Here is a 57,553-nt window from a genome sequence, read left to right as displayed (position 1 = left end):
GAAGTGCTCGATCGAGGAGGCCACGGCGATCACCGTCGAGTTGCACAACGACGTCGTCCGGGACTTCCAAGCGGCGCACGAGAAGCTGAGCGTGGTGCCTTCCCTTGAGCTGCAACGGTTCTTACGCGGGCTGCGGGGATGGATGGGCGGCGGGTTCGAATGGCACTCGACGAGCTCTCGCTACAAGGTCGTGAGTGGTAAGGACGGTTAGAACCAGCCCTGCCGACGGTCCAAGCACGCGCTCCGCTGGTCGTGTTGCGAAAGCCACGTTCGCAACGTTGAAGGTTGCGAAAGTGGCTTTCGCAACACGCCCTCCCCGCCAGACCGCACGGGACCCCAGCTCGTGAGTGGTGAGGACGGTGAGAGCCAAGGGTGTTTCAGGTACCTGCTTGTGGTGTGCGGGTGGCGGTGTCGTGTTCGGGTGAGGTGGGCGGTCATGCGTGATCAGGGACGGGTCACGCGAGTCACGCCTGAGGCGCTTGCCCTGTGCCCCGGTCGCTACCCGGCGATCGTGTCGCGAAAGCCACTTTCGGGACATCAGACGTCGCGAAAGTGGCTTTCGCGACACCGCGGCCTGTGTCCGGGCCGCGCAGTCTCTCGGCGGTCGTGAGCGGTCAGGACGGTTAGGACCAAGGGCGTGTTAGGTACCTGCTGTGGTGCGCGGGTGGCGGTGTCGTGTGTCCAGCAGGACGACACGCGTGACGGGATGGACGACACGCGTGTCCGGTGGGACGACTCGCGAGTCGTCCGTTGGCACACGCGTGTCGTCCGTTCAATCACGCGTGTCGTCCGGCCAGTCACGTGAGGCGGCCGGCCCGGCAGTGGGGCCTCGTGAGTAAGGCCGGTGAGAACCAGCCTTACCACTCACGAGACCACTGCTAAACGACGCCTGCTTCGATCAACTGTCCCCAGATGACGCCTTGGTCCACGACCTCGACTTCGAGTTTCTCGGCCTTGGTGAGTTTGCTCGCCCCGACGTCGGCGCCGGTGATCAGCAGGTCGGTGCTCGCCGAGACAGAGGACGCGATGGTCGCGCCCGCCCTTTCGCACAACCGCTGGAAGGTCGGGCGCGGCACCTTCTCGCCAGAACGGGGGTCGCTGATCGAACCGGTGACCACAACTGTCTTGCCCTCCAGCGGCGCGCCTGCCGCGACCACCGGTGGGAGGTCCTCGTCGCGGACGTCCAGCGAGACACCGGCTTCCCGCAGCCGCTCGAGTTCGGGACGCAGCCGGGTGAGATGTTCGATCAGGGACGCGGCGACCTTCGGGCCGATGTCCTCCACGGCGACGAGACCCTCTTCACCCGCGTCCGCGACAGCCTCCAGCGAGCCGAAGCCCGCTCGGCACAGCCGCGCGGCGGTGCCTTCTGAAGCCATCGGGATCGCCAGGCCGATCAGCGCCCGGCGCAGGCCGACGGCTCGGCTCGCGTCGATCGACTCGATCATGCGGGTGGCGGAGACGTCGCCGATGCGGTCGAACTCCAGCAGCGTTTCCTTGGTGAGCCGGTAGAAGTCCGACGGGTGCTCGAGAATCCCGGCCTCGGCGAGCCTTTCGATCCAGACCCCGCCGATCGCGTCGATGTCCGCGGCCGCCCGCGAAGCCCAGTGGATCAGCCGCCGGACGGTCTGGGCGGGGCAGGCGACGTTGGTGCAGAACAGTTCCCGGCTGTTGCCCTGTTCGGTCAACGGCTCTTCGCACGACGGGCACACCGAGGGCGGCACGATCTCCCGCTCCTCGCCGGTGCGCTTGGCGGCGTCGAGCACGCCGGCCACGAACGGGATCACGTCGCCGGCGCGGCGCACCAGGACGGTGTCACCGATCTTGATACCGCGGGCGCGGATGACCTCCTGGTTGGCCAAGGTCGCCCGTGTGACGGTGGTCCCGCCGACGAACACCGGCTCCAGCCACGCGACGGGCGCGATCTTGCCGGTCTTGCCGACATCCCAGACCACGTCCGCGAGCACGGTGGTCTTCTCCTCGGCGGCGAATTTGAACGCCAGCGCGCCGCGCGGTGAGCTGGACCGCGTTCCGGCGGCGGCGTACGCGTCACGATCCGCCAAGCGCAGCACGGCGCCGTCGAGGTCGTAGTCGAGGTCGTTGCGCTGCTGCTCGATGGTCGTGATGACGGCCTGCGCGGCCTCGGCGTCCGCACAGTGCCGCATGTCGGCCGCGGCGAACCCGAGCGTCCGAAGCGCGCTGTCGAGGTCGGTTTCCGCGCTGTCCGGTTCCGTGGAGAGATCGAAGGCGAAGAACTGGAGACGCCGCTCGGCGACAGTGGCCGGATCCTTGGCGCGCAGGGTCCCGGCGGCGGCGTTGCGCGGGTTGATCAGCGGCTTGTCCGGGTGAACCTTGTTGTACGCGGCGAAAGTGGACCGGAGCATGACGGCCTCGCCGCGGACCTCGACCCGGCCGGGCGCGTCGACCTTGTCGGGGACGCCGTCGGTCAGCGCCCGCACCAGCATGGTCACGTCGTCGCCGGTCGTCCCGTCGCCGCGGGTGATCGCCCTGGCGAGCCGCCCGTTCTCGTAGACCAGGGCCAGCGACAGGCCGTCCAGTTTCGGCATGACGACCACCGGCTGTCCGGGGAAGCGGGCGAAGAACGCCTCGACCTGCTCGGGTTTGGTCGCCTTCTCCAGCGACAACATCGGGCGCGAGTGCCGGATGGGCGCGTGCAGGACGGCGGGCGCGCCGACCTGGTCGAGTGGGTTCGGGTCCGGGGTCAGCTCGGGGTTGGCCTCGATGAGCCCCCGCAGCTCGTCTTCGATCGCGTCGTAGTCGGCGTCGGCCACCTTCGGCGAGCCCCGGTAGTAGGCGTCGCGAAGGACGACGATCTGATCGGCGAGTTCTTGGATGCGGTCCCGAGCGTTCACGGGGCAGAGATTACCCGTGACCACCGACAGAACCGTGTCCGAAGAGGACCCGTGTCACGGGTTGATGGCGAGCACCAGGAACGAGGCCAGCAGCACCAGGTGGACGCCGCCCTGCAGCCGGGTCGCGCGGCCGGGGACGACGGTGAGCACGCTGACCGCGATCGTGAGTGCGAGCAACACGATGTGGGTCGCGCCGAGGCCGAGCAGCAGCGGTCCGTCCAGCCAGATCGACGCCAGCGCGATGGTCGGGATGGTGAGCCCGATGCTCGCGATCGCCGAACCGTAGGCGAGGTTCAGGCTGGTCTGCATCCGGTCGCGTCGGGCGGCCCGCGTCGCGGCCAGGGTTTCCGGCAGCAGCACCAGCATGGCGATCACGACGCCGACGAACGACTGCGGGAAGCCCGCCGCCCTGACACCTGCTTCGATCGCGGGGGATTCGACCTTCGCCAGGCCGACGACGGCGACCAGGGCGATCAGCAGCAGGCCGAGACTGGTCAGTGCCGCCTTGCTGCTCGGCGGTTCGGCGTGGTCTTCCTCCTTGACCGAGCCCTCGCTGTCGACCGGAAGGAAGAAGTCGCGGTGGCGCACGGTCTGGGTGAGCACGAAGAGGCCGTAGAGCAGCAGTGAGGCGACGGCGGCGAAGGTGAGCTGGGTGCTGTTGAAGGCAGGGCCGGGGGTGCTGGTGGTGAACGTCGGCAGCACGAGGGTGACGGAAGCGAGTGTCGCCACGGTGGCGAGTGCGCCGCCGCTGCCTTCCGGGTTGAAGTGCGTTTCGCCGTAGCGCCGGGCGCCGACCATGAGCGAAATGCCCGCGATGCCGTTCATGGTGATCATCACCGCGGCGAACACCGTGTCCCTGGCCAGAGTCCCGGCTTCGGGGCCGCCGGAGGACATCATCGTGACGATCAGCGCGACCTCGATGACCGTGACCGCGATCGCCAGCACCAGCGAGCCGAAAGGTTCCCCGACGCGATGCGCGACGACCTCGGCGTGGTGCACCGCGGCCAGCACCGTCCCGCCGAGGGCGACCGCGACGATGGCGACCGGCACCGGGCCCAGATCGCGGCCCCAGCTCAGCGCCAGCACGACTATGGCGAGGACCGGCATGACGGTGGTCCAGGACACGGGGAATCGTCTGCGCGAAGCTGCCATGACGTCACCTTCGCACACCCTGCGTGACATCGCCGCTCCATGTGGGGTGGAGGGTGACGAAGTTCTTAGCAGGAGTACGAGCAGGCGGGGCGTCCCCAGCGAGGCGCACGAGGCACTCGACGCCCGAAGCCGACAGACGCGCGAAGGGTCGAGCAAGACACGTTTGCCTTACCACTCAAGAGTGGACGCCGACTCCGCCGAGGAAGGTGCCGACGAGCAGGTCCGCGGCGCGCGGTGTGTCCATCTCCTCCCGCGAGGCGAGGTGGAGGAGCTGGATCAGCAGGCGGCTCGCCCAGCCATCCGGGATGTCCGCGCGGAGGAAGCCTTCGTCCGTGGCGCGCCGGAGGAACGTGTCCACCTCGGCCGTGAGCCGGTTTCGGCGGTCCTGGATGGACGGTTCGGCGCGCATGCGGGTCAGCTCGACCGGCCAGGCGCGGTTGACCTCGATGATGCCTTCGACGTAGCGATGCAAGGCGACGGGGACCGGCGTCTCGGTGAGCCGGGCGGTGCGGACGACCTTTTCGACCGCGGTCAGCCGGGAGTCGTAGATGGCCGCCAGGAGGTCTTCCCGAGAGGCGAAACGCCGGTAGACGGTGCGCCTGTCGACACCTGCTTCGGCGGCGATCGCGCTGATGCTCGCCGACGGGTCGCGAGCGAGCATCAGCGCGCCAGTCTTCAGGACGGCTTCGAGATTGCGCGCCGCATCAGCTCTCATGTCCGGGAATGTATCACGCTGCTGTGTCGTTAACCGCCATAAGTGCTACATTGATGTGACAGTTAGAGAGGCGTAAAGATGATCACGAACGACAGGCTCTTCATCGGAAGCGAGTGGGCGACGCCGAGCGATCCGGCGCGGCTGGACATCGTGTCCCCGCACGACCAGTCGGTTCTGGGCCGCGTCGTCCAGGCCCTCCCCGCCGACATCGACCGCGCCGTCGCCGCCGCGAGGACCGCGTTCGACGAAGGGCCATGGCCGCGGACCTCGCCGGAGGAGCGGATCGCCGTGCTCCGGCGGCTGAACGCGCTGAGGGAGGCCCGCGTGGACGAGATCGCCGCGCTGATCTCGGCCGAGAACGGCTCGGCCCTCTGGTTCACCCGCGCCGGGCAACCCGGAGTGGGACGTCTGGCCGTCTCGTATCTGAAGGCGGCGGAGGAGTTCGGCTGGGAAGAGACGCTCACGCCTTCGGACCCGGCCGCGCCGTTCCGCTCGATCGTGCGACGGGAGCCGATCGGGGTGGTCGCCGCGATCATCCCGTGGAACTCGCCGTTCTCGGCGTCGCTGGCCAAGGTCATCCCGGCACTGCTCGCGGGGAACACGGTCGTCCTCAAGGTCTCGCCGGAGAACTCGCTCAGCATGAGCCTCCTCGCGGATCTGCTGGCGGAGGCCGGGCTGCCCGCCGGGGTGATCAGCGTGCTTCCCGCGGACCGGGAGACCAGCGAGTACCTGGTGAAGCACCCCGGCGTCGACAAGATCGCGTTCACCGGTTCGACCGCCGCCGGTCGCCGCATCGCGTCGCTGGCCGGTGCACAGCTGAAGCGGGTCAGCCTGGAACTGGGCGGGAAATCCGCGGCCGTGATCCTGTCCGACGCCGTCCTGCCGGACGTGATCGCCGGCTTGAAGTTCGGATCCCTGCTCAACAACGGCGAGGCGTGCATCGCGCAGACGCGGATCCTGGCGCCCCGGAGCCGGTACGACGAGATCGTCGCCGGACTCAAGGAGATGATCGAGTCTCTCGTCGTCGGCGACCCTGCCGACGAGACGACCTTCATCGGCCCGATGGTGCGGCCCGGTCAGCAGCAGCGAGTGCGCGACTACATCGAACTCGGCATCGCCGAAGGCGCGCGGCTGGTCACCGGAGGTCCCGAAATCCCGACGGGCCTGGACAAGGGCAACTACGTCACGCCGACCTTGTTCGCCGACGTCGACAGCACGATGCGCATCGCCAAGGAGGAGATCTTCGGGCCGGTCCTCGTCGTCATTCCCTACGACGACGAGGACGACGCCGTCCGCATCGCCAACGACTCGGAGTACGGGCTCTCCGGCGGTGTCTGGTCCGCCGACGAGGAGCACGCACTCGCGGTCGCGCGGCGGATGCGCACCGGGACCGTCACCGTCAACGGCGCGCCGATCGGCTTCGACGGCCCCTTCGGCGGGTTCAAGGCCAGTGGCATCGGTCGCGAATACGGTGCGGCGGGCCTCGCTCAGTACGTCGAGCTGAAGACCGTCACGACGGGCGAGCGCCGGGGATCTTGACCGTGATCCGCTGTTCCGCTGCCACGATCCGCTGAAGCCGGAACCGGCAGAGTGCGTGGAACATCTCGCCGAACTCCTCGGGGTCGATGCGCCCTTCCAGGTCGCGTTTGCTCGCGTTGAGCACCCGGTTGATCACGGCCGCGGGCACGCGGCCACCGAACTCGCCCATCAGCCAGACACCGATTTCGCCGATCTCCTCCGTGATCGTGCGCTGCGCGGTCATCAGCCTTACCCCTCTGCGTCGGGTTGCGCCGGGCTTGCCCCGGCGCAATCGCGACGTGCGACCGGAAACGCCATGACGGGAAATCCGCGAGATTGCTCTACTCGGCCTAACCGTCCTCGGTTGCACGGAACCGTGCAGCCTGCCGATGCGATCTCCGGGGAAACCCCGATGCGATCGGTTCACGCGTGTGTCAGCCTCGATATCGACCATTGTGGACAGTCAGAGAGGAAGGCACACGCGTAGTGGCCCCAGCGAAGGATGAAGTAGTCGAGCAGTGGATAGCGGAGCTGACGACCTTGACCGAGCTTTACCGGTCCGCGGAGATCGCGGGGTCGACGGAGGCGGTGACGCACGCCGGGTGGCATCCGGGGGCCCGGCTCCGGGCGGGCACCGCGAACGGGCGATTGCTGGCTTACCACGATTCAGGCGTCGAAGCGGAGTGCATCTTCCGGGAGGGGGAGCGCACGCTGTTCAACATCATGAGCACCGGGTACGGGCGCGACACCACTGAGAGCGGGTTCGCGGTGTGGAGTTCGCGGCCGGGTGTGCTGGGCGCGATCGACACCGGGGTGAGCCGTGTGGAGGTTGCCGACGCGGACGGGGTCGTCGTCCAGGCCGACATCGTGGATCACACCTTCGCTGTGGACGTGGATCTGGGACCCGAGCCCCGGACGGTCGACGAGGTGTTCGCGCCGTGGGACCCGCCGGAGTTGACGGTCCGGGTGTACGCCGAGGGCGACACGTTGCGATACGAAGGTCCTTTGCTGACCAGCTAGACGTACGTGAAGGCCCCCTTCATTGCGCTAGAAGCAATGAAGGGGGCCTTCACGTACTCAGAGGATCAGCCGTTCGGAGTCGTGATCACCGCGAACTGGGATCCCTTGCCGGCGATCCGCTCGCTGAGATCGGTGGTGATCGTCTCGATCGGCGCGTAGTTGTTCAGCTCACCGGCCTGGCAGGGGCCCGACCGGGACTGCTGGTTGCCGATCAGGATGCCCAGCGCCGCGTGGTCGGCCTGGCTGAACAGCGGTCCGCCGCTGTCGCCCGGACGGGCGCACAGGTCGGTGTTGATGCCGACGTCCGTGGACAGGACCCGGCCGCAGCGGGTACCGACGAGGTAGCCGGCGCCCGCGCCGCTGTCGACGGAATCGGGGTAGTTCACGGCGCTCGAAGCCGTCCCGGAAGCGCAGACGACATACCCGGCCTTGATGTCGGCGAGCTTGCGGGCGCCGGTGATGTACTCGTCGACCGAGGTGGCCTGAGCACCACACGGGGTGTCACCGTTGCTGTCCATGCCACCGTTGCGGCAGTACTTCAGCACCCGGTTGCGGCCGGTCTGGCCTTCGAGCCACTTCGTCGACGCCGCGTCGTTGACGTACGGCAGGGCCGCGTAGTCGTACGGGTAGGAGCTCTTCTCGATGCCGTGCTGCTGCAGCACGTCGTTGCCGTTGTGCTGCGTCGGCGTGTTGTTGGTCTTCGTCCGCATGCAGTGACCCGCGGTCAGAACCCAGCCCTTGCCGGGGAAACCGCCGCCGGTGGACCGCAGGTTGAAGGCGCTGGTGCAGCCGCCCCAGGTGCCGTCGTCCCGCTTCATGTCCAACCGGAGTCCGCCGCGCATCGGGCCGTAGTTCGTGCAATAGAGCGGATGACAGAAACCCAGATCCACATTCGGCGTGGACAGCGCGTTCGGGTTCTTCAGCACGCGGGAGACGACCATGCCGGATTCCGCCGCCGCGGCCTTGCGAGCGGTGTTCGTCTCGGTGGCCACGACGTCGACGGCGGCACGCACGGCCGCCTTCTCCTGTGCCACCCAGTCGCGTTCCCACAGAACGACACGGTTTTCGGACTCACTGACCGACGGCAGGTAGACCGCTTCCGGTCCCGCGCCGACCTTGGCCGCGACGCGTTCCTTCGCGGCTGTGAGCTGCTGCAACGAATGCTGAACCTGTTGCGTGCGCACGGCGGCACGAACAGGCATCGCCTTGAGATACGGCTCGGCCGCCGCGGGTTTGGTCATGGCCACCACCAGCTGGCCCTTGTCCTGGTCGAGCCACATGCCGCCGTACTCGGCGCCGCGATCGCGGCGCAGCAGCTCGTCCAGCTTGACGCCGTCTGTCTGCAACTCCAGACGGCGTAATGCCTCCTGCTCGTTCACCTGGTAGCTCTCGACCAGGTACCGCACCGACTCCCGCACCGAAGCGGGGTCGAGCGATGTGTGGAACGACTGCACGGTGTCGGCCGACGCCGGACTGCCCAGTGCCGTGGTCGCTGCCAGCACCGAAACGGCCAGGGCCCCCAGTCTTCTAGCTCTCCGCACAAGATCTCCTCACATGTCGGGGACTTCGCGATCATTTAACCGGAGGTCGACCGGCAGGTGTGGGCAGTTTTCGACAGAGCCGCGCCCCGTGCCTGCCGTCGATCCGGCAGGCACGGGGCGACCTTCGAGCTACAGACTCGGCTCCCGACGCTGCTTCCCTTGGCGGGCTTTGACGATCCAGGCGCCGAAAAGGGTCAGCAGACCGACGCAGGTTCCCGCCGACGCGCCGACCTGAGGCGTGCTGATCCTGACGACGCCGACGACGATTCCGCCGCCGATCGTCAGCAGGAGGCACATCCGCAGGGTCGGAGCCCAGCCGGCGAGGACCGCCATCGCCAGGCAGAGCCAGCTGTCGCGGGTCTGCACTTTGCGGTGGCGTCCGGGGCACCTCAGGAGAGGCCGCGCGGCACGGATCATCTCCGCGGAGGTGGCGACTCGGCGAGGTGGCTTTTCGAAGTGCTCGATGACGACTTTGACCCGTCGGGGCGGGCCGTTGTCTGGTGTCGTCGCATTATCAGGCTGTAAGGTCACGGCGTCCTGTCCTTGTTCTAGCGAGCGGGCGAATGGACATCCGCGTGGCCTCCTGTGACAGCAGGGGGCCACGCGCGCGTTACCGGTTCTTGACCCGGTGCGGCTGAGAACATCTTGGCGAAAGCAGACTGTGACCGTTCAGTAGTACTGCGTGTGTCGCGCTGAACGGTATGCACGCGTCGCTCAGCGGTCTGGGTGACTCTGGAAACTACTAAAAGTAGTTGGTGGCGCCGAATGGACGAGTGCCGCCAGACGGGCTCGACGGTCCGATGGCTTGCCTTCCCTGGTCGTCACTGCTTGCGGCATCGCACTGATCCGCGCAGGTGGAGAAGCATATTGTCGAAGTCGTGCGCGTTGCTTCCGCGGTGTGAAAAATACTGATCGCAACCACCGATTGCGTTCAACTTCGACCAAATCCGAGCATCGATGTTCACGGTGGGTTCACTCGAACAGGCGGCCGGGTGCGCCATGGTGTGGCACTTGGCTCACCAACAGCGAGTGACTGCTCTGATCGGGTGGTCACACTCCGGACATGTTCTCGCGGGTCAGGCGTCGGCCGCACGCGTGGCGTGAAGACTGCTCAGCAGCGCGAGGGCGTGAGCGCTCGGCGTGGCCGGTTCGGCGTGATAGATGATCAGCTGCTGGCCAGGGGCACCGCGCACGTCGAACGCTTGATAGGTGAGGGTGAGCGGACCGACGTCGGGATGCACGAGATGTTTGGGTTCACGGGTCTTGCCGCGTACCTGATGGGTCTCCCACAGCTCCCGGAATCGCGCGCTGCCTTCGCCGAGTTCCGTCACCAGCGCCCGCAGGCCGGAGTCGTGCGCGCCGAAGCCCGCCGCGACTCGCAGGTTCGCCACGGTGGCCTGCGCTGTCCAGTCCCAGCGTGCGTAGAACCGTTTTCCTGCGGGGTCGAGGAAAGTCATCCTGGCGAGGTTGTCCGCCACGCTGAACGGCGAGAACAGCGCGTCGGCGAGAGCGTTCGTGGCGAGGACGTCCAGGATCGGATCGATCACGAAGGCGGGGGTGTGGGGGTAGCCGTCCATGAGTTGCCGCAGTTCGGGGCGCACCGTCCGGGGTGACGGCGTGGGTGTGGCGTCCGGTGTCGCCCCGGCCAACCGGTACAGGTGCTCGCGGGCGTCGGGGTCGAGATCCAGGGCACGGCAAAGCGCGTCGAGCACCTGCGGCGACGGGTGGGTTTCGCGGCCCTGCTCCAGGCGGGTGTAGTAGTCGGCGTTCACCCCGGCGAGCACGGCCACTTCCTCGCGACGCAGCCCAGGAACCTTGCGGCGGCCGGAATAAAGCACGCCCGCTTCTTCGGGGGTCCGTCCCGCGCGGCGCGCACGCAGGAACGCGCCCAGCTCACCACTGCCCATGGCACCCAGCGTAGGACGTCGTCAGCCCGGTTGACTGGGTGTGGCGCACCCAGCCACCACGTGTCCTGCCGCCGGATCCTGCCGACGCCGAGGCTTGCCGGTATGACAGACGAAATCGACGTGGTCGGCATGTGGGTCACCGCGGACGGGCACATCAGGCAGGAACTGCGCGCTGACGGGCGCTACGACGAAGCGCGCGGTGCCCGCCGCAGCGCCTACACCGGTCGCTACACGGTGACCGGAAACCATCTCGACTACGTGGACGACACCGGCTTCACCGCGACGGGCGATATCCGCGACGGCGTGCTCCATCACGAGCATCTCGTTCTGTACCGAGAGTCCGACGAGGTGCGCCGATGAGCCCGCTCCGGCCTGGCCGCGTACTGGAGGGCAAGGTCGCGCTGATCACCGGCGCGACCGGCGGGATCGGACGAGCCACCGCGGACCTGTTCGCCCGCGAAGGCGCCCGCCTGATCGTCACCGACATCGACCGGCACGCGCTCGATGAGCTCGTTTCCCGCATCGAGGTGACCGGCGCCGAGATCTTGGGGGCTCGCTTGGACGTTTCTTCGGCCGAGAACTGGGACGAGGTCATCCAGCTGACCCGGCAGCGCTTCGGAAGGCTGGACGTCCTGGTCAACCTCGCCGGCATCGTGGACTGGCCCGGCATCGAGGACACCACCCAGGACGCCTGGGAGCGAGTGATCGCGGTCAACCAGACCGGGACCTGGCTCGGGATGAAGGCCGCCATGCCCCTGTTGCGTGCCTCCGGCAACGCCTCGGTCGTCAACACCTCCTCGGTGCTCGGCCTGGTCGGCAGCGGGGCGGCCGCCGCGTACCAGGCGTCCAAGGGAGCCGTGCGGCTGCTGACCAAGACAGCCGCCGTCGAATACGCGACCCGTGGCGTCCGGGTCAATTCGGTGCACCCCGGTGTCATCGCCACCCCGATGATCCAGGACCTGCTCGACGAACAGGGCGACCGGCAGCCCGACATCGTGCGCACTCCCATGCGCCGCGCGGGTGTCCCCGCCGAGGTCGCCTCGGCGATGCTCTTCCTGGCAGGCGACGGATCTTCGTTCGTCACCGGGACGGAACTCGTCGTCGACGGTGGTCTCACCGCCTACTGAACGGCTCGATTCGCTTCAGCCGAGCAGGAGGAGCGCGTAGTAGGCCAGGAAGTGCTCGACCATGTACGCACCGCCTGTGGACTGGGGCAGCGAAGCCTGGGTGTGCGTGTGCACGGCGTCGAGGATGGCAGGGACGCGATCGTCGCCGTGGGGGAGAGCTTGGGCGAGACGATGCCAGCACCAGGCGCGGTGCAGGTTGAGACCGTGCAGGTGGGCGATCTGCCCGTCGGAGGGATCGGTCACGATCGCCGGGCTGAACAGGCTCGCGGGCTTCCGGTCGGCGATACCGGGCAGGAACCTGTGCAGCCAGCCGTCGAACTCGCTCTCGGGCAGCAGACGGGCCATCAGTTCGGCTTCGGCCAGGGCAGGGGACAGGAAGTCGGCCCCGGAAGGTTCCCAGGAAGCGGGATAGTCGTGGTCGGAGCCGAACCATCGCCAGGCGGTCTCGGTGATGACCTGGTGCAGCCGTGGGTCGGTGAGGTGGCCGGCGTAGGGCAGGGCGCGGGACAGACCGAACGCGCCGTTGTCGTGCACGCCGTACCGGATCGGATAGGTGGCCTGGGGCAACCAGTCGAGGTAGCGGGTCACGAAGACCGCGCTCAACTCTCGCAGGCCCGTCGACCACCGTCCGGCGTCCGGGTCGTCCCAGGTGGCGGTCTCGAAGGTGAGTTCCAGCAGCGCCGACCAGCCGTAGGGGCGTTGGGTGGTGCGATGCTCGTCGGGAGTGAAGAACGCGACCTCACCGGCGAGCGCTTCGGCGGTCAGGTGGTCGTTGAGCACGCTGCGGATCTCCGCCGCGGGCACCAGGTCGGGATGGTGACGCAGCAAGCGCACGAGTACCCAGAACATCTCCACACAGGAATGCCAGTCGAAACTGCCGTAAAAGCACGGATGTGACTGTTTCGGGGAAGGGATCGGCACGTTTTCGAAGTGCCAGTGACTTTCGTGGTGCGGATATTCGCGTACGACGTTCGCCAACGCCGTCTCGGCCAGATCGCGGGCACTCGTTCTCAACAGGCGGCTGCGTTCGACGTCCCATTCGGTCATCGGCGTGCTCCTGGTCTCGTGAGTGGTCGAATCGATCTACGATGACAGTGTGGACGAACGACCGATCACCACCGCGCAGGTCAACTTCCGACGGGTCGCCGAAGAGCTGGAAAGCATGGGGACCCAGGACCGTTTCACCTACATCTTCCGATCCCGATTGTGGGCTTCCTCGTCGGTGTCCGGACCTGGTTCCGAGGCGGTCCAGACGCGGGAGCTCCGCGAGCAACTGCCGATTCTCTTCGAACGCTTCGGCGTGCGCACCCTGCTCGATTTGCCATGCGGGGATTTCGGCTGGCTCAGTGAAGTGGATCTCGACCTGGACCGGTACATCGGTGCCGACATCGTCACCGATCTGGTCGAGTCGAACGCCGCACGGTTCCGGGACGATCCGGTGCGGGAGTTCCGGACGCTCGACCTGACCGGTGATCCGCTGCCGTCCGCCGATCTGGTGCTGTGCCGGGATTGCTTGGTGCACCTGAGTTTCGCCGACATCGAGCGGGCGTTGCGCAATCTCCGGCGCAGCGGCTCCCGGTACCTGCTGACCACGACTTTCACCGAACTGGGCACCAACGCCGACATCGTGACGGGCGACTGGAGGCCGTTGAACCTGTGCCGGGAACCGTTCGGATTCCCGGAGCCGCTGGCGGTGCTGGTCGAGGGATGCACCGAAGAGGGCGGCGCGTACGCCGACAAGTCCCTGGGGCTGTGGGAGATTGCCACGATCGTCGACTGATCGGCGGCGCTACCGGAGCGGGAAGTCGACGCCGTGTTCCTCTTCGGGACGCGGACCGTGGATGCGCCGATCGGCCTCGGAGATGGCCACGTCGTTGATGCTCGCCTCACGGCGGCTCATGAGACCGTGCTCGTCGAACTCCCAGAGTTCGTTGCCGTAGCTGCGCCAGAACTGTCCGGCCCGGTCGTGCCATTCGTACTGGAACCGGACGGCGATCCGGTTCTCCGTGAACGTCCAGAGGTTCTTGCGCAGCGCGTAGTCCTGTTCCCGCTCCCATTTCCCGGTCAGGAAGGCGACGATCTCCTCGCGGCCCCGGACGAACGTGTCCCGGTTCCGCCACACCGAATCCGGTGTGTACGCCGAGGCCACCCGGTGGGGATCGCGGGTGTTCCAGCCGTCCTCGGCCGCTTGGACCTTCTTCAAAGCCGTCTCCCGCGTGAACGGCGGGCAGGGCGGGCGATCTTCCGGCATCGTGGGCCTCCTCAAGTGGAGAACGTGCGTTCTCTTCATCTGGTGACTACAGTAGGGAACGCACGTTCTCAACGTCAAGGGAGTCTTGCATGCCGGCCGCCGTCACCGACGAGCAGAACCGCGTGGATCGCGAGGCCCTGCTCGACGCCGCCGAGAAACTCTTCTACGCGAATGGGATCCAGGCGGTCGGCATGGATCAGGTCCGCACGGCGTCCGGTTTGTCGCTGAAACGGATCTACCGGTTCTTCGAAGCCAAGGAAGACCTCGTGGTGGCGATGCTCCGACGTCGCGATCGGCGCTGGAGGGGCAGTCTGGCCGCCCATGTCGAGCAGGTCCCGGATCCCCGCGAGCGGGTTCTGTCGCTCTTCGACTGGCTCGCCGACTGGTTCGCCGAACCCGGCTTCCGCGGCTGCGCCTGGATCAACGCCCACGGCGAATTCGGTCCGTCGTCCGAGGCGGTGCTGGCCGAAGTGCGGGCGCACAAACGGGCGTTCCACGAGCAGATCGACACCTGGGTGCGGGCAACCGGGCAGGCGCTGACCGAACCGGTGTTCTTGCTCGCCGAAGGGGCCATTGTGACGGCCGGCATCAGCGGAGACCCGGCTCCGGCCCGGCAGGCGCGCGAGGCTGTCGCGGCACTGCTCGGTGTCACCAGCCGAGAGCGCTGATCATTCCTCGTTCCAGCACGGGAGAGAGCGTGGTCATGAAGCTGGCTGTGACGTGGTTGTCGTCCATGTACACCAGCACATTTCCCACGACAGGACGGCAGAGACCCCGTCCGCAGAAGTAGTCGCTGAAGTCGAGCAGGGAGACGTTCGCGGGGATGTCCGCGAGTTTCTCGTACGGCGGCTCGGCGAGCAGCTGCTTTCGGGGAACGCTGCATTCGGGGGCTTTGACACCGTTGGCTTCGATGCAGCCGGGAGGAGAGAAACCGGGACGGGGACTGTCGCGAATCGCCACGACGGGGATCCCGGCACGATCGAGGGCCTTCCACTGCTCGACGAAGCCCTGAGGCGTCTTCTCGGTGGGGCCGACCCGGACGTCGCGAGTGGACAGGGTCAGGACGGCATCGGGTCGCATCGCCAGGATTTCCTTCTGCGCCGCGGAATTCCACGCGAGACAGCCCGCGTCGCCGGGCATCGCGTCCGACGTCGTCGAGAACGGGCAGGCGCCCTTGAGCATGAAGGAGACCTGGTAGCCGTTCTTCTCCGCCATGGGTTTGATCGCGGCGAGATACTGCTGCATATGCGAATCGCCGACGGCGACGATCGTCTTCGTCGGGGTCGTCTCCGGCCGGGAAGTGCAGACCTCGAGGATCTTGTCGAACCGGGAAGGTGTGCACTGCGCGTCGGGGATACCGCCCCAGTCGTTCGGGACGGCGATCAACGGCGGCACGGCTTCCTTGCCGGGCAAAGGTTTCTTCGGCTTCTCGGGGTCACGTGCCATCGCGCCGGGATGATGGTCGTCGTCGAGCGCGAGCGAGAAGTCGGCCTTCTTGGCGCTCACCACTTGCCAGGTGCTCGCGACCAGCAACACCGGGAGCAGCGCGAGCACGGCGAATCGGTACGAGCCCCAACGCGTCCGTTCGCCGACCGCGGACTTCCGCACCGGCTCCTCGACGAACCGATAGGTGGCGGCCGCCAGGACCAGGGAGACCCCGATCACCGCGGCGCCACCGAGTAAACCGACCGCCTCACGGTTACGGGCGATCAAGTAGAACAGCAGGACCGGCCAGTGCCACAGGTACAGCGCGTAGCTGAGGTTGCCGAGGTACACCAGCGGCCGGGACGACAGGAACCGGTCCGCACCTGCCGGGCTGCCGGTCGCCCCGGCGATGATGACCAGCGCGGCGGAGACGGTGGGCCAGAGGGCGGCCCAGCCGGGGAACACCTCGCCGACGTCCAGGATCATCCCGCAGGTCACGAGCCCGGCCATGCCGAGCCAGCCCAGCAGGATCCGAACCAGCCGGGGAAGCACGAAACGGTCGATGGCGAGAGCGAGCAGCCCGCCGAGGGCGAACTCCCAGACCCTGGTGAGGGAGTGGAAGTAGGCCAGTGGCTGGTTGGTCGCGGTCAAGCGCACCGAATAGGCCAGGGACACCGCGAACAGGACGCCGAGCGTGATCGCGACCGTGCCGGTGAGGGAACGGCGCAGCCGGGTGGCGGCGAACGCCACCAGCCCGATCAGCAACGGCCACACGATGTAGAACTGCCCCTGGATGGACAGCGACCAGTAGTGCTGGACGACGCTGGCCGTGTTGTGCTGCGCGAAGTAGTCGACCGAATCGGCGGCCAGCCGCCAGTTCTCGACGTACAGCGCGGAGGCGAAGACCTCCTTGATCGTCTGGAACCACCGGTCCTGCGGAAGCAGCCAGATCCCCAGCGCGAGCACCGCGAGCAGGACGGTCAGCGCAGCGGGGAACAGCCGTTTGATCATCCGGCCCCACAGCGGGCGGAACTCGATCCGGCCGCGACCGGCGGCCCGGACCAGCTGGCCGGTGATCAGGAACCCGGAGATCAGGAAGAAGACGTCGACGCCGCCGGAGATCCGGCCCAGCCATACGTGATAGACCACGACCAGCAGTGCCGCGACGGCACGCAGTCCCTGTAACTCGGGCCGATAGCGGCGGGGCGTTTCCGCTGCTTCGGCGGCTGACATACGCGATTTCCTCACTGACGGACGGACGTCCTGGCAGCCTAGGTGGTCACTCTGGGTGATTTTGCTCCCGCTGTCGGGTGAGGTACCGCAACCAGGCGTAAATCCATGCCAACACCGTGCTCAGTGCCGTCACGACGATGCCGTGCTTGGTGAACTGCCAGAACGTGATCCGGTGGCCGGACCGGGCGGCGATACCGAGCGCGACGACGTTGGCGCTGGCGGCGACGGCGGTGCCGTTCCCGCCGAAATCGGCCCCGAGCGCGAAGGACCGCGGCTGACCGGACTGCAGGCCGCGCGGGAACCTTCTCGGCTCCAGCCCGATCTGCGGATCCTCATCCTGACGATGTACGACAACGAGCAGTACTTCTTCGAGGCGCTCAAGGCAGGCGCGTCGGGCTACGTGCTGAAGTCCGTCGCCGACCGCGATCTGCTGGAAGCCTGCCGTGCCGCCATGCGCGGCGAGCCCTTCCTTTACCTCGGAGCGGTCAACGCCGTGATCCGCAATTACCTCGACCGCGCCCGCGACGGCACCGAACTGCTGGCCAAGGCCATCACCGATCGGGAGGAGGAGATCCTCAAACTCGTCGCAGAAGGCCACTCCTCCAGGGAGATCGCCGATCTGCTCGTCATCAGTGTCAAGACCGTTGAACGGCACCGGGCCAACCTGCTGCACAAACTCGGGCTGAAGGACCGCCTCGAACTCACCCGCTACGCCATCCGAGCCGGGCTCATCGAGCCGTGAACGGAGGTCGTGGCACAGGCTCGGGAACTTCGCGGAGGAGACGCTGAACGTCACGGTGCGATCGCTTTCGCGGTCAAGGCCAGCTGAGCTCGCCGTCACTGATGACGGGACGCCTTTCGCGATAAGCCGGTTCACGGTCGTGGACGTATTTGTCGAGGCGCTCGGCGATCTCGTCGAGGATCTCGGTCACGTTGGCCCAATCGGACCGGTAAACCCCTTCGCTGGCGTTCCACTCCATGACGCGGCCGTGGTCGTCGCCTGGCCGGAGATCGACACAGAGCAGGCCGCCGCCGATTTCGCGGCCGATGGGCAGGACCGCGGTACAGAACGGAAAACCGCCGTCGCCGGCCTGCTTGTGGTGATTTCCTTCGGGAGTGCAGCAATTCGGGTCGGGGTATCGCGACTGCCTGGCGTGCTCCTCCTCGGCCCGCGTCACCGAGAGTGGCAGGTAGTCCTTCGGAAGCAGGTATCCGGACTGGTTCCCGGATCCGTGATCCCGCTGGTCGTCGACGCCGTCCATGACAGCCCACCAGGAACGGAGCTCGGACGGCAGTTCGAGACCGAGGCGGCTCCGAAGGCGCTCGACGTGCGCGGCCGGCGCGGGAGACCGGATCTCTCGTGCGGTGGCGGGTGCGTGTTCGGACAGCAACGCCATGATCCGTTGCCAGGTCCGTTCTACCGATGTGGTCACCCACGCTCCTCTCTCGGCGGATCATCTGTAGCGAAGTCGCGCTCCGAGTCGACTTCCGTCAGAAGATGCTACTCCAGTGTTCTGCAGGAATGAATGGAGGATCGGATGTCGCCCAAGAGCAACAACGGACCGCTGCGTTCTGCTCGCTCTGCCGGAGAACGAAAGAAGAAATCGACAAGGTGGGTTCGCGGTAGAAAGGTCTCGCCTCACGACGAAGGTCACTTGTCGCCGCACGAACGTTTGCGGCCCGTAGCCGTTCAAAGGTTTCTCCAGCGGAGGGTGGAAGACCATCTCAGAGGCGACGCGGAGGCAAAAGGGATATCTGCGTCACTGCACTATTCAGGAGTTCCGGCAAGACTGCCGATCCCTGTACGCATATGGATTGAAGACGAGGCTGACAGTGAGACCGTGCAGGAGGCTGTAAGGGAGCTTCTCGAAGAGTCTGGTTTTGCTGTTTCTCGAGCCTATCCTCCTCAAGTCGGATCATGGCGCCGCTCGTTTGTGTACAGACTCCGTCGAGTCGGCACATCAAAGGAGTTGCGTCGTCGCCTCGACAAGGTGGAGCGAGGCATCGAACTTCAGCTCTTGATCAAAAATCAGGCAGAGGTGGACCAGGCTCAAGGCGACGCGGTAGCCAAGCTCCTGGCCTCACTTCAAAATACTCCCACGGCGTTGATCCAAATCGGATCGATTCTCCTCGTCAAGGTCGACGGTGTTCCACACGTCCGCAACCTCACTCAGGACGAGATTGCACTACTGGACAGTAATCCATCGCTATTGGATAACCCCGAAGTAGCGCTCAGCGCGCTCAATGACGCGGTTGGGCCCTTGCGGGGTCCGAATCGAGTGCTTGCCGCCGAGGTCGACAGTGAAGAGTCTTCCGCCGCCGACTGAGGATCGCGTAGAGTCCTCGCACCAATCGGCCGGACACTTGGCGGTCGTGACTGGTCCAGTCGCGACCGCCAAGTGTCACTCACTCTGAGTGGCAATCTGGGCTCGCGGTTCCTCCTTGGCGTGGTTTGCGGGCTCGGTCAATCACCGGCAGGCCCCAGGCGTCCGCCACGCGTTCCGAGGTCAAGACCGAAGCAGGCGGACCTTCGCCGACGAGGTGGCCGTCCCGTAACAGCAGGCAGTGATCGGCGCGGCCCGCCACTTCGAGGTCGTGCGTGACGCGCAGGACCGTCGTGCCTTCGGCGACTGTGGCGTGCAGTGCCTCGTCGATCAGGCCGCGGGCGTGCAGGTCCAGACCGGCAGACGGCTCGTCGAGCAGCAGCAGCCCGGCTTGCTGGGCCAATCCCTGCGCCACCAGTGCCCGCTGGCGTTGGCCGCCGGAGAGCGTGCCGATCAGCCGGTCCGCGATCGACGTGATGTCCAGTCTTTCCAGGCATTCCCTGACGATCCGTCGGTCCAGTTCGGACAGTCGCCGCCAGTGGCCGCGATGCGCCCAGCGCCCCATCGTGACGGTGGCGCGGACGGTGATCGGCAGCGACTGGGACACCTCGCTCTGCTGAGTCACGTAGGCGACCAGGCCAGGGTCCCGGCGAGTCACCGATCCGGCGGTCGGTGGCAGTACGCCGGCGACGAGGTTGAGCAGCGAAGACTTCCCTGCGCCGTTCGCGCCTGCGATCGCGGTGAGCCGTGCCGAGGGTATGTGGGCGGTGATCCCGCGCAGCACTTCGCGGGAGCCGTAGTGCGCGTGCGCGCGGTCGATCGTGAGTGCCGCTGTGTCCGGGGTCATCCCACCCTCTTTCAGATAATGACAATCATTACCACTATAGTGTGACGCGTGGAGTGGTTGCTGATCCCCTTCGAGGTGTCGTTCGTGCAGCGCGCGCTGGTGGCGGGAGTGCTGGTTTCGGCGGTGTGCGCCATCGTGGGTACCTGGGTGGTGTTGCGGGGCATGGCCTTCATCGGGGACGCCATGTCGCACGGCATGTTGCCCGGTGTGGCGATCGCGTCGCTGACCGGCGTGAACCTGCTGATCGGCGCCGCGATCAGCGCCGGGGTGATGGCGCTCGGTGTCACGGCATTCGGGCGTTCACGAAGGCTGTCCGAAGACACCACGATCGGACTGCTCTTCGTCGGCATGCTCGCGAGCGGCGTGATCATCGTGTCGCACTCGCGGTCCTTCGCGGTCGACCTCACCGGATTCCTCTTCGGCGACGTGCTCGCCGTCGGATCCGGCGACCTGGTCGGCCTCGCGATCACCCTGGCCGTCGTGGGAGCGTTGGCCCTGCTGGGGCATCGTTCGTTCACCGCACTCACCTTCGACGTCCGGAAGGCGCACACGCTGGGGCTTCGCCCGCGTCTGGCCAACGCGGTACTGCTCGGACTGGTCACGCTGACGATCGTCGCGTCGTTCCGCGTGGTGGGAACCCTGCTGGTGTTCGGCCTGCTCATAGCTCCCGCCGCGGCGGCGTTGTTCTGGTCGCGGCGGATCACCACGATCATGCTCATCGCGGCGCTGCTCGGCATCGCCGCCACGGTCGGCGGCCTGCTCGTGTCCTGGCATTGGGGCACCGCCGCGGGCGCGACCATCGCCGCCGGCGCGGTCCTGTTGTTCTTCCTTTCCGCGTTCCTGTCCTTCGTGCGACAGCGAATCCGTTTCCTGACACCGGAGAACTCACGATGAAACTGAAAGCAGCGGCGGCGGTCGTCGCGGTGCTGACCTTGACGGCTTGCACTGGGGAGCAGCCGAAGGAGGTGACACCGGAGGTTCCGCACGGCTACGTCGAAGGCGCCGAAGAAGCGGCAGAAGCGCAGTCACGACTGATCGTCGCCGACGCCGAGACGGGCGCTGTACGCGTGGTGGACCTGATCACCGAGGAGGTGCACGAGACCGGCCGAGTCGACGGAGTGCGTGCCCTGACCGGCGACGGCCGCTTCGGCTACTTGACCGCGCGCGACGGCACTGTCCGGGTGATCGACAGTGGGGCCTGGATGGTCGACCACGGCGACCATGTCCACTACTACCGGGCGAAGGTCCGTGACGTCGGCGTGGTGCCGGGCAAGCAGCCCTTGACGACCTACAGCGATCCCGCCGTTTCGGCACTGTCCTATTCGGACGGTACGGCCATGCTGCTCGACCGGGCTCGGCTCGACAAGGGAACCGTGGCCGAACTGGGGAAGATCACGAGGGAACCACATGCCGGCGTCGCGGTGCCGTACAGCGGACACATCCTCGCTTCGGTTGCGGACCCAGGGAAGCCGCTCGCTCGTGGAGTGCGCGTTCATGACCGGCAAGGCAAAGCCGTTTCGGACGTCCAAGAGCCGTGTCCCGATCTGCAGGGGCAGGCGGTGACGCGGCGCGGGGTCGTGTTCGGTTGCTCGGACGGTGCGTTGCTCGTAACCGAAAAGGACGGTGCGTTCTCAGGCGCGAAGATTCCGTACCCGCGCGCCGTCACGGCGCAGGAACGCGCTACCGCCTTCTTCCACCGACCGGGTGCCTCGACACTCGCGGCACGGGCAGGTGAGACCGCCATGTGGGCCTTGGATGTCGGCCGTCAGAGCTGGCAGTACGTCGAGACCGGACCGGTCGCCGCGGTGAACGCCGTCGGGGAGGGCGGTCCGCTACTGGCCCTGACCCGTGACGGAACGCTGCGCTCCTATGACGGCGCCGGAAAGGAACAGGCGTCGGTCCAGCTCCTGACTCCGGAAGCGACCGCCGCCGACATTCCTTCGCTGCAGGTCGACACGACCCGCGCCTACGTCAACAACCCGCTTTCGGCGGACGTGTACGAGATCGACTACAACGACAACCTCCGTCGCGCCAGGACACTGAAGGTCGGCGGCAAGGCGGGGCACATCGTGGAGACCGGTCGATGAGGCGCCGGGTGCTCGCGCTGTTCGCCGTCGCGCTGGTGGCGGCGGCCGGATGTTCCGGAAGTGGCGGGAACAACGCTTCGGTCGTCGTCACCACGAACATCCTCGGCGACATCACCCGCGCCGTCGTCGGTGATCAGGCCGAAGTCACCGTGCTGATGAAGCCGAACGCCGACCCGCATTCGTTCGGCATCTCCGCACAGCAGGCGGCGCAGGTCGAGCGCGCCGGTCTGATCGTCTACAACGGACTCGGGCTCGAAGAGGGCATGCTGCGCACGGTCCGCACCGCCGAGGAAAACGGCGTTCCCGCTCTGCCTGCGGGGGAGCGGGCGAACCCGATCAGCCACACCGGGAACGCGCCGGATCCCCATTTCTGGACCGACCCGGCGCGGGTGCGCGACGTGGTGAAGGCGATCGCCGACGAGGTCGTCGCCCATGTCGGCGGCGTCGACGAGACGGTGATCCGGGCCAACGCCGAACGCTATCGCGGGGAGATCGAGGCCCTCGACACGATGATGACCGAGAAGTTCCGCGGGATACCGCCCGAACGCAGGAAACTCGTCACAAATCACCATGTGTTCGGCTACCTGGCCCAGCGATACGGCTTCGAAGTGGTCGGCGCGGTCATCCCCGGCGGAACCACGCTCGCCTCGCCCAGTTCCTCGGATCTGAAAGCACTCGCCGACGTCGTCCGCACGGCGGGAGTGCCGGTCGTCTTCGCCGATTCCTCGCAACCGGACCGGCTCGCGCGGGTCTTGGCCGAACAGGCCGGACTGCACGTCACGGTGACCCCGCTGTTCTCGGAATCGCTCAGCGAACCTGGCCAGGGCGCGGCCACCTATCTGGAAATGATGCGCGCCAACACCGAATCGATCACCACCGGATTGACCCGTTCCTGACCGGAACAGACGAAAGGCACATGGAAATGGCACGAACCACCCGTTACGTCGCGTTGATGGCGACGACGGTGAGCACACTCGCGCTCGCCGCCTGCGCGACCGAACAGCCCGCGGCCGAAGCCCGGAAGGACGCGGCGCCCGTCGTCGCGAACCCGGTGGCCGTCACCTACGACGGCGGAATCGCCCTGCTCGACGGGAAGACCTTGAAGGTGGCCAAGGACTTCCCGCTGGAAGGCTTCAACCGGATCAACCCCGCCGGGAACGACCGGCATCTCTTGGTCACGACCTCGACCGGGTTCCGGGTACTCGATGCCGTCGGTGCCGTGCTGACGGACGACGAGGTGAAGGCCGCGAAGCCGGGGCACGTCGTCCGGCACGCAGGCAAGACGGTGCTGTTCGCCGACGGGACCGGCGAAGTGACCGTCTTCGATCCGAAAACGATCGGCACCTCCGCTCTGCCTTCGCCGAAACACAAGACGCCGGAAGCGCATCACGGGGTGGCTGTCGAACTCGAAAACGGTGAGCTGGTCACCACGATCGGGAACAAGGACAAGCGGCTCGGCATCGTGGTGCTGGACAAGAACAAGAAGGAGATCGCGCGCAATGAGCAGTGCCCCGGCGTGCACGGTGAGGCGGCCGCGCAGGGCGAAGCTGTCGTGGTCGGCTGCGAAACCGGCGCGCTGATCTATCGGAACGGCGTCATCACCAAGGTGACCAGCCCGGACCCCTACGGCCGCATCGGCAACCAGTCGGGTTCGGACGTCTCTCCGATCACCTTGGGCGACTACAAGGTCGACAAGGCCGCCGAGCTCGAACGCCCGAACCGGGTTAGCCTGATCGACACGGAGAAGGCCACGATCAAGCACGTCGACATCGGGACCAGTTACACCTTCCGATCGCTGGCCCGCGGTCCTCAGGGCGAGGCCCTGGTGCTGGGCACCGACGGCCAGATCCACGTGATCGATCCGGTGAGCGGTTCGGTGACGCGAAAGATCGCCGTGCTCGGCTCGTGGCAGGAGCCGCTCGAGTGGCAGCAGCCGCGTCCGGCGATCTTCGTCCGGGGCGGAACCGCCTACGTGACCGATCCCGGCAAGAAGGAGATCCATTCGGTCGATCTCGCCTCGGGGACGAAGACCGCGACCGGCACGCTTTCGGGAACGCCGAACGAGGTCAGCGGCGTGCTCGGCGGCTGAGAGGCTCGACAGCCGAGGAGACTCGACCTGTGCTGGATGGCGGTGCGGTCGAGCGGGACGATTCCGGACGTTCAACGTCCGGAATCTTCCCCCGTCAGGTTCCAGGGCGTGGTCGGCACGACCTTGATCAAGATCCGAGACCGGGCGACCCTGTGGCGGTGAAGGAATCAGGACGTTCAACGTCCTGATTCCTTCACCGTCGAGCCCGATAGCCGCGGAACCGCCACCCACGCGCAGGTCAGGCGTGAGTAGGCAGATACGGGTCCGCTCTAACCGTCCTCACTACTCACGACCCCAATGCCGGGCCGACCGTTTCGCGTGACCGGTCCGGCACCGCCACTCGGGCATCAGCGCTTGCCGGCCTTCACGCGGCGCTGTTGTGACTGCTGGTGCGGTCGGGGTCGTGAGTGGTGAGGCTGGTTCTGGTGGACCGGTACTTGTCTACCCACTGGCGGTCGAGCGTGGAGGATTTGGGACGTTCAACGTCCTGAATCCTCCACACTCGGTCTCGGTGCGGTCGAGCGGGGAAGGTTCCGGCCGTTGAACGTCCGGAACCTTCTCCCGTTGAGCCGACAGCCGCAGAACCGCCACCCTCGCGCAGGTCAGGCGTGAGTGGTAAGTCGCGTTCTCACCGTCCTTACCACTCACGAGACCCGCGATCCCCTGGGGTCCAGTGCGGTCTGGCGGGGAGGGCGTGTTGCGAAAGCCACTTTCGCAACGTTGAAGGTTGCGAAAGTGGCTTTCGCAACGCGACCAGCGGGGCGCGTGCTTGGACCGTCGGCAGGTCAGGCGTGAGTGGTGAGGACGGTTCTAACCGTCCTCACCACTCACGAGGCGCGCGGCGGATGAGACCGAGGTCGGTCGCAGTGGCGACGGCGGAGGTGCGGGAGTCGACACCGAGTTTGGTGTAGCTGCGGGCCAGATGGGATTTCACGGTGCCCTCGGTCAGATGGAGCCTGTCGGCGATCGCCCGGTTGGACAGGCCGTCGGCCACCAGGACCAGCACCTCGATCTCCCGCAGGGTCAGCGCGATGTTCGGCATGCGCATGCGGTTCATGAGCCTGTCGGCCACGGTCGGCGCCAGCGTGGAGCGCCCGGCCGCGGCTGTGCGCACGGCGGCTGCCAGATCTTCGGGAGGGGCGTCTTTGAGGAGATAGCCGGTGGCGCCCGCTTCGATGGCGGGCAGGGTGTCGGCGTCCGAGTCGTACGTGGTGACGATCAGAACGCGGGGCGCACCCGGCCGGGCGGTGATGGCCGCCGTGGCTTCGGCTCCGGTCATGCCGGGGCCGAAGCGCAGGTCCATCAGCACGACGTCGATGTCGCCTTCCGAGGCGCGGGCCACCGCTTCCTCCGCTGTCGCGGCTTCGGCCGAGACGAGGAGTCCGGGTTCGGTTTCCAGCAGGGCGCGCAGTCCGGCCCGGACGATGGGGTGGTCGTCGGCCAGGAGGAGACGGATCGGGGGTTCGGTCACGGGAGTTCCTGGGGTTCGACGGGAAACCGCACGGACAAGGCGGCGCCCTGGCCGGGGGAGGACTCGACGGTGAGGGTCCCGTCCAGTGTTTCGGCACGGGTGCGCATCGCGGTCAGTCCGAAGCCACCGCGCTCGGGGTCGAAGCCGATCCCGTCGTCGACGACGTCGAGGGTGACGTGCTCGTCCAGGTAACTCAAGGTGACCCTGGCGATGGACGCTTTGGCGTGCCGGACGGTGTTCGCGAGGGCGGACTGGCCGATGCGCAGCATCGCGACCTCATGCGTGGTCGGCAGCGGAACGGGAGTGCCGACGAGCCGGAAATGCGCGGCGACCCGGTGCCGGGCGCTGATGGTGGCACACAGCCGTTCCAGCGCGTCGGGCAAAGTGGTGTTGTCGAGTGCGGGGGGAGACAGCGCGATGACGAAGCGGCGGGCTTCGGCGAGGTTGTCCGCGGCCGCCTGACGGGCTTGCTCGACGTAGAGGGCGGCGTTCCCGGCGTTGTCGGGCAGCCGTCTTTCGGCGGCACGCAACAGGAGTTGGATGCTCGACAACCCCTGGGCGAGGGTGTCGTGGATTTCGTTGGCCAGCCGCTCCCGTTCGGCGAGCACCCCCGCTTCGTGCTGGGCTCCGGCGAGTTCCGCGCGGGTGGCGGTGAGCTCCTCGATCAGGTTCCGGCGCCGTTCGCTTTCGCGGTACAGCGCCTGATAGCCCCAGACCACGGCGACCGCGACGGCGGCCCCGAGAGCCGGGCCGATCGCCGCCGCCGGGACGAAGGAACCCTGATGGGCGGCGAACGCGATGATCGCGGCCAGCGCTGTCGCGATCACCGCCACCAGGCCCTGACGGCGCGGCAGCAAGTGCAACTGCAGGAAGTACAGCGGGAACGCGACCCACACGCCGTCGGCGGTCAGCGCCAGCAGGACCAGCCATGCGACGCCCACCGCGAACAGCCACCAAGCGGCGGCTCGCCGGGACGTCCTGACACGGGGCAGGAGCGGGCCCGCCGCGTAGACCACGCCGCAGGTCAGTGCCGTCGCGACGACCGCTCCCGCACGGGGTGAGCCGTCGACGACCGCTCGCACTGCCGCCAGCGCGAGCAGGGCGATGAGCAGCAGGTGCAGACACCAGGTCAGCATCCGGCTCGTCGGGGTCAAAGCGGGCGTGGTGATCACAATGCGTCCAGGCTACGGAGCCGGATCGCGGTGCGCCTCTATCCAAAGGTAGAGGCGGCGTGCCGTCTTCCGGCCCGCGAAGTGTGATCTCCGGCCAGATGTCCTCGCGGGGCCCGGCGGCGATCGTGGAGAGGTACCCAATCCACCCGCCGGAGAGGACAGACCGGAACCGTGTTCGTCGCCTGGAGAGACCTGAGATTCGCCAAAGGGCGATTCGCCCTGATGGGTGCCGTAGTCGTGCTGATCACCCTGCTGGTCGGTTTGTTGTCCGGGCTCACCGCCGGGCTCGGCGAGCAGAACATCTCCGCGATCACCGGCCTGCCCGCCGACAAGATCGTCTTCGCCGCTCCCGGCGACGGACAGAGCCTCTCCTACGCCAATTCCGCCCTCACCGAGACGCAGCGGCGGCAGTGGGCCGCGGCCCCTGGCGTCACCGGTGCCGAACCGCTGGGCATCGCCACCACCAAGGCCACCGCGGGGAACCGGAGCGCCGGGATCACCGTGCTGGGTGTCCGGGCCGGTTCGACGCTCACCTCGGACAGCGGCGCCATCACCGGTGACTCGGTGGTGTTGTCGACCTCCGCCGCCGAGGATTTGGGCGTCCGGAACGGGGACACCCTCTCCGTCGCCGGGCGTCCGCTGACCGTCGCCGCCGTGTCAGGGGACGCCTGGTTCAGCCACACCCCGGTGGTGTGGGCAGGCCTCGACGTCTGGGCGAAGACGGTGCCGCCCGCGGGCGGTGAGCCGAGCGCGACCGTGCTGGCGCTGACCACGACAGCCGACGTCGACGTCACGGCCATAGACCGTGCCGTGGGCACGAAGACGGTTTCGAAGACCGACTCGCTGTCCGCGATCGGCTCCTACACCTCCGAAAACGGTTCGCTGCAACTGATGCGGGGTTTCCTTTTCGCCATCTCGGCACTCGTGATCGGTGCCTTCTTCACCGTCTGGACCATCCAGCGCAGCGGCGACATCGCCGTCCTCAAGGCATTGGGGGCCAGTACGGGCTTCCTGCTGAAAGACGCGCTCGGCCAGGCAGTCGTGCTTCTCGTCGGCGGAACCGCCCTCGGGACAGGGCTGGCCGTCGGCCTCGGTGCCGTGGTCGCCGGCTCCGCCGTGCCGTTCCTGCTGACTCCGGCCACCGTTCTCGTCCCGGCCGCCGTGATGATCCTGCTCGGCGCGCTGGGAGCCGCTCTTTCCGTCCGCCGCATCACCGCTGTCGACCCGCTGACCGCACTGGGGAGTGCCCGATGAGCCTGAACCTGACCGGCGTCACCCTCACCTATCCCGACGGCGACTCCCGCCTCACCGCCCTGGACGACGTCACCCTGGACGTGCCCGCGGGCGCGCTCACCGCTGTCGCCGGGCCTTCTGGCTCCGGCAAGTCCAGCCTGCTCGCCGTCGCCGCCACCCTCATCACCCCGGACGACGGGACCGTCACGATCGACGGCACCGTGACCACCGGTCTGACCCGCGGTGAACTCACGGAACTGCGGCGTCGCAAGATCGGGATCGTGTTCCAGCAACCCAATCTGCTGCCCTCGCTCACGGCCGTCGAACAACTTCAGGTCATGGCCCGGATCGACGGCCGCTCCACGGCCAAGGCCCGTGACGCGGCCATGGACCTGCTCGACGCCGTCGGGCTCACACCGCAGGCGGGACGCCGTCCGCACCAGCTCTCCGGTGGTCAACGGCAGCGGGTGAACATCGCCCGCGCTCTGATGAACGAGCCCACCGTGCTGCTGATCGACGAACCGACGAGCGCACTCGACCACGACCGCGGCGCCGCGGTCGTCGACCTGATCACCCGGCTCACTCACGAGCGCTCCACCGCGACCGTTCTGGTCACCCACGACCGGGTCCACCTCGCCGCGGTGGACCGGATCACCGAAGTCCACGACGGGAGGTTGAGCCACTCCGCGCCAGTGGGTTGACATCTTGTCCAGGGATACCGGGCGGCGGATAGTGGAATCGTGCCGTTGACCGGTGGGCCGCAGCGGGTGTCGACTGCCGTGAACGGGCAGCCGATCGACATCGATGCCATCCTGACGAAGTTGCGCGACAAGGCGACGTTGGAACACGTGGCCGGTGTCCTGATGGCCCGGTACGACCTGGCTGATGCCATGATGGCGATCCATGCGTTGCGAACCGCCGCTCTCCGGCACAATGTGGGCCCGGACGCGCTGGCGCGGGCAGTGCTCGTCGCGCCTCGCCCGTGGCGGAACGGACGCTGGTTTCCGCCTCGTGTCTGGCGGAGCGCACCGGAACTCGATTTCCTGTCCGGTTCGTTCGGTCTCCGGCCGTCGGGTCTGCTGTGGGCGGCGCTCGATCGGGTGACCGATCGTGCCCAAACCGCCCAGGGCGACATCCAATCGGTGACCCCGAGCAGGACGGGCCTGAAACTGGAACGAGCCGAAGGCTTCTCGAAGGAGTTCTTCCAGCACTTCGCCCACGTCGAGGGCGATGCCACCGCATGCGGGATCGCCATCCGCGACGAGGTTTCGCATCGGCACGGGGTGGGGCTCGCCGCGACGGCGCTTCCGCCGGGATCGTTGCCGTGGGCGGGATTGGTCCGCCCTTCGACGGCACTGCCGGACAGCGCGGTCCTGATGAGACGGCTGGCCGCAGAGACGCTGCTCGTGTTCTTGACCCTCGACGACACCCGGTACGACCATCTGACGGCGGGTCACGCGGTGCAGACCACCTGGCTCGACGCGGTCGACGGAGGGCTCGTCGGTTCGGTGCTGACGCAGCCTTTGCACCTGCCCGAGGTGCGCTCCGCGTTGTGCGAAGACCTCGAACTGGCCGGGTTCCCGCAGGCACTCATGCGGTTCGGCTACCCCTCCGGGGCGGTACCGGCCAGTCCGCGCCGTGCCGTCGACGAAGTTCTCGGACGCGGCTTCTGAGCGGGGCTCAGTTCCGGATCGCGGCGCGGCGTTCGTCGTACTCGGCCTTGTCGATCTCGCCGCGGGCGAAGCGTTCGTTGAGGATCCGCAAGGCTTCGTCACGGCCGGAAGCCGGCCGCGTGTACCGGCGCAGCAGGAGCACGGCGACGGTGACGAGTCCGGCGACCACGATGACCGCGATGGCGAGCACCAGGACCACACCGATCCAGCCGCTGCCGGCGTAACAGTGTCCGTAAGACATCACCAAAAGTCCTTTCGGTCAGTGGCTCTGACGGCGCGGCGCCGGTGGTCGGCCGAATGCGGGGTCGGCGAACGCGCCCGTCGGCAGGACGCCGAGGGTGTCGTCCCGCGCGGGCGCGTTCGCCGACGGGACGCCGTCCGGAGCGGTGTGGCGTCCGCTCCAGGCGGCGAGTTCGGTGCCGGTCCCACGATCCATCGGGAGCACCTGCCTCATCGGTAGCGGAACCGCTGATTCCCATGGTTCTTGCCACCCGCGACGCCGAGGAGGGTCGGAGGACCCGCCTGGCAGGGTCCTTCGTTCCTGTCCAGGCGGCGGGGAAACCCGGATCGTCGAGCTGTCCGCTCCGTGTCGAGGAGGCGTCGTGAACCAGGCAGTTCGTGTCGAAGCCAGGCTCGACCCCGGTCTGTCGCGCTGGTTGTGGCTGGTGAAGTGGTTGCTGGCGGTCCCGCACTACCTCGTGCTCGCGTTCCTGTGGCTCGCTTTCCTTCTGCTCACGATGGCGGGCGCGGTGGCATTGGTCGTTTTCGCCGCCTCGCGGGCATCTCGTGGAGTTTCGACGGCAGGGCAAGGAGAACGCTGATGCGGGCGATGGTGGTGTACGAGTCGATGTCCGGGAACACCGAACAAGTGGCGAAAGCCGTGGGGGAAGGTCTCGGCCGGTACACGGAGGTCTCCGTGGTGAACGTCGACGACGTCCGGTCCGTGCCGGACGCCGATCTGCTGGTGGTCGGCGGGCCGACTCACGTGCACGGGCTGTCATGGCCGTCGAGCCGGTCCGAGGCGGCCAGGCAGGCCTTGGACGATGTCCGATCGAGTACGGGCCTCCGTGAATGGCTCGGCACCTTGAACCGGTTGCCGGGTGGCCCGGTGGCGGCCTTCGACACCCGGATGGGAAAACCGCGCTGGCTCACCGGTTCCGCCGCGGTCGTCGCGCTACGCAGGTTGCGGCGGCTCGGCCGCGTGCCACTCGTGCCACCGGAGAGCTTCTTGGTCGAGACCGACGGACAACAGCCGGTGTTGCGCGCCGGTGAGCTCGACCGTGCCCGCGAGTGGGGTGCGGCGCTCGGCAGGCGGTTCGCCTCGGTCCGAAAGACCGGCCGTCCGGAAGGCGGTGGCGGCGGTGGGAAGGCGTGAACCCGTGGTGGCGGGAGTCGACGGTTCCGAATCCGCGCTGCGGGCGGTGCGCTGGGCGGCGGGGGAAGCCGTCCGGAACGAGCGACCGCTGCGGCTGGTCCACGCCTGCGTCCCGCCGGACCACGACTATCCCAACCTGGAGGTCACCGCGGCCGAAGTACGTGAAGCCATGTGGGCGACCGCTGCCGGCAGGCTGGAGACCGCCGCCGAAGTCGCCCGGACGTCGGAGCCGTCGCTGAAGATCGAAGCCGAGGCCAGATCCGGGGATCCACGGGTACTGCTGGTCGACGAGTCCTGGCGGGCGGCGATGGTGGTGCTGGGTTCACGCGGGCTCACCGGGGCAGGCCGGTTGCTGCTGGGGTCGTCGGGGCTCGCGCTCGCGGTCCACGGCCACTGTCCGGTCATCGTCGTCCGTGGCGATCGGAGCGGATCGGGACCGGTGCTGGTCGGGGTGGACGACTGGAGTGGTTCGGCAGCCGCGGTGCGGTTCGCGTTCGAGGAAGCGTCGACCCTCGGCGTGCCGGTGACAGTGCTCAAGACCTTGCCCGAGAACGATCCGGCCGGTTCCGCCGCGCAGGAGCTTTCCCTGCGGTCTTTGGAGAAGCACGTCGACTGGGTCGCATCGGGGTTCCCGCAGGTCCTGTCGGAGTGCCTCGTCGTCAGGGGCCGCTCTGGCCGGGTGCTGACGGAGTACGGCGGGCGGGCCGGGCTGATCGTGGTCGGAAACCGTGGCCACAGTGGTTTCGGCGGACTGCTGCTCGGTTCTGTCGGCCAGGAGTTGCCAGGGCGCGTGCCGTGTCCTGTCGCCGTCGTCCGGCCGGGGGCGCTTCCCACGTTCGTCATCCGACGGGAGGAACCGCTCACGGTCAGGGGAGAGCGGCCGCATCAGGCGGTCTTCGGAAAGGATCGAGGAAATGCGGACGACCGGGATCAAGGTGACACCCGACGTGCACGTGACGGTGCGCGGTGACCTTCCGCCCGCCGTCGCCGAGCGTGCCGGGCGGAGGGTGAAACGGCTTTTCGCGATCGCCCACCGTCCCGTGCTCGCCGCGTCGGTGCGGCTGAGCAGGCACGGGAATCCCACCATGGAACAGCCCGTGGTCGTTCAGGCGAACCTCGACGTCGGCGGGAGGCGGCTGCGGGCCCAGGTCGCCGCACCGACCGCCGAAGAGGCGATCGCCCGCTTGGACACGAAGTTGCGGTGCCAGCTGGAGCGGAGCGCGCTCCACCGGGCGGCCAGGCGTGGACGCCGCCCGGACGTCGACCCCGGCGAATGGCGCCACGATTCGCTGTCCGGACTGCCGTCGCTGTGGCTTCCCCTGCCGGAGGGTGAACGAGAGATCGTCCGGCACAAGGCTTACTCGCTCGCACGCTCCACTGTGGACGACGCGTTCTTCGAGATGCACCTCCTGGACTACGACTTCCACCTGTTCACGGAATCGGGGACGGGTCAGGACAGCGTGCTGTACCACGCCGGCCCCACCTTGCACCGGCTGGCGCAGTCGACGCCGCCGGGGCCGCACCGGCTCAGCCCGTTCCGGCTGGCGGTGACCGTCAGCGGGCAACCGGCGCCGGTCCTGACGGCGGCCGAGGCGGTGGAACGGCTCGGTCTGCTCGGTTTGCCGTTCCTCTTCTTCGTCGACATCGGACTGAAGCGGGGCAGCGTCCTCTACCACCGGTACGACGGTCACTACGGCCTGATCACGCCGGCGGGCTAGATCTCTCAATTCCCGCGGAACAGCGAGGTGAGTTCGATCCTGCTCGAAATGCCGAGCTTGTCGTACACATGGGCCAGATGGTTGTCCACCGTCCGGACGGACAGCCGCAACCGCCGCGCGATCTCCGGGCTCGTCGCCTGCCTCGCGGCCAGCCGGGCGATCTCGCGTTCCCTCGGCGTCAGCTGCTGAGTGCCCTCGACGCTGTCGAGCACCGGAGTCCGCGCGGTCGGGCAACATCGCGCCAGTTCGCGCGCCCTCGCGAGAGCGGCGCCCGCCCGTCGTGTCTGCCCCGCTTCCTGCGCCACCCGACCGGCGGCCGTCAGCATCTCGGCGGCGAGAAGGGGAGCGGGCAGGTCGGCGAACGCGTCCGCCGCGGCGAGCAGCGCGGCTTCGTCGTCCGCCGCCATGGCCGCTGCCGCGTCGCGATAGACGCGGGCCAGGTCGCCTTCGACGGTCTCCGCGAGCACCTTCAGGCGTTTCTCCGCCTGCCTCGCCGCGCCGAGCCGGGCGGCCTCGTACAGCACGACCGCTTCCATGCACGGAAGTCCGGCGTCCCTGGCGAGCGCGGCGCCGTCGAGCGCGATCTCCGCCGCGCCACGCAGGTCACCGCGGGCGGCGCTGACCCAGGCGCGATGAGCTTCGGCGTGCGGCCGGAAGAGCCGCTTGACCGCGGTCCGCGAGTCTTCCTCACGAGCGCCGTCGAGGACTTCCGCCGCTTCGTCGACGGATCCGCTCATCGCGAGCGTTCCGGCGAGGATCATCTCGTGCAGGTGGAGGCTGCCGGTCGGATCCTGCGCGGTTTCGATGGCGACGGCTTCGCGCAGTGACGTCACGGCGGCGCGGAGTTCCCCGCGTAGCTGGGAGATCAGTCCGGACAGCGCCGACCATGCCGCGATCAGGCCGGGATCGCCGACCTGCACGGCCGACTGCCCACCGTCCTCGGCGACGTCCTGTGCCTCGGAAAGCCTGCCCGCGAACAGCAACGCGTACCCCTCGGCGAGCCGGAGATACGGCAGTCCGGTGCGGACCAGGTCCTCGTGGCGTTCGGCGAGCCGCCGCCCCTGGCGCGCGATGTCGAGCGCCGTCGAGACCTTGCCGAGCATCGCGTAGGCGTTGACCGCCGTGGTGAACGCCCAGAGTCTCGCGTCGATCGGGGCCGACTCCAGTTCGGCGATCTTGAGCGCGATGTCGAGCGCCTCCCGGCAGTTCCCTTCGGCGAGCAGGATCAGTGCCCGCGTCACCGTCGGGTCGTCCGGCAGCATCGTGGTGGCCTCGTCGTGCCGCGCGAGCCCCCAGTACAGGAGCCTCGCCCTGGTGGTGGTCCAGTCGCTGGGTTCGGACCGGCCGCTTTCCGCGAGTACCGCGATCCCGTCCTGATGCCGTCCGCACCAGCTGAGTACCTCGGCGAGCAAGGTCCGCGCCTGATCGGATCCCGCGTCGACGGCGGCGCGCGCGAGCCGTTCCGCGAGCACGAGGTCATGACGGGCAAGGGATTGCCGGGCCGCGGCGAGCATGTCCGGCACACTCGGCCGCACGCCGGTGGCGAGCTGCCAGGTGGTCAGGCGCAGCAAATCGTCCCTGCGCCGCAACGAGGTCGCGCCGAGGCGTTCGGCAAGGGTTCGATGGATCTCTCTGGCACGTAGTGGTTTCAGGCCGGAACGGAGGACTTCGCCATAGATCGGATGAGCGAGCCGGGCTTCGGAGCGACGGCCGTCGCCGGTGACCTCGAGCAGCCCGGCGCGTTCGGCAGCGAGCAGTCCCGGTTCGGGCTCGACCAGTTCGAGCGGCAAGGGTTCACCACACGCCACCAGCTCGACGACCGACCGCACGGCCGAGTCGCAACTGCGCAGCCGAGCCTCCACGAGTTCGTGCAGCCGCCAGGCGCCGACCACCGGACCCTGCCATCGCCAGGTTCCGCTTTCCTTCACCAGCGCACCGGATTCGAGCCCGTCGAGCACCAAAGCCTGCAAATGCAACGGGTTCCCGTCGGCCAGCCTGCGCAGCCGGGTTCGGACGGACGCCGGAACGTGGCCGTCCAGCGCGTGTCCGATCAGATCGTCGATCAGGGGATCGGCAAGCGGGGAAACCTCCATGCGGCGGGCCTGCCCGTTCTTCCACAAGGTGAAGATCGCGTCCGGAGCACTCGCCCCGGTCACCACGGTCGCGATCACGACGACCCGGCGGTGGGTGCACAGATGATGGACCAGTGCTGCCGAACCCTCGTCGAGCAGATGGGCGTCGTCGACGGCGAGAACCGCGCCGTCCTCGTCCCATCCCGCGGACGCCCATCGGAAAAGTGTTGTGCGGTCGGGTTCTTCGTCCGCCGACGGGGTGGCAGGCAGGAGATGGGAAGCGGCGCCGAGCGGGATCGAGGATCCGGCGCCGGTCGCGGCCAGTAGTTCGACACGGCGCCCGGCCGCGGCCGCGCGATCCATCGCGACCCGCAGCAACCGGGTCTTCCCGACGCCGGGCGGTCCGGCGAGGACGAGCCCGCCGGTTGCCCCCGCCAGCACTTCGTCGATCGAGGAAAGCTCTCTTCGCCGTCCCACCAGCGGCCACGTCGAATCCAAGGCGGCACCCCCTCAGATGTCCTCCGCGGAAACCCTTTTGTGCCAGCCTCGATGCGGTGCCGGGATACGTCAAGCGGCGATACTCCATTCGCATTGAGTAATCCGGGTGCGCGTCCGAATAGGAACTTGAGTAGTGCTTCTGCTCTGTCGGAGGGGATTAATCGCGGCCTAGGTTCATGTCCTCAAACCGACCACGTCGAGGACACGCAATGGCACTCCCGCTTGTTCGTGAAGAAGACGATCTCCACACCATGCCGAGGACGGCGGCACTGTCAGCGGATTTCCCGGAACCCGGCGAACTGGTTGCGGAATCTCTGGCGGACTGTGTGCTTTCCGGCTGGCTGATCGAACGTGCCGACATCTGGACCTATCTGCGCCCGCCGTTGGAGGAACGCCGTATCCAGGGCTGGAAACTGCACGTTTCGGCGACGGTGCTCTCCGCGCCGTGGGTCCTGCAGGCCTGTTTGCCGATTCTGCTCGCCTCTTCGGCGCAGTTCAAATTCGCCTCCACCGCGGTCGACGTGCTGAAACTCAACGACTTCCAGTGCCCGCGTGGCAATTCCGGTAAGTTCATCACCGTCTACCCGCCGGATCGTGATTCTTTGCTGGAACTCGCCGAGAAGCTGCACGAAGCGACCATCGGTTTGTCCGGTCCGGCAATCCTTTCCGACGCCCGCTACCGCAAGGGGAGCCTGGTTCATTACCGGTACGGGGCGTTCGACGGCTACCGGATGCTGACCAATGACGGTGGGTATCGCGATTGTGTACTCGACGAGAACGGCGCGCCGGTGGAGGACCGGAGGCCAGGTCACTTCCAGCCCCCTTCCTGGCTCCTGGACCCGTTCGGACGCGAGGTCACCGCGACCGTGACGTCGGTGTTGCTGAGAGACCGGTACGAGGTCACGCGGGTGGTTCGCCACGCCAACAAGGGCGGTGTCTACCGCGCGCTGGACCGCGAGACCGGACGCGAGGTGATCGTCAAGGAGGCACGGCCCCACGTCGGCACGGATCGTGAAGGTCTCGACGCGCGTGACTACCTCCGGCACGAAGGATTCGTGTTGCGTCACCTCGCCGGGACCGGTCTTGTCCCGGAGTACGTCGATCTTTTGGAGCAGCAGGAACACGTTTTCCTGATCGAGGAATACCTGGACGGTGAACGATTCCGCGACCGGGTCGACGGGATCCTGCGCAGCGGTGACGGCCAGCTCGACACCGCCGAATGCGCCGCGCTTGCCGGGAAGCTCGCCCGGTTGCTGCGTGGTCTGCACCAGCGGGGCGTGGTCGTCCGCGACTTCACGCCGAACAACCTGCTGACGATGCCCGACGGTTCCGTCCGGCTGATCGACCTCGAACTCGCTGCCGTCCGCGCCGGGAGCCCGGCCGAATGGATCGTGCTCGGTGCGGGCAGCGGAACCCCCGGCCTGAGCGCGCCGGAGCAGTTCGCCTGCGTGGACCCGGATCCGGCCGTGGACCTCTTCAGCCTCGGAGCCACGCTCCTACATCAGATCGCCCACGTGAACCCCGACTTCGCCGAGGATCTCCCGGAGGTGCGCCCGTTGGAGGAACGAGTGGCCGAATGGCTCGCCCCGCCACTGACCAGACCGTTGTCGCGCACGCTGAGCCGGGTGATCAAGGGGCTCATGCGCACCGAACCCACCGAACGGATGAGCCTGGCGGAGGTCATCGAACTGACCGAAACCCCGGCGCCGTCGCTCACCAGGTCGAGGGAACTGCTCTGGTCGCCGGAGCAGTGGGACGAACTGGTCGAGGGCGCACTCGGACATCTGACCGAGACGGCCGCCGCCGAATCCGAGCCGAGACCGTGGCCCGAAACCGGGTTCGGGGAGCTGAACGAACCCTGCTCCGTCCAGCACGGCCTGGCAGGCACCCTCGCGGTGCTGGCGAAGCTCAGTGAGAACGACATGCACGTCGACAGGCTCTACGACATCGTGCTGCCCCGGATCCTCCGGCATCTGGACGGCCGGCACCATCGGCTTCCCGGCCTGTATTTCGGCTTCTCCGGGACGGCTTGGGCGCTTTACGACGCAGGCCGGGTGCTGGGCCGCCCGGAGCTCATCGACCGAGCCTTGCGGCTGGTCAAGAGCCTCATCATGGCCTGGCCCAATCCCGACATCACCCACGGCCTCTCGGGGCTGGGCACCTGCTTTCTCTACCTGGCCGGTGAAACCGGCGATGCGGAACTGGCGCGCCGCGCGGTTCGCTGCGCCGAATCCATACTGGCCGCCGCGAATCCGGGGCCTGACGGTCTCATGTGGACGATCCCGATGTCGTTCGATTCCGATCTCGCAGGCTACCGTTCGTACGGCTTCGCCCATGGTGTGGCCGGGATCGGCGCGTTCCTGCTCGCCGCGGCGGGAGCCGCCGGACGCGAGGACTTCGCCGACGCCGCGCGGCGCTGCGGCGACACCCTGCTGACCGCGTCGAGCATCGACACCGGGGCCACTCACTGGCCGGACTGCCCAGGGGCGTCGCGGGCACCGGTGTGGTGGTGCAACGGTTCGGCGGGAATCGGCACCTTTCTGTGCCGCCTCTACGCCGAAACCGGCGACGAGCGGTACCTCGAGGCCGCGACCGGCGCGGCCCGTGCGGTGATGGCGACCCGGCATTGGGCCGGGACCGCCTATTGCCACGGCCTTCCCGGCAACGGCGACTTCCTGCTCGACCTGGCGGGCGCGACCGGTGACCAGACCTACCGGGTCTGGGCGGAGTCGATCGCGCAGCTCATGTGGGCGCGGCGGATCTACCGGAACGGCCGGGCCGTGCTGCCGGACGAGGGCGGCAAGGACATCACCAGTGGCTTCGGCGCGGGGATCTCCGGCCAGCTCGCCTTCCTCGCCCGCCTGAAGTTCGGCGGACGCCGGCTCTTCCACCCCGACCCATCGACCTGGCGCGACGGCGTCTCGCCGGAGCGCTCCGGAACTCGTTCCGAAAGGAGGTGACCGATATGGCCATTCCCAACGTCGAGGCGCTGCAGGCTCTGCCCGAGCCGGGAACAGGTTCGTCCTACATGGACTTCTCCGCAGGCTGCTGCAGCTTCACGTGCGGCAGCAAGTCCTGTGGTGCGACCTGCATCAAGCAGCCGGGTGTGCCCGGCAACGACGACTGATCGAACCGGTAGACGAACTCGCCGGAGGCGTGACACCGACTCCGCCTCCGGCGGGTTTCCCATCACGAGGAGACCCCGGCCATGACCTCCGTACGGCAAGTCGTATCGCGCGACCTGCTCAGGCGCCGCCCGGCCCTCACGGTGCTCGCGGTCGCCGGTGCTGCCGTGGCGCTGGCCTGCGAACTCCTGGTGCCGTCGTCGCTGGCGGACGCCGTCGCGAGTATGTCCGGCCGGGGGGTGGCGACCGGACCGCTGATCACCTTGGCGGTCCTGCTCGGCATCGGTCTCGTGGCGTCCGTCGTCGCGGGTCAGGTGACGGTGCGGGGGATGGCGGCGACCACCGCGTGTCATCGACGGGATCTGCTGGAGAAGACGTTGAGACTGCCGGTCCGGCAGCGGGAGTTCTCTTCCGGTGACCTGCTGACCCGGTTTTCCGGCGACGCCGGCGCTCCCGCACAGCTGGGCTTCGGGGCGATCGGGGTGCTGATCACGGCGGCCGGATCGGTGGTCGCGCTGGTCGCGCTGTGGTTCCTCGACCCATGGCTCACCGGGCTCGTCGGGGCGGAACTCGTCATCAGCTGGTTCGCGGTGCGGGTGTTCCTCCGACGGGTCGGTGACGCCGAGACCCGGTACCGGACCGCGCGCGGCAGGCTGGCCGCGCTGCTGGTCGACGCGCATTCGGGGGTACGGACCATCCGCGCGGGCCGCACTCGCGATCGTGAGTTGCGCCGGATCCTCGGTCCACTGACGGAACTGCGGAGCGCGGGCCTCGCTGCCTGGCGTTCACAGCGGGAGATCGGCTGGCGGATGGGCCTGCTCGCGCCGGTCCAGGAGGTGGCGCTGCTGTCCGTCGCGGGTTTCGGCGTGATGTCCGGACGGCTCGATGGCGGCGAGGTTCTCGCCGCGCTCTTCTACAGTCAACTGGCACTGGGCCTGCTGGAACAGGTGGACTCGCTGGTCGGCATGGTCTACAGCGCGGCCAACTCCCGGCGTCTGCTGGAGGTTCACGACGCACCGTCCGTGCCGGTACCGGCCAGGCCGAGAGCCCTGCCTCCCGGCGACGGTGAGCTCCGCTTCGAAGATGTCGCCGTCGGGCCCTTGAGCCGGGTGACCTTCACGGTTCCGCCCGGCACGCACGTCGCCCTCGTCGGCCGGTCCGGTTCGGGTAAGTCGTCGCTGATGGGAGCGGTCGGCAGGCTGTCCGACGTCACGTCGGGGCGAGTGGTGCTGGACGGCGTCGACGTCCGTGACCTGGAGCTTTCGTCGCTCCGGAGCGAGATCGCCTACGCCTTCGAAGAACCCTTGCTCTTCGGGGCCACGATCGGCGACGCGATCGCCGCGACGGCGCCGCTGCCCGGATCCGCCGTGGCCCGTGCGGCCAGACAGGCACGGGCCGACCTCTTCGTCCGGCGGCTTCCGGACGGCTACGGCACTTTGGCCGATCACCTTCCGTTGTCCGGTGGCGAGGTCCAGCGCCTCGGCCTGGCGAGGGCGCTCGCCCGTCCCGCCCGCGTGCTGGTGCTCGACGACGCGATGTCCAATGTGGACACGGCGACCGCGGCGGAGATCAACCGCGCGATCCGGTCGGCGTGGCGGTCACGGACGGCGCTCGTCGTCGCGCACCGCGTGGTAACCGCGGCAGGCGCGGATCTCGTCGCTTGGCTCGGCGACGGTGGGTTGCGAGCCCTCGCGCCGCATCACGAACTGTGGCGTGACAGCGGTTACCGCGAGCTGTTCGCCGTGGGGGAGCCGTGAGGGCGCGCGACGGTGTGCGGCTGCTGCGCGCCGAACTGGCGCCGTACCAGCGGTCCCTGTGCGCGGTCGCGGGATTGGCCTTGCTGCTGTCCGCGCCGACGGCGCTTTCCGGCGTGCTGATCGCGCGGGCCCTGGACGACGGGTTCTTCGTGCGACGGGCCGAGACCGGACTGTGGTGGCTGGCGTTGCTCGTGCAGATCCAGCTGGCGGGCGCGGTGCTGACCAGGGCGTTGTTCGGCCCGCTTGCCCGGATCGTCGAGCCGCTCCGGGACCGGCTGGTCACCACGATCACGGCAGCCGGGCTGGACCGCGCCTTGGCGGGTGAGAGTGCCCAACCCGGTGCCGCCGTGCGGCAGGCCACCGGCGAGACCGAGTCCGTCCGGAGGCTCGTCGCGACGGTGCTGCGCAACGTGCACACCACGGTCTCCGTCGCGATCGGTGCGCTCGCCGGTCTCGCCGCCGTCGTCCCGGTCGCGGCCTTGATGCTGCTTCCGGGCCTGCTCGCGGCCGTCGCCGTCTACCGACGGCTGGTGAAGTACGCCTGGAAATGGCAGCGGAAGGCGATTCTGATCGAGGAACGCCTCGCCGACGACGCCACCAGGGTGTTCACCGCGCGCAGGGACATCGTCGCCTTCGCGGCCGAACCGACCGCGACCAGGCAGATACGCGAAGGTGTCGAGGCAGCACGGCACGCGGCCGTCAGGTACGCGAGGGTCGGGGTGTTGCGTTCCCTCACCGTGAGCCTCGGCGTCGACCTCGGGCTGCTGGCCCTTCTGGTCCTGGCGCCGGTCCTGATCTCGCAGGGCAGCCTGTCGTCGGGCGACCTCGTCGCCGCCGTGTACTACGTGACGTTCGGGCTCGCTCCGGCGGTGAAGTTCCTCGTCCACGGTGGCGCGGGCTGGCTGGTGGACCTGATCGGGACGATGACCAGGCTCAGCGAGGTCGCCGTCGGGCCAGGGAACCGCGAGTCCCCGAGGCAGGCGGGCGGCAGCCGGAACATCAGCCTGCGCCGTGTCTCGTACACCTATTCGGCGACGGCCGACCCGGTACTGGACGACGTCAGCCTGGACATCCCGTACGGGCAGCACATCGCCGTCGTCGGCCCCAGCGGGGCGGGCAAGTCCACCTTGGCCTCCCTCCTCTGCGGGCTGAGGGCACCGACCGCCGGGTCGATCCGCGGCGGCCGTTCGGTCGCCCTCGTCCCGCAGGAGGCCTACGTCTTCGCCGGAACCGTCCGCGAGAACCTCGCCTACCTGGCGCCGGACACACCCGACAGCGACCTGCTCCGCACCGCGCGGCTCTTCGGTCTGGACGAGCTTGAACTCGACCGGGAGCTACCTCCAAACGGTGCGGGGCTTTCCGCGGGCGAGCGGCAGCTCATCACGCTCGCCCGCACCCATCTTTCCCCCGCGCCGGTGGTGATCCTCGACGAGGCGACCTGTCATCTGGATCCGGCCGCCGAACAACGCGCGGAACTCGCTTTCGCCCGCCGTGGCGGCACACTCGTCGTGATCGCCCATCGGATCAGCAGCGCCTGGCGGGCCGGCCGGGTCCTGCTGGTCGACGCGGGTCAGGTGGTGGACGGCACGCATTCGAGCCTGCTCGCGGGCAACAGCCGGTATCGCGAGCTGGCGATGAGCTGGGAAGCGGAGCCATTCGACAAGGGACGGACAGCCTGATGCACCGAGCGGCCGACGGTTTCGCACTGGACAAGGCGCCGAGGCAGCGCGGAGTGGTTTGGATGTTCCTTTTCCTGGGCACCCTCGCGATCGTGGCGGCGGACCTGGTCGGGTTCACCCGGCTCACCGAGCAGAGTGAGCCGGGGATCGCCGGTGTGGAACGATTCGCCATCCGTGAGCGTGGGCACACCACGGAACCCGTCGCGTACGACCGGATTCCGCCCGCGGGTGGTCCGCACGACCCAGTGCTGCAGAACTGCGGCGTGTATGCCGAGCCATTGCGTAACGAGAACGTGGTGCATTCGCTGGAACACGGCGCGGTCTGGCTCACCTACCGCCCCGACCTGCCTGCCGGTCAGGTGGACCTGTTGCGCAGGCTGGTCAAAGGAAAACACCACACTTTGCTCAGTCCGTACCCCGGCCTGCCCGCCACCGTGGTGGCGACCGCGTGGGGAAGACGGCTCGCATTGGACGATCCGGCGGATCCGCGGATAGTACGATTCCTCGACTTTTATCGCGCCGGTCCGCAGACGGTCGAGAAAGGTGCTCCGTGTGACGGCGGCACCGGAAATCCATTGCCATAGCGAGAATGCGTTTCTCGGTTTCCCCTGATTGGGAACGTGCGCCGGGTGCCCTCGACCGGGACATCCCGGCGTGGTACTTGTGCCGTATACCTCGATAAGTCCCATTGAGGGCTTTTGTGATCGTCAGACCGGGTTCCGGCGTGGTTTGCGAGCCACTGACCGGTCGAACTGGAACAAAATGGCATCCAGGTCGTCCAGACGAGTCGGTTGACGTCGGCAAGCGATGTATGCAGTGGCTATGCAGTGGCGGTGCGCAACTCTATCCGCATTATGGGATTCGGCCACACGGACGCGTCGAGGGTCCTGTTTTCGGGTCGGATCGACGTGTCAGTGGCGTGCCTCTGAACAACGGGAAAATGCCGGGTTTCGACCGCCTGGTGCGTCTTGGACGCGTTGACAACTTCCTCTCAATTGCCGCTCACTTGTGGGATCTCGTACCTGTCGATGGGAGTAGGGATCAGTTTCGCCCTCCTGCTCGCTCATTCTGTCGAATTTCGGAGTCGATCGGAAAGTGTCATTCATATGACCTAATTCCATCGAAGTGGGCTGTTCGTACGTATGCCCTTGCGTATTGTCACCGACTTATGGCTTGCGAAGCCGGATCGAACCTTTCGTACGTATGGAGGTACCCGTTCAAAGTTTCTCGCACTACTTTCCAATGCTGTCGTCCTGGCTCTACGAGGCCGAGTACCGGATGCCAGGATGAGTTGTTCGACAACCGCTTCGGCGGTTGTTGCAGTAGAACCCGCCGCCAGGACGCCTATTCGTGGCGGGCTGATTCGAGTACAGCTCTGTTCGAATGTAAATCCGGCCATAACGGCGATCTATTAAGGAAAATGGTGAAATCTTCCCAAGATCTCGATGTCAGCTTGGACCCGCCTTTACGGAAGGCGCGAAACGAAGGACTGGTCATACGAAAATATGGCGGATCATCGCTCGCCACGCCGGAAATGGTGAGCGCTGTGGCCGCGGAGGTGGCCACGCTCGTCGAAGCGGGCGATCGGGTGGTCCTGGTGGTGTCGGCCATGGGCGACACCACCGACCGGCTGATCGCTCTGGCAGGCGAGTTCGCCGAGCCACCGGCTCCACGAGAGCTCGACCAGTTGATGGCGACGGGTGAACAGGTCTCCGCGTCGGTGCTGGCCATGGCACTGACCGAGCGCGGGGTCCAAGCCGTGTCGTTGTCCGGTGACCAGGCAGGGATCGAGGTGAGCGGCGAACCAGGAGCGGGAACGATCGTGCGGGTCGACCCGGCCAAGATCATCGCGCGGCTGCGTGACGCACGGGTCGTCGTGGTCGCCGGGTTCCAGGGACGTGACGCGAACGGTGAGCTGCTGACGCTGGGCAGAGGCGGTTCCGACACCACCGCGGTGGCGCTCGCGGCCGCGCTCGGCGGTGCCGAATGCGAGATCTGCACCGACGTCCATGGTGTCCGCACGGCCGACCCACGGATCGTGCCGGACACCCGGCCGGTCCAGACCATCTCGTATGACGCGATGGTGGAACTCGCCGGGCTCGGTGCCCGTGTCCTGCATCCCAGGTCCGTCGAACTCGCGCGCCGTCACGGGGTGGCCGTACGGGTGACCCATTCCTCCGATCCCGGTCCTTCCACCGTCGTCACGGCGGAGGAATCCCCGCTGGAGGGGGCTCCCCGCGTCATCGGCATCGCGCACGAACGCGACGTGCGGCTGGTCAGGGTCGAGGTTTCGGCCTCCGATCCGGACCAGTACGCCCGCGTGCTCACGTTGCTCGCCAGGTGCGGGGTGAAACCGGAGAACCTGAGCTGGCCCGATCCCGGCGAACTGCGGTTCACCGTCCGGGGTTCGGACCCGCTCGGTCCGCCGATCACGGAACTCGCGATGGAACTGGACGCCCGTTCCACGGTTTTCGAGGAGCTCGGCTCGGTTTCCGTGGTCGGCACGGCGCTGCTCGATCCACCGGGCTTCCTGCCCGAATTGTTGCGGGTGCTCGCCGACCACCGGGTCACGGTGCCGGCGATGACGACCTCGCAGTCCCGGCTCACCGCCGTGATCCCCGCCGACGCCGTCGACACGACCGTCCGTGCCCTGCACGAGTCGTTCGGCCTCGCGGAGGACCGGACATGAGCCCGTATGGCCAGCCGTCGGGTCTGTTCACCACCGACGGCCTGGTCCTCACGTGCGACGGCCACGAACAGCGGGTTCGCTGGCGCGCCGGCGACCGGCTCGAGCAGTTGTACGAGCGGCTCAGCGACCGGTTGCGGGCCGAAGGCCTCGGGGATCGCCTCGCGGTGGACACCGGGACCACACAGCTCACCTTCGCCGGATTGGACGAGCGGGCCAATCGTCTCGCCCGCCACCTGCGAGCGCGTGGGGTGCTGCCAGGTGACCGGGTCGGGCTGCTGTTCGACGAGCCGGTCCACCCCTACATCGCGATGCTGGCCGTGCTCAAGGTCAACGCGGCGTATGTGCCATTGGACGCGGGTTTTCCCGACGACAGATTGGGCTACATCGTCCGCGACGCAGGCGTCCGGCTCGTGGTGTCGACCTCCGGCCTGCGGAACCGCTTCGAGCCGGACAGCGTCGATCTGGTCTGCCTCGACGAGGACTCGGACCGGATCGCCGCCTTGTCAGGCGAGCGGCTCAGCGCCGCCGAGAAGGGCAAACCGGCCGACGAACTCTGCTACATCGTCTACACGTCCGGTTCGACAGGGCGGCCGAAAGGCGTGACGATCGACCACGCCGCGATCTGCAACTTCGTCCGTGTCGCCGCCGATGTCTACGGAATCCAGGGCACGGACCGGGTCTATCAGGGGATGACGATCGCGTTCGACTTCTCGGTCGAGGAGATCTGGGTCCCGCTGCTGTGCGGCGCGACGCTCGTGCCGAAACCCGGCCGTACCAGCCTGGTCGGCCACGAACTCCACGAATTCCTGCGGGACAACCGGGTCACCGCGCTGTGCTGTGTCCCGACCCTGCTGGCCAGCCTCGACGAGGATCTGCCGCGGCTGCGGTTCCTCCTGGTGTCCGGTGAGGCGTGCCCGGAGGATCTCGTCCGTCGCTGGTACCACCCGGACCGGCGGTTCCTCAACGTCTACGGCCCGACCGAGGCCACGGTCACCGCCACCTGGTCGGTGCTGAGACCGGATCGTCCGGTGACCATCGGGGTGCCTTTGCCGACCTATTCGGTCGTCATCCTCGATCCGGACGAGCCGCGGGCACTGGCCGCGGGAGAACTGGGGGAGATCGGCATCGCCGGGATCGGGCTCGCCGGGGGCTACCTGAACCGGCCGGATCTCACCGAGCGCGCGTTCATCCCGGACTTCCTCGGCATCGGGCACAACCCGTCCCGCCGCATCTACCGCACCGGCGACCTCGGCCGGATCACCGCGGACGGGGAGATCGAGTACCACGGCCGCGCCGACACGCAGGTGAAGATCCGCGGCTACCGGGTCGAGCTCACGGAGATCGAGTCGGTCCTGCTGCAGATAGCCGGGATCGCCCAGGCGGTGGTCGAGACTCATCATCCGGAGGCGGGTACGACCGAACTGGTCGCCTACTACAGCCTGCGACGCGACAGGGACACCATCGACGCCGGAGAGCTACGCCGTCGTCTGGGTGAGCTGCTGCCGGGTTACATGGTGCCCGCCTACCTGGAACAGCTCGATCACATTCCCCTGACCCCGGCGGGCAAGGCCGACCGCAAGAACCTCCCGGCACCGACCAATCCGCGAAGAACGGCGAGTGACGTCGACTACGTGGCGCCTGCCACCGAAACCGAACTCCACCTGGCTGAGGCCATGGGCCGGATCCTCGGCATCGAGCGGATCTCGGCGACGGGGCACTTCTTCGACGACTACGGCGCGGATTCTCTGCTGCTGGCGAAATTCTGTGCCGTGGTCCGGGAACGTGGCGAGGTCGCGCCTTTGTCGGCGAAGGACGTGTACCTGAATCCCACCGTTCGCGGCCTCGCGGAGTTGGTTCCCGCTTCGAACGGGACGACGGTCGCCCGTGCCGAGGAGCCGCGCCGGGCGTCCACCGGGGCCTACGTCCTTTGCGGACTTTTCCAGGCCCTGATCTTCCTCGCCTACGCCGCAGGCTCGGGGTGGATCCTGGACACGGGATTCACCTGGATCTCCGCGGCGACCGCGCTCGTCGACATCTACTCGCGCTCCGTCGCGCTCGGACTTGTCGTGTTCGTCACCCTCTCCGTGGTGCCGATCGTGGCGAAGTGGACGATCGTCGGACGGTGGAAACCGGGGGAGATCCCACTGTGGGGCCCTGGCTATCTGCGCTTCTGGACGGTCAAGACACTGGTCAGGTTCAGTCCGTTGATGCTGTTCACCGGTACCCCGTTGTACTCCTGGTACCTGCGGTCGCTCGGTGCGGACATCGGCAAAGGCGCCTTGATCCTGTCCCGGAATCCACCGGTCTGCACCGATCTTCTCAAGGTCGGCGCCGGCGCGGTCATCCGGAAGGACGCCTTCTTCTCGTGTTACCGCGCCAGGGCGGGCTGGATCCAGACCGGCCGGGTCACCCTCGGCGAGGGTGCCTTCGTCGGCGAGATGACCGTGCTCGACATCGACACCGCGATCGGTGACGACGCGCAGCTCGGCCACTCGTCGTCGTTGAACACCGGTCAGACGGTGCCCGACGGTGAGTCCTGGCACGGGTCGCCTGCCCGTCTTTCCACAGTGGACTACCGGGCGCTGCGAACGGTCCCGCGCGGCCGGTTCAGGCCGTTCGCGTTCTGCGTTTCCAGCGTGCTGCTCATGCTGCTGGTGACGCTTCCCGCGACGCTGGGCGGCACGGACGTGATCGCCGATCGCCTGTTCACGGCGACGGGGGACTTCACCAGCTGGGCCTTCTACCGCGATCAGATCGCCGGTTCGGCGGTGCTGTACTTCGGGGGCTTGCTCGCCGGGCTGGCCGTCGTCCTCACGATCCCGCGCCTGCTCAACCTGTTCCTCCGGCCGGGCCGGGAGTATCCGCTGTACGGCGCGTACTTCGGGATCCAACGACTGATCGCACGGTTGACCAACCTCCGCGCGTACACCTATCTGTTCGGCGACAGCAGCTACATCGTGTACTACCTGAAGGCGCTGGGGTACGACCTGTCGAAGATCCAGCAGACCGGCTCCAACTTCGGGGTGGAGGTCAAGCACGAGACGCCGTTCCTCAGCACGGTCGGCACGGGGACGATGGTCTCGGACGGCCTCTCGATGCTCAACGCGGACTTCTCCGCCTCGTCGTTCCGGCTGCGCCGCACGTCCATCGCGCCACAGGCGTTCCTGGGCAACGAGATCGCCTTCCCACCGGAAGCGAAGGTCGGCCGCAACGTCCTGCTGGCGACCAAGGTGCTCGTTCCCCTGGACGGGCCGGTCCGGGAGAACGTCGGGCTGCTCGGGTCACCCGCTTTCGAGATCCCGCGGAACGTCCGCCGCGACACCGGTTTCGAGCACCTCAGCACCGGCGAGGGCCTGCGCCGGAGTCTGATCGCGAAGAACCGGCACAACATCGGCACGGTCCTCGTCTATCTGCTGGTGCACTGGATCCACCTGTTCGGCGTCACGCTCATCGGGTCGGCGGCCAGTATCGCGCACGACCGGTTCGGCCCGCTCGCGTTCAGTGCCGGAATCGTTGCCTCGCTGCTGTTCTCGGTCGCGTTCCTGATGCTGGCCGAACTCGTGGTGCAGGGCTTCCGTTCGATGCGACCGCGGTTCTGCTCGATCTACGATCCGGCGTTCTGGCGGCACGAGCGGTTCTGGAAGCTCAGTCCCGCCCGCTACCTCGCGTTGTTCAACGGGACACCGTTCAAGTCCTTCCTCTGGCGCTGTCTCGGTGTCCGGATAGGACGTCGCGTCTTCGACGACGGGTGCGCGATCCCGGAACGTTCTCTGGTGGCCATCGGCGACGACTGCGTGCTCAACCTGCACACCGTCCTGCAAGGGCATTCCCTCGAGGACGGAACGTTCAAATCCGACTACATCGCCATCGGCGAGGCCTGCACGATCGGTACCGGCGCCTTCATCCACTATGGAGTGAAGATGGCGGAGGGTTCGATCGCCGAAGCGGACGCGTTCCTGATGAAAGGCACCGTCACCCCGGAACGAACCCGCTGGCACGCCAATCCGGCGGTCGAGCTCGACACGGCAGAAGTCATCACCGCGGCAAGGAGGCTGCCATGACCCACACCCATCCAGCGAAACCGGCGCCCCGTGTCCACGGCGACCTGCCCGGCCCTCGCTCGGCCGAGTTCCTCGAACACCAGCGACAATGGGAATCCAGCGCGCGGGCGTACCCGCGCAACCTGCCGATCGCGATCGCGGGCGCGGAAGGCAGCTACCTGTGGGACATGGACGGGAACGTCTTCATCGACTTCCTGGCCGGTGCGGGGGTGCTGTCCCTCGGTCACAACCACCCCGAGCTGGTGCAGGCGGCCACCGAACAGTTGCACGTGCTCACCCATGGCCTGGACTTCCCGACGCCTGCCAAACGCGAGTTCGTCGACGCCCAGCTGTCGATGCTGCCACCGGGTATGCGCTCGCGGATGAAGATGCACTTCTGTGGCCCTGGCGGGGCCAACGCCGTGGACGCCGCGATCAAACTCTGCAAGACCGCGACCGGACGCGGCGACCTGGTCTCCTTCCAGGGCGGGTTCCACGGGTCGAGTCATGCCGCGATGGCGATGACCGGTCTCGTCTCCCAGAAGCAGCCGATCGCCAACGGGGTGCCAGGGGTGCACTTCTTCCCGTACTCCTACTGTGCCCGCTGCCCGCTCGGACTCTCGCGGGACACCTGTGAAACCAACTGCGTGAGCTTGCTGGAGCGGTCCCTGCGCGATCCCAACGGCGGTATCCCCCTTCCCGCCGCGGTGATCCTGGAAATGGTGCAGGGCGAAGGCGGGGTCATCCCGGCGGACCGCGATTTCGTCCGGCGGGTCCGCGCGCTGACCGCGGAACTGGACATCCCGCTCGTGGTCGACGAGGTGCAGACCGGCTGCGGCCGCACCGGGACCTGGTTCGCGTTCGAGCACTACGACATCGAGCCCGACGTGATCATCGCCTCGAAGGCGTTGAGCGGCATGGGATTGCCGGTGGCGGTCATCCTCTACGACGAGCGGCTGGACGGCTGGGCACCCGGCGCGCACACGGGCACCTTCCGTGGCAACCAGGCCGCGTTCGCCGCGGGCGCCGCGGCCGTCCAGGTCGTCCGGCGGGACGACGTGCTCGGCAACGTCCGGCACCGCGGGCGGCAGCTCGAACGACGGCTCGGCGCGCTGCGAGGTCACCCCTGGGTCCGTGAGGTCCGCGGCCTCGGGCTGATGTGGGGGATCGAGCTCGCCGATCCCCTCGACGGCCGCCCGGCGAGCGGGTACGCCCGCGCTGTCCAGGCGTACGCGCTGCGGCAGGGACTGATCGTCGAACTCGGCGGCCGCAACGACGGCGTGATCCGGCTGATGCCGCCGCTCACCGTGACCGCGGAGGAGATCGAACTCGCCTGCAGCATCCTGCTGGAGGCCGTCGAGCGGGGCGTCTCGATCCCGTAAGCGGATCCCGAAGTCCGTGAAGGACTCCTTGAGGGACTCAGAGTCCCTCAAGGAGTCCTTCACGGACCGCGTCGGCAGGGGAGTTGGTATTATTATACCGGGGCGTGTTAGGGTCGGTATGATAATACCAACTCTGGACGTGAGGTATCCGTGATCGAACTGAAGACGCCCGCCGAGGTTCAGCGCATGCACGTGACCGGGCGTTTCGTGGCCGAGGTGCTCACCGAGGTCGGCGAGCTCGCCGACGTGGGCGTCAACCTCATGGACCTTGAGCACCACGTACGCGGCATGATCGAACGGCGTGGGGCGGAGTCGTGTTACTGGGACTACGCTCCGCCCTTCGGTAAGGGCCCGTTCCGTAACGTCATCTGCCTGGCGGTCAACGACGCCGTCCTGCACGGTCTGCCGCACGACTACACGCTGCGCGACGGCGACGTGCTCACCGCGGACCTCGCGGTCAAGATCGACGGCTGGGCGGCCGACTCGGCGCGCACGGTCATCGTCGGGACGGCAGCCGAAGAGGATCTGCGGATCATCCGCGCCACCGAGGAAGCGCTGGAAGCGGCGATCGACGCGGCACGGCCCGGCAATCGCCTGGGCGACATCTCGGCGGCCATCTGGGCGGTCGCCCGTGGCCACGGTTATCCGGTCAACACCGAGTTCGGCGGCCACGGCATCGGCCGCACCATGCACGAGGAACTTCACGTTCCCAACAAGGGCAAAGCAGGCCGCGGCCTGAAGCTCCAGCCGGGACTGACCCTCGCGCTCGAACCCTGGTTCGCCCGAACGACCGATCGGATCGTCTTCGACGACGACGGCTGGACCATCCGCTCGGCGGACGGTTCACGCGCGGCCCACTCCGAGCACACGGTGGCCGTCACCGAAGACGCCCCGTTGGTGCTCACCCGCCGGGAGCGGGAAGGGGTACTGTCCACAAAGGAGTCCTGATTGCCTCGAACGGGTGACTCCTCGCGCCTTCTTGCCTTTTCGGACAGCGACGGGGCGCACAACAGGCAGCGTCCCGGACTTTCCGTTCCTCCTCGTTCCAGCCTGGATAGGCTCGGGCGATCATCCCTGCGAGGAAGGAAATCCAGCCACAATGCGAAAGAGTCTCAAGAGGCTTTCGGTCGTCGGTGCGGCCGCCCTCGGTCTGCTCGTCGCTGTTCCGGCCAGCCCTGCCTTCGCCATCGGTGAGGTCGCCTGTGGCAACAGGGATGACTTCGTGAAGCTGGACATCTCGTTCGGCAACGGCATGGGGACGAACAAGTGCTTCGCGAACGGCGGCGTCACCGGCACGAACATCGGCGGTGTCTACAACGTCTTCTCCGGCAACAACAAGGTGACGGTCAACTACGAGCGTAACGGCCGGTACGAATCGTCGACCCTCGGATACTGGCAGGGCGTCGGCTTCTCCGGCACCGTCCGGGTGTATGAGGTTCGCATCTGGTAAAGACCGCTTCAAAACTTCACAAGGACCGATTGCCGGGCGGTGTGACATCGCCCGGCAATCGGTTCATGCTTGAATCAAGACATGAGCAATCCCTTGGTCGCCCCGGTGAAAGACTCGACGACGGCGGTGTCGGGTGTGCCGTTGCTGGAGGGTGCGCTCGACCTGAAGTCGGCGATCGAAAGCGGCGACTGGGCATCGGTGGCGATGGGCGCGGTGGGGACCGCGCTGGACGCCCTGACCGCGGTGATGGACCCGTTCGGGGCGGTGTTCGCCGCCGGCGTCGGCTGGTTGATCGAGCACGTCGGCCCGCTGAAAGAGGCGCTCAACGCGCTGACCGGCAACGCGGACGAGATCGCGGCGCAGGCCGAAACCTGGACGAACATCGCAAAAGAGCTCGGGGAAGTGTCGGTCGAGCTGATCGATCTGGTCGAGAAGGATCTCGGCAGCTGGTCGGGGGAAGCGGCTGACACGTACCGGAAGCAGGCGAAGAACACCTCGACGCTGATCGAGAGCGCGCAAAAAGGCAGTGAGGGCGCGGGCAGCGGGGTGAAGACGGCGGGGGAGGTCGTCGCCGCGGTCCGGATGCTGGTCCGGGACATCATCGCCGAACTCATCGGGCACCTGATCTCCTGGGCGCTGCAGGTGGTGTTCACGCTCGGGATCGGGCTGGCGTGGGTGGTGCCGCAGGTGGTGGCGGCGGTGGCGAAGACAGCGTCGAAGATCGCCGGTCTCACCACGAGGCTGGTGAAGGCGCTCAAGGCCCTGACCCCGCTCCTGAAGAAGGCAGGGGACCTGTTCGACGACGCCGCGAAGGCGTTGAAGAACCTCAAGGGCGGGACGGTCAAGCCGTCGGGGAAGCCCAAGGACATCAAGACCAAGTCCCCCGACCCCAAGCCCAAGCCCAAGGACGAGGGCGGCACCAGCCCGTCGGGCGACCACACCGGCCCTTCCGGTGAGCACGGACCGTCCGGCGACAAGGGCAACACCGGTGGAGACAAGGGCGGTTCCGGCGGCGGGGAGAAAACCGGCAACACCAACCCCTCCGGCGATCACGTCACTCCATCCGGTTCCAGCGGCGGCTCCGGCGGCGGGACGAGGGGAGGACCGCCACCTGCCCGCGGGGACAACCCGCCTAACAAGCCTGCCGCGCCCGACGAGAAGAACCTCTGCGGCGACCCGATCGACATCGCCACCGGCGAGGTCGTGATGGTGCAGGACGATCTGTCGCTGGCCGGACCACTGCCGATCCGGATCCGCCGCACTCACATGTCGAGCTACCGGGAAGGCACCGGCTTCGGCCCGTCCTGGGCGTCGACCGCCGATCTGCGGCTGGAGTTCACCGCCGAGCACGCCCATTTCTTCTCCGACGACGGCACGGTCTCGATGTTCCCGCGGCCCGAGCCGGGGCTGCCGATGGAATCGGTGGCGGGGCCTTCGCGCGTGCTGATGGTGGACGAGTCGGGCGTCTACCGGCTGGTCACCTGGGATTCCGGGATCACGCTGTCGTTCGCGCCGGTCTCCGGTGCCCCGGCAGGGGTTCTTCCGCTGACGGCGTTCGAGTTCAGCGAGGACGGTCCCCGGATCGAGGTGGATCACGACGGCGAGGGCTCCGGTGTGCGCTGGCGGCATTCCGACGGACGGGTCATGGAGATCGATCGGGCCCGCGGCCGGATCCACGCGCTGCGGATGACCGATCCGCTGCGGGGCCAAAACGTGGTCGTCATGCGCTACGGCTACGACGACGCCGGGAACCTCACCGAGGTGACCAACTCCTCCGGCCGGGCACTGCGGTTCGACTACGACCCGGCGGGCCGCCTGGCGGAATGGCAGGACCGCAACGGGATCTGGTACCGCTACATCTACGACGCGGCGGGGCGCTGCGTGCGCACCGTCGGCGATCGGGGTTTCCTCGACTGCACCTTCGAGTATGAGCCGAGACGGACTCGCTACACCGATTCCCTCGGCAACGTCACGGTTTTCGAGCTCGACGGCGCGCACCACGTGGTGCGCGAGACGGATCCGCTCGGCGCGTCCACCGTCTACACCTGGGACGACCGGGGCAAGATGCGGTCGAAGACCGACGCGCTCGGCCGCACCACGCGGTTCACTTACAACGCCGACGGCGAGATCTCGAAGGTCACCCGGCCTGACGACAGCGTGGTGCTGGTGAACCGGTCCGAGGACGGCGGGGTCGACGGGCTGCTGGCGGACGAGGGCGACCGCACCCGCTACCGGGCGTACCCGGACGGCATCGGACCCGATCCGCGGGAGGATCCGGTCGGCGTCTCCGGCTCGATCAACCTCGACACCGGACCGGGGCCCGACGAAACCGGCATCGAGGACCACGACCTGTTCGGCAGGCCGCGTTCGGTCCCGCACGGCAGGGGACGAGCCCGCATCGGCTGGACCGTCGAGGGCCTGCGGGCCTGGCGGGTCGGCTCGCTCAGCGAGCGGCAGAGTTGGCGCTACGACAGCGAAGGCAACGAGATCGAGCACGTCGACCCGACGGGTCGTACGACGCGACGTGAGTACGGCCCGTTCGACATGCTGACCGCGGAGATCGATCCGGCGGGCGGGCGGACCCAGTACGCCTACGACACCGAGTTGCGGCCGGTCACGGTGACCAACCCCGCCGGCCTGACCTGGACCTACGAATACGATCCGACGGGCCGCCTCGTCCGGCAGACCGACTTCGACGGCCGGGCGACTACCTACGCCTACGACGCGGCGGGTCAGCTGATCCGGTCCGTCGACCCCGCCGGGCGAGCGACGGAATACGGCTACGACCTCATCGGCAACCTGGTCCGGATCCGCACCGAAGACACCGAGACCACCTACGCCTACGACGTGGTCGGCGAGCTGGTCCGCGCCGATGACGGCGAGTCCGTCGTGGAGTTCGAACGGGACGAGAGCGGCCGTACGGTGCGCGCCGTCACCGATGGCCTGGAAGTGGCCTTCGAATACGACACCGCGCGGGGTGCCATCAGCCGTCGCACCCCGTCGGGCGCGACCAGTGTGTGGTCCTTCGACAAGGAGGAACGGCCGAGCGCGCTGTCGACCGCCGAGCATCTGGTCGAGTACGCCTACGACCCGGAGGGCCGTCCGATCGACCGGCGCGTCGACCGAGGCGCCCGAGTTCGGCAGCAGTTCGACGCCGACGACCGGATCGTCGGCCAGACCCTCACCGACGCGACAGGCGCTGTCCTGAGGCACCGGGAGTTCGCGCGGTCAGCCGACGGCGACCTGACCGCGATCCGCGACGCCGTGGGAGGCGAATCCTTCGGACGTGACGCCGTCGGCCGGATCACCACCCATCTGATCGACGGTGTCCGCGAGGACGTCGCCTACGACCGCGCGGGCAAGATCGTGCGGTGGGGGACCACGAACATCGCGTATGCCGAGGCCGGACCGCGCACGTATGAGCGCAACACGGTCACCAGCGCGGGAGTGGTCCGCTACGAACACGACGCGACCGGCCGTCGCACCGCACGGCACGAAGGCGACCGGAGCTGGCGATACGACTGGGATGCGCGCAACCGGCTGACCGGTCTCACCGCGCCGGACGGCCGCCGCTGGCGGTACCGCTACGACCCGCTGGGCCGCCGCACGGCGAAGGAGCTGCTCGGTCCGGACGGTCAGATCGTCGAACAGGTGCGCTTCGTCTGGGACGGCAACGCCCTGATCGAGCAAACGCACACCGGCCCCGCGGGCGTCACCGTCACCACATGGGAGCGGCGGCCGGACACCGAGGAACCGGTCACGCAGACCGAGCACGGCGCCGGATCGGTGCGGTTCCAGGCTTTCGTGACCGATTCCATCGGCACGCCGACCGATCTGCTCGACCCGGCCGGCGTGCCGAGCTGGACCGGCCGCTGGACGCTGTGGGGCCTGCCGCTGGCCGGTTCCGCGTTCACGGGCACGCCCTTGCGGTTCCCTGGCCAGTACCTGGACGTGGAAAGCGGACTGCACTACAACCTGCACCGCTACTTCGACCCGGCGACCGCGCGCTACCTCAGCCAGGATCCGCTCGGCCTCCCCGCCGGACCCGACCCGGCAGGTTATCCGCACGATCCGACGGCGGGCTCGGATCCGCTCGGTCTGGTGTGGTGCGACAAGAAACGCAAACACGTCGACGGTCCGAGCACCTCCGGAACCGGGCACAACGCGGGCAACACGGGCAGCAGCGCGAAACGTCCGCGGACCGAGAACGACAACCGCGGCGGCCGCACCAAGAACCAGGCGGGCACCACCGAAGAGGTCAGGGCCACCTACGACAAGAACTCCACGCGCGGGAAGGACTTCGTCAACCAGCCGGATCCCAAGCAGGTCACCGACGTTGACGCGCTGAACAAGAACGCGGTCATCCGCAACAAGACGGACCAGAACGGCGACGTCTACGGGGAGAACAACCTGAGCGACGAGCTCGTGGAGACCCTGGAGAGCACCAAGAAGAGCAAACCCGACGCGGACGGAAACGAGTTTCTGCGGGCCGACGAGAAGTGGATCCGCGGGCACCTCGAGAACGGCGACATGGGCGGACCTGGCACCGCGGACAACATGATCCCGCTGACCCACACGGCGAACATGAACTACAAGAAGCTCGAATCGAGCCTGCACAACTTCGTCGACCTGAAGACCGCCCTCGGAAACCGGGACGCCTCCGACATCGGCATCGACTTCCGGGTCAAGCCCAGCGACGAAGTGAAGTTCCCCAAATCGAACAACGACTTCGAACGTGGCATCCGCGATCACGTCGAGATCAACACCCAGTACACCGGGATCACCCCGGATATCGCCAAACGGCTGATGGACAGCAAGATGGACGTCCCGCTCCCGGACCTGCCCCCGCTGGGGACCAAGTTCGACACCATCAGCGGCAAGTTCACCAAGCCCGACGGCACCGAGTGGATCAAGAACCCGAAGGGCCTCGACCTCAGCCAGTACCTGTGAGAGCCGCTGCGCCGGGCAAGTTCGGCCGAAAAACCCGAATACGGCCCGTCACCACGACGCGGCCGTTAGAGTGAACGGTCGCAGCAGCCATCACTCTTGAGGAGCAGCAGTTCATGATCGCCGAGAGCGCGAACCAGCAGAGCGTGACCTTCCCGCAGGAAGCGACGCCGATCTTTGACCTGGTCGCGAAGATGGTGTCGCGGACGCAGACCGAGGACGAGCACGACTTCGATCGCGAAGCCGGTCTCGCGACCTCGGCGTAGCTTCCTGCGGGAAGGTCATTCGGCGGACGTGCCAGGGCTGTCGGCGCGAAGTTCCGCGGCGGTGCGACGAGCGTGGGCGAGGCCGTCGAGGATCCATGGCGGGGGTTGCCGGTCGTTGGTCGCGATCCGCTCGTAGGCGGCGACCAGCCGTTCCGCGATCTTGAGCCGGGTGTCCTCCTGCTCGGAAGGTATCGGGACGAGAGCGAGGCGGGCGGCCGCTGCGGACTCGGCGGGAGCATCGGGCTGCCGCTCCGGGACCGGTAGGCGGCGGAGCCGGAACGACGTCTTCCCCGAGTGCTCCGGCACACCGCCGCGGCGAGCGTCCTGCGAAGGGAACGAATCCGCCCGGAACCGCGCGATCGCCGGCCAGAACCGGGATCGCGCGGACTGCGGTGTCGTCTCGTCGAGCGCGACCGCGATCTCTTGCCAGGTCTTCCCGTCGGCCCTCGCGGCGACGACGGCCGCGTCGAGGATCTGCTGCGCCATTCCGATCAGGCCGGAGTGGTCCGCTGTCGTGTCCGCCCTGGCGGCGTTCGCGGCGAGATCGGCCAGCTCGGCCGCGTGCGCGGCGAGCGCCAGATGGGCACGGGTGACTGCCGTGGAAGCGGAGCGGTGTGTCGTCACCGTCCGCTCCTCGCGGCAGGCCGGGTGATCGGCAAGGGGTTCACGGGCGTTCTCACCTTCGCTAAGTGTGCAGACTTGCATAATTATACAACCCAAGGGTGTGTGCTGGGGTTGAAGAAGGCGCAGGTTATGCCCTGATCGGGTGCGGTCGTGGCGGTTCCGCGCGGGGTGTTGTTCGGCGGGCGGCGTGGTCGGGCACGATTGTTGTCATGCGGACGGCCGGACCGATCCTTCCCCGTGTGGCGGAGGGATACCGATGAGCAGACCCCTGTATCA

Annotated in this window: 49 protein-coding genes and 2 pseudogenes (2 of these 51 running past the window's edge); 33 read left to right on the top strand and 18 right to left on the bottom strand. The window is 67.7% G+C overall.

The window, feature by feature from the left end; all coding sequences use genetic code 11:
- Positions 1-211 carry the end of a family 2 encapsulin nanocompartment cargo protein terpene cyclase gene (locus AMYAL_RS0133255; RefSeq protein ID WP_020635617.1) on the top strand. Its footprint begins 935 nt before the window's first position, so 211 of the gene's 1,146 nt are visible here — the last part of the coding sequence; the start codon falls outside the window, past its left edge; it ends in the stop codon at positions 209-211.
- A 667-nt stretch (positions 212-878) separates the two neighbouring features.
- On the opposite strand, the gene ligA is transcribed toward AMYAL_RS0133255, so the two are convergent.
- From ligA to AMYAL_RS0133240, 3 genes are all read right to left on the bottom strand, one after another.
- On the bottom strand, positions 879-2,870 hold the full coding sequence (gene ligA / locus AMYAL_RS0133250; RefSeq protein ID WP_020635616.1) for an NAD-dependent DNA ligase LigA: 1,992 nt from the start codon (positions 2,868-2,870) through the stop codon (positions 879-881).
- Positions 2,871-2,924: 54 nt separating this feature from the next.
- On the bottom strand, positions 2,925-4,022 hold the full coding sequence (locus AMYAL_RS0133245; protein WP_026467648.1) for a calcium:cation antiporter: 1,098 nt from the start codon (positions 4,020-4,022) through the stop codon (positions 2,925-2,927).
- Between the two features lie 175 nt (positions 4,023-4,197).
- Complete coding sequence (locus tag AMYAL_RS0133240) at positions 4,198-4,737, bottom strand: TetR/AcrR family transcriptional regulator (protein ID WP_020635614.1); 540 nt, start codon at positions 4,735-4,737, stop codon at positions 4,198-4,200.
- Between the two features lie 78 nt (positions 4,738-4,815).
- On the opposite strand from AMYAL_RS0133240, the gene AMYAL_RS0133235 reads away from it, so the two are divergent.
- Positions 4,816-6,276, top strand: a complete 1,461-nt coding sequence (locus tag AMYAL_RS0133235) for an aldehyde dehydrogenase (protein ID WP_020635613.1) — start codon at positions 4,816-4,818, stop codon at positions 6,274-6,276.
- On the opposite strand, the gene AMYAL_RS0133230 is transcribed toward AMYAL_RS0133235, so the two are convergent.
- On the bottom strand, positions 6,248-6,499 hold the full coding sequence (locus AMYAL_RS0133230; RefSeq protein WP_020635612.1) for a hypothetical protein: 252 nt from the start codon (positions 6,497-6,499) through the stop codon (positions 6,248-6,250). The two genes, AMYAL_RS0133235 and AMYAL_RS0133230, sit on opposite strands and share 29 nt — an antisense overlap.
- Positions 6,500-6,795: 296 nt before the next feature.
- Here AMYAL_RS0133230 and AMYAL_RS0133225 point away from each other — a divergent pair, with 296 nt between their 5' ends.
- Positions 6,796-7,275, top strand: a complete 480-nt coding sequence (locus tag AMYAL_RS0133225) for a hypothetical protein (RefSeq protein WP_245193213.1) — start codon at positions 6,796-6,798, stop codon at positions 7,273-7,275.
- Positions 7,276-7,340: 65 nt separating this feature from the next.
- On the opposite strand, the gene AMYAL_RS0133220 is transcribed toward AMYAL_RS0133225, so the two are convergent.
- The 3 genes from AMYAL_RS0133220 to AMYAL_RS0133210 all read right to left on the bottom strand — a co-directional run bounded on the left by AMYAL_RS0133220 (position 7,341) and on the right by AMYAL_RS0133210 (position 10,723).
- A complete protein-coding gene (locus tag AMYAL_RS0133220) occupies positions 7,341-8,816 on the bottom strand; it encodes a trypsin-like serine protease (RefSeq protein ID WP_245193212.1) in 1,476 nt (491 codons plus the stop codon).
- 129 nt (positions 8,817-8,945) lie between these two features.
- Positions 8,946-9,182 (bottom strand): hypothetical protein, encoded by a 237-nt coding sequence (locus tag AMYAL_RS0133215; protein ID WP_245193210.1) that lies wholly within the window; start codon positions 9,180-9,182, stop codon positions 8,946-8,948.
- A 710-nt stretch (positions 9,183-9,892) separates the two neighbouring features.
- Positions 9,893-10,723, bottom strand: a complete 831-nt coding sequence (locus tag AMYAL_RS0133210; protein ID WP_020635608.1) for a helix-turn-helix transcriptional regulator — start codon at positions 10,721-10,723, stop codon at positions 9,893-9,895.
- A gap of 102 nt (positions 10,724-10,825) precedes the next feature.
- On the opposite strand from AMYAL_RS0133210, the gene AMYAL_RS0133205 reads away from it, so the two are divergent.
- Positions 10,826-11,083, top strand: a complete 258-nt coding sequence (locus AMYAL_RS0133205) for an Atu4866 domain-containing protein (protein ID WP_020635607.1) — start codon at positions 10,826-10,828, stop codon at positions 11,081-11,083.
- Positions 11,080-11,850, top strand: coding sequence for an SDR family NAD(P)-dependent oxidoreductase (locus AMYAL_RS0133200; protein WP_020635606.1), 771 nt, complete (start codon positions 11,080-11,082; stop codon positions 11,848-11,850). The genes AMYAL_RS0133205 and AMYAL_RS0133200 overlap by 4 nt, the downstream gene beginning before the upstream one ends.
- Before the next feature lie 15 nt (positions 11,851-11,865).
- On the opposite strand, the gene AMYAL_RS0133195 is transcribed toward AMYAL_RS0133200, so the two are convergent.
- On the bottom strand, positions 11,866-12,897 hold the full coding sequence (locus AMYAL_RS0133195) for a DUF2891 domain-containing protein (RefSeq protein WP_020635605.1): 1,032 nt from the start codon (positions 12,895-12,897) through the stop codon (positions 11,866-11,868).
- Between the two features lie 49 nt (positions 12,898-12,946).
- Between AMYAL_RS0133195 and AMYAL_RS0133190 the strand changes: the two genes are divergently transcribed.
- The gene (locus AMYAL_RS0133190) at positions 12,947-13,630 is read left to right on the top strand and encodes a class I SAM-dependent methyltransferase (protein ID WP_039795936.1); all 684 of its coding nucleotides are present in this window, start codon (positions 12,947-12,949) and stop codon (positions 13,628-13,630) included.
- A 9-nt stretch (positions 13,631-13,639) separates the two neighbouring features.
- Here AMYAL_RS0133190 and AMYAL_RS0133185 read toward each other — a convergent pair whose 3' ends face one another.
- Positions 13,640-14,101: a nuclear transport factor 2 family protein gene (locus AMYAL_RS0133185; protein ID WP_020635603.1), complete on the bottom strand. Its 462-nt coding sequence runs from the start codon at positions 14,099-14,101 to the stop codon at positions 13,640-13,642.
- 89 nt (positions 14,102-14,190) lie between these two features.
- Here AMYAL_RS0133185 and AMYAL_RS0133180 point away from each other — a divergent pair, with 89 nt between their 5' ends.
- A complete protein-coding gene (locus tag AMYAL_RS0133180; RefSeq protein ID WP_020635602.1) occupies positions 14,191-14,769 on the top strand; it encodes a TetR/AcrR family transcriptional regulator in 579 nt (192 codons plus the stop codon).
- Here AMYAL_RS0133180 and AMYAL_RS0133175 read toward each other — a convergent pair.
- The gene (locus AMYAL_RS0133175; RefSeq protein ID WP_020635601.1) at positions 14,750-16,759 is read right to left on the bottom strand and encodes an acyltransferase family protein; all 2,010 of its coding nucleotides are present in this window, start codon (positions 16,757-16,759) and stop codon (positions 14,750-14,752) included. The genes AMYAL_RS0133180 and AMYAL_RS0133175 overlap by 20 nt on opposite strands.
- Before the next feature lie 172 nt (positions 16,760-16,931).
- Between AMYAL_RS0133175 and AMYAL_RS0133170 the strand changes: the two genes are divergently transcribed.
- Positions 16,932-17,501: a LuxR C-terminal-related transcriptional regulator gene (locus tag AMYAL_RS0133170; RefSeq protein ID WP_245193208.1), complete on the top strand. Its 570-nt coding sequence runs from the start codon at positions 16,932-16,934 to the stop codon at positions 17,499-17,501.
- A gap of 73 nt (positions 17,502-17,574) precedes the next feature.
- On the opposite strand, the gene AMYAL_RS0133165 is transcribed toward AMYAL_RS0133170, so the two are convergent.
- Entirely contained in the window at positions 17,575-18,192 is a 618-nt protein-coding gene (locus AMYAL_RS0133165) for an SMI1/KNR4 family protein (protein ID WP_026467647.1), read from the bottom strand.
- A gap of 279 nt (positions 18,193-18,471) precedes the next feature.
- Here AMYAL_RS0133165 and AMYAL_RS49530 point away from each other — a divergent pair, with 279 nt between their 5' ends.
- The gene (locus AMYAL_RS49530; protein ID WP_143267826.1) at positions 18,472-19,086 is read left to right on the top strand and encodes a hypothetical protein; all 615 of its coding nucleotides are present in this window, start codon (positions 18,472-18,474) and stop codon (positions 19,084-19,086) included.
- Positions 19,087-19,165: 79 nt separating this feature from the next.
- Here the strand turns inward: AMYAL_RS49530 and aztA are convergent, their stop codons facing one another.
- On the bottom strand, positions 19,166-19,930 hold the full coding sequence (gene aztA / locus AMYAL_RS0133155; protein WP_020635597.1) for a zinc ABC transporter ATP-binding protein AztA: 765 nt from the start codon (positions 19,928-19,930) through the stop codon (positions 19,166-19,168).
- Between the two features lie 48 nt (positions 19,931-19,978).
- On the opposite strand from aztA, the gene aztB reads away from it, so the two are divergent.
- Genes aztB through aztD form a run of 4 tightly spaced genes read left to right on the top strand, consistent with a single transcriptional unit; the run spans position 19,979 to position 24,106 of the window.
- Positions 19,979-20,824, top strand: coding sequence for a zinc ABC transporter permease AztB (gene aztB / locus AMYAL_RS0133150; RefSeq protein WP_020635596.1), 846 nt, complete (start codon positions 19,979-19,981; stop codon positions 20,822-20,824).
- Complete coding sequence (locus AMYAL_RS0133145; protein ID WP_020635595.1) at positions 20,821-22,017, top strand: hypothetical protein; 1,197 nt, start codon at positions 20,821-20,823, stop codon at positions 22,015-22,017. Before aztB ends, AMYAL_RS0133145 begins: the two co-directional genes overlap by 4 nt.
- A complete protein-coding gene (gene aztC / locus AMYAL_RS0133140) occupies positions 22,014-22,913 on the top strand; it encodes a zinc ABC transporter substrate-binding protein AztC (RefSeq protein WP_020635594.1) in 900 nt (299 codons plus the stop codon). The genes AMYAL_RS0133145 and aztC overlap by 4 nt, the downstream gene beginning before the upstream one ends.
- 26 nt (positions 22,914-22,939) lie before the next feature.
- Positions 22,940-24,106, top strand: coding sequence for a zinc metallochaperone AztD (aztD, locus tag AMYAL_RS0133135; protein WP_093976602.1), 1,167 nt, complete (start codon positions 22,940-22,942; stop codon positions 24,104-24,106).
- Between the two features lie 820 nt (positions 24,107-24,926).
- On the opposite strand, the gene AMYAL_RS0133125 is transcribed toward aztD, so the two are convergent.
- Both AMYAL_RS0133125 and AMYAL_RS0133120 read right to left on the bottom strand, forming a co-directional pair.
- Positions 24,927-25,577, bottom strand: coding sequence for a response regulator (locus tag AMYAL_RS0133125; protein WP_020635591.1), 651 nt, complete (start codon positions 25,575-25,577; stop codon positions 24,927-24,929).
- Positions 25,574-26,749, bottom strand: coding sequence for a sensor histidine kinase (locus AMYAL_RS0133120; RefSeq protein ID WP_026467646.1), 1,176 nt, complete (start codon positions 26,747-26,749; stop codon positions 25,574-25,576). The genes AMYAL_RS0133125 and AMYAL_RS0133120 overlap by 4 nt, the downstream gene beginning before the upstream one ends.
- A gap of 171 nt (positions 26,750-26,920) precedes the next feature.
- On the opposite strand from AMYAL_RS0133120, the gene AMYAL_RS0133115 reads away from it, so the two are divergent.
- Genes AMYAL_RS0133115 through AMYAL_RS50515 form a run of 3 tightly spaced genes read left to right on the top strand, consistent with a single transcriptional unit; the run spans position 26,921 to position 29,655 of the window.
- Positions 26,921-28,003, top strand: a complete 1,083-nt coding sequence (locus AMYAL_RS0133115; protein WP_020635589.1) for an ABC transporter permease — start codon at positions 26,921-26,923, stop codon at positions 28,001-28,003.
- Positions 28,000-28,683, top strand: coding sequence for an ABC transporter ATP-binding protein (locus tag AMYAL_RS0133110; protein WP_020635588.1), 684 nt, complete (start codon positions 28,000-28,002; stop codon positions 28,681-28,683). Before AMYAL_RS0133115 ends, AMYAL_RS0133110 begins: the two co-directional genes overlap by 4 nt.
- Positions 28,684-28,722: 39 nt before the next feature.
- Positions 28,723-29,655, top strand: a complete 933-nt coding sequence (locus AMYAL_RS50515) for a hypothetical protein (protein ID WP_020635587.1) — start codon at positions 28,723-28,725, stop codon at positions 29,653-29,655.
- A gap of 7 nt (positions 29,656-29,662) precedes the next feature.
- On the opposite strand, the gene AMYAL_RS0133100 is transcribed toward AMYAL_RS50515, so the two are convergent.
- A complete protein-coding gene (locus tag AMYAL_RS0133100; protein ID WP_020635586.1) occupies positions 29,663-29,896 on the bottom strand; it encodes an SHOCT domain-containing protein in 234 nt (77 codons plus the stop codon).
- 45 nt (positions 29,897-29,941) lie between these two features.
- Positions 29,942-30,073, bottom strand: a pseudogene (locus tag AMYAL_RS49525) (Acg family FMN-binding oxidoreductase); the annotation flags it as partial.
- A 184-nt stretch (positions 30,074-30,257) separates the two neighbouring features.
- On the opposite strand from AMYAL_RS49525, the pseudogene AMYAL_RS0133090 reads away from it, so the two are divergent.
- The 4 genes and pseudogenes from AMYAL_RS0133090 to AMYAL_RS0133075 form a co-directional block, all read left to right on the top strand.
- Positions 30,258-30,419 (top strand): annotated as a pseudogene (locus AMYAL_RS0133090) (DUF4389 domain-containing protein); the annotation flags it as partial.
- 56 nt (positions 30,420-30,475) lie between these two features.
- Entirely contained in the window at positions 30,476-31,030 is a 555-nt protein-coding gene (locus AMYAL_RS46665; RefSeq protein WP_020635583.1) for a flavodoxin family protein, read from the top strand.
- Complete coding sequence (locus AMYAL_RS0133080; RefSeq protein ID WP_245193206.1) at positions 31,017-32,000, top strand: universal stress protein; 984 nt, start codon at positions 31,017-31,019, stop codon at positions 31,998-32,000. Before AMYAL_RS46665 ends, AMYAL_RS0133080 begins: the two co-directional genes overlap by 14 nt.
- The gene (locus AMYAL_RS0133075) at positions 31,945-32,748 is read left to right on the top strand and encodes a ribosome hibernation promotion factor (RefSeq protein ID WP_020635581.1); all 804 of its coding nucleotides are present in this window, start codon (positions 31,945-31,947) and stop codon (positions 32,746-32,748) included. The genes AMYAL_RS0133080 and AMYAL_RS0133075 overlap by 56 nt, the downstream gene beginning before the upstream one ends.
- A gap of 5 nt (positions 32,749-32,753) precedes the next feature.
- On the opposite strand, the gene AMYAL_RS0133070 is transcribed toward AMYAL_RS0133075, so the two are convergent.
- A complete protein-coding gene (locus tag AMYAL_RS0133070; protein ID WP_020635580.1) occupies positions 32,754-35,318 on the bottom strand; it encodes a LuxR C-terminal-related transcriptional regulator in 2,565 nt (854 codons plus the stop codon).
- Between the two features lie 209 nt (positions 35,319-35,527).
- Between AMYAL_RS0133070 and lanL the strand changes: the two genes are divergently transcribed.
- The 12 genes from lanL to AMYAL_RS49980 all read left to right on the top strand — a co-directional run bounded on the left by lanL (position 35,528) and on the right by AMYAL_RS49980 (position 56,653).
- On the top strand, positions 35,528-38,278 hold the full coding sequence (lanL, locus tag AMYAL_RS0133065) for a class IV lanthionine synthetase LanL (RefSeq protein ID WP_020635579.1): 2,751 nt from the start codon (positions 35,528-35,530) through the stop codon (positions 38,276-38,278).
- Positions 38,279-38,283: 5 nt separating this feature from the next.
- Complete coding sequence (locus AMYAL_RS49520) at positions 38,284-38,445, top strand: listeriolysin S family TOMM bacteriocin (protein WP_020635578.1); 162 nt, start codon at positions 38,284-38,286, stop codon at positions 38,443-38,445.
- 81 nt (positions 38,446-38,526) lie between these two features.
- Entirely contained in the window at positions 38,527-40,200 is a 1,674-nt protein-coding gene (locus AMYAL_RS0133055; RefSeq protein WP_020635577.1) for an ABC transporter ATP-binding protein, read from the top strand.
- Positions 40,197-41,879: an ABC transporter ATP-binding protein gene (locus AMYAL_RS0133050; RefSeq protein WP_020635576.1), complete on the top strand. Its 1,683-nt coding sequence runs from the start codon at positions 40,197-40,199 to the stop codon at positions 41,877-41,879. Before AMYAL_RS0133055 ends, AMYAL_RS0133050 begins: the two co-directional genes overlap by 4 nt.
- A gap of 62 nt (positions 41,880-41,941) precedes the next feature.
- Positions 41,942-42,463, top strand: coding sequence for a thioredoxin-like domain-containing protein (locus AMYAL_RS0133045; protein ID WP_245193204.1), 522 nt, complete (start codon positions 41,942-41,944; stop codon positions 42,461-42,463).
- Between the two features lie 836 nt (positions 42,464-43,299).
- Positions 43,300-44,568: an aspartate kinase gene (locus AMYAL_RS0133040; protein ID WP_084702193.1), complete on the top strand. Its 1,269-nt coding sequence runs from the start codon at positions 43,300-43,302 to the stop codon at positions 44,566-44,568.
- Positions 44,565-48,629, top strand: a complete 4,065-nt coding sequence (locus AMYAL_RS0133035; RefSeq protein WP_020635573.1) for a Pls/PosA family non-ribosomal peptide synthetase — start codon at positions 44,565-44,567, stop codon at positions 48,627-48,629. The genes AMYAL_RS0133040 and AMYAL_RS0133035 overlap by 4 nt, the downstream gene beginning before the upstream one ends.
- Entirely contained in the window at positions 48,626-49,990 is a 1,365-nt protein-coding gene (locus AMYAL_RS0133030; RefSeq protein ID WP_020635572.1) for a diaminobutyrate--2-oxoglutarate transaminase family protein, read from the top strand. Before AMYAL_RS0133035 ends, AMYAL_RS0133030 begins: the two co-directional genes overlap by 4 nt.
- Positions 49,991-50,140: 150 nt before the next feature.
- Positions 50,141-50,938, top strand: coding sequence for a type I methionyl aminopeptidase (map, locus tag AMYAL_RS0133025; protein ID WP_020635571.1), 798 nt, complete (start codon positions 50,141-50,143; stop codon positions 50,936-50,938).
- A gap of 151 nt (positions 50,939-51,089) precedes the next feature.
- A complete protein-coding gene (locus tag AMYAL_RS0133020) occupies positions 51,090-51,440 on the top strand; it encodes a beta/gamma crystallin domain-containing protein (protein ID WP_020635570.1) in 351 nt (116 codons plus the stop codon).
- A gap of 81 nt (positions 51,441-51,521) precedes the next feature.
- Positions 51,522-56,390 (top strand): DUF6531 domain-containing protein, encoded by a 4,869-nt coding sequence (locus AMYAL_RS0133015; protein ID WP_020635569.1) that lies wholly within the window; start codon positions 51,522-51,524, stop codon positions 56,388-56,390.
- Positions 56,391-56,503: 113 nt separating this feature from the next.
- The gene (locus AMYAL_RS49980) at positions 56,504-56,653 is read left to right on the top strand and encodes a hypothetical protein (protein WP_020635568.1); all 150 of its coding nucleotides are present in this window, start codon (positions 56,504-56,506) and stop codon (positions 56,651-56,653) included.
- A gap of 15 nt (positions 56,654-56,668) precedes the next feature.
- On the opposite strand, the gene AMYAL_RS0133005 is transcribed toward AMYAL_RS49980, so the two are convergent.
- On the bottom strand, positions 56,669-57,277 hold the full coding sequence (locus AMYAL_RS0133005) for a hypothetical protein (protein ID WP_020635567.1): 609 nt from the start codon (positions 57,275-57,277) through the stop codon (positions 56,669-56,671).
- Positions 57,278-57,533: 256 nt separating this feature from the next.
- On the opposite strand from AMYAL_RS0133005, the gene AMYAL_RS46660 reads away from it, so the two are divergent.
- Positions 57,534-57,553 carry the start of an ArsR/SmtB family transcription factor gene (locus AMYAL_RS46660; protein WP_051137581.1) on the top strand. It continues 346 nt past the right edge of the window, so the window shows 20 of its 366 coding nt (coding positions 1-20); the start codon lies at positions 57,534-57,536; the stop codon falls past the right edge of the window.

It is taken from the genome of Amycolatopsis alba DSM 44262 (assembly GCF_000384215.1).
GTDB classification, from domain to species: domain Bacteria; phylum Actinomycetota; class Actinomycetes; order Mycobacteriales; family Pseudonocardiaceae; genus Amycolatopsis; species Amycolatopsis alba.
The sequence above is the reverse complement of the archived record's forward strand: the minus strand, read 5'-3'. Positions and strand labels throughout refer to the sequence as shown.

What these genes read in the sequence shown, in the direction of transcription:
- AMYAL_RS0133245 (WP_026467648.1), bottom strand. Translation starts at nt 4,022, where the DNA reads ATGGCAGCTTCGCGCAGACGATTCCCCGTGTCCTGGACCACCGTCATG.
- AMYAL_RS0133240 (WP_020635614.1), bottom strand. Translation starts at nt 4,737, where the DNA reads ATGAGAGCTGATGCGGCGCGCAATCTCGAAGCCGTCCTGAAGACTGGC.
- AMYAL_RS0133235 (WP_020635613.1), top strand. Translation starts at nt 4,816, where the DNA reads ATGATCACGAACGACAGGCTCTTCATCGGAAGCGAGTGGGCGACGCCG.
- AMYAL_RS0133230 (WP_020635612.1), bottom strand. Translation starts at nt 6,499, where the DNA reads ATGACCGCGCAGCGCACGATCACGGAGGAGATCGGCGAAATCGGTGTC.
- AMYAL_RS0133210 (WP_020635608.1), bottom strand. Translation starts at nt 10,723, where the DNA reads ATGGGCAGTGGTGAGCTGGGCGCGTTCCTGCGTGCGCGCCGCGCGGGA.
- AMYAL_RS0133205 (WP_020635607.1), top strand. Translation starts at nt 10,826, where the DNA reads ATGACAGACGAAATCGACGTGGTCGGCATGTGGGTCACCGCGGACGGG.
- AMYAL_RS0133200 (WP_020635606.1), top strand. Translation starts at nt 11,080, where the DNA reads ATGAGCCCGCTCCGGCCTGGCCGCGTACTGGAGGGCAAGGTCGCGCTG.
- AMYAL_RS0133195 (WP_020635605.1), bottom strand. Translation starts at nt 12,897, where the DNA reads ATGACCGAATGGGACGTCGAACGCAGCCGCCTGTTGAGAACGAGTGCC.
- AMYAL_RS0133185 (WP_020635603.1), bottom strand. Translation starts at nt 14,101, where the DNA reads ATGCCGGAAGATCGCCCGCCCTGCCCGCCGTTCACGCGGGAGACGGCT.
- AMYAL_RS0133180 (WP_020635602.1), top strand. Translation starts at nt 14,191, where the DNA reads ATGCCGGCCGCCGTCACCGACGAGCAGAACCGCGTGGATCGCGAGGCC.
- AMYAL_RS0133175 (WP_020635601.1), bottom strand. Translation starts at nt 16,759, where the DNA reads ATGTCAGCCGCCGAAGCAGCGGAAACGCCCCGCCGCTATCGGCCCGAG.
- aztA (WP_020635597.1), bottom strand. Translation starts at nt 19,930, where the DNA reads ATGACCCCGGACACAGCGGCACTCACGATCGACCGCGCGCACGCGCAC.
- AMYAL_RS0133145 (WP_020635595.1), top strand. Translation starts at nt 20,821, where the DNA reads ATGAAACTGAAAGCAGCGGCGGCGGTCGTCGCGGTGCTGACCTTGACG.
- aztC (WP_020635594.1), top strand. Translation starts at nt 22,014, where the DNA reads ATGAGGCGCCGGGTGCTCGCGCTGTTCGCCGTCGCGCTGGTGGCGGCG.
- aztD (WP_093976602.1), top strand. Translation starts at nt 22,940, where the DNA reads ATGGCACGAACCACCCGTTACGTCGCGTTGATGGCGACGACGGTGAGC.
- AMYAL_RS0133110 (WP_020635588.1), top strand. Translation starts at nt 28,000, where the DNA reads ATGAGCCTGAACCTGACCGGCGTCACCCTCACCTATCCCGACGGCGAC.
- AMYAL_RS0133100 (WP_020635586.1), bottom strand. Translation starts at nt 29,896, where the DNA reads ATGTCTTACGGACACTGTTACGCCGGCAGCGGCTGGATCGGTGTGGTC.
- AMYAL_RS46665 (WP_020635583.1), top strand. Translation starts at nt 30,476, where the DNA reads ATGCGGGCGATGGTGGTGTACGAGTCGATGTCCGGGAACACCGAACAA.
- AMYAL_RS0133075 (WP_020635581.1), top strand. Translation starts at nt 31,945, where the DNA reads ATGCGGACGACCGGGATCAAGGTGACACCCGACGTGCACGTGACGGTG.
- lanL (WP_020635579.1), top strand. Translation starts at nt 35,528, where the DNA reads ATGGCACTCCCGCTTGTTCGTGAAGAAGACGATCTCCACACCATGCCG.
- AMYAL_RS49520 (WP_020635578.1), top strand. Translation starts at nt 38,284, where the DNA reads ATGGCCATTCCCAACGTCGAGGCGCTGCAGGCTCTGCCCGAGCCGGGA.
- AMYAL_RS0133055 (WP_020635577.1), top strand. Translation starts at nt 38,527, where the DNA reads ATGACCTCCGTACGGCAAGTCGTATCGCGCGACCTGCTCAGGCGCCGC.
- AMYAL_RS0133045 (WP_245193204.1), top strand. Translation starts at nt 41,942, where the DNA reads ATGTTCCTTTTCCTGGGCACCCTCGCGATCGTGGCGGCGGACCTGGTC.
- AMYAL_RS0133040 (WP_084702193.1), top strand. Translation starts at nt 43,300, where the DNA reads ATGGTGAAATCTTCCCAAGATCTCGATGTCAGCTTGGACCCGCCTTTA.
- AMYAL_RS0133035 (WP_020635573.1), top strand. Translation starts at nt 44,565, where the DNA reads ATGAGCCCGTATGGCCAGCCGTCGGGTCTGTTCACCACCGACGGCCTG.
- AMYAL_RS0133030 (WP_020635572.1), top strand. Translation starts at nt 48,626, where the DNA reads ATGACCCACACCCATCCAGCGAAACCGGCGCCCCGTGTCCACGGCGAC.
- AMYAL_RS0133020 (WP_020635570.1), top strand. Translation starts at nt 51,090, where the DNA reads ATGCGAAAGAGTCTCAAGAGGCTTTCGGTCGTCGGTGCGGCCGCCCTC.
- AMYAL_RS0133015 (WP_020635569.1), top strand. Translation starts at nt 51,522, where the DNA reads ATGAGCAATCCCTTGGTCGCCCCGGTGAAAGACTCGACGACGGCGGTG.
- AMYAL_RS49980 (WP_020635568.1), top strand. Translation starts at nt 56,504, where the DNA reads ATGATCGCCGAGAGCGCGAACCAGCAGAGCGTGACCTTCCCGCAGGAA.